This window comes from Limosilactobacillus panis (genome assembly GCF_019797825.1).
GTDB lineage: Bacteria > Bacillota > Bacilli > Lactobacillales > Lactobacillaceae > Limosilactobacillus > Limosilactobacillus panis_A.
This window is the reverse complement of the sequence record NZ_CP081855.1, coordinates 1,266,580-1,324,250: the sequence shown is the minus strand read 5'-3', so window position 1 is coordinate 1,324,250 and position 57,671 is coordinate 1,266,580. Positions and strand designations below refer to the sequence as shown.

The window sequence follows — 57,671 nt, the reverse complement described above, 5'->3', positions numbered from 1 at the left end:
ACTACTACCTGCCCGGCCAGCACGCTGTCCACCAGGCGCCAGGGATGGATTATCTAGCCTTTGTCACCCTAACCCCCGTTAAGGGTTTAACCCTTCTGGACGAGAAGTACCCGTTGAAGAACTGGTCGAGCTCTATCCCCTTCTCCTGGTCGAGTAACCGCTTCACGGCCCCAATTAACCACTTTTCCTTTGAAGAAGGGGTCGTAGCGGTCATTCGCTGCCGGGATATTCCGGCCCAGTAGGACTGTCAAGGAAAAATACTTGAAAGAAAACTATTGCATTGTCGGAATCGCTATGGTAAATTAATTAGGTGAGTTACATCGCAGTTATGCGTAATATCAATACTTGTAATAAAGAGGAGGGTATCACCAATGGCTAAAGATTTTATCAACGGTAAACGGACACGCTTTGGTAACAAGCGTTCTCACGCCCTTAACTCAAGTCGTCGTAGCTGGAAGCCTAACTTGCAAAAGGCAACCATCTTGGTTAACGGTAAGCCAAAGAAGGTTTACGTTTCAGCACGTACTTTGAAGTCCGGTAAAGTGACTCGGGTTTAATTAAAAATGATGCCGTCCAGTAGGGCGGCTTATTTTTTTATCTTAAAAAGATCAACCCCGTTAACTATAGTACGAAGGGGTCACTTTTTATTAACACTGTGCTATGCTATGATGGTGTTAGCTAAATTTAGATAGAAAAAAGAACATTAAACGAGCAGGGAGGCCATGAAGATGGCAGTAAAAATTAAGACGAAGGCAGGAACAATCGACATTGACAACGATGTGATTTCTACGGTTGTCGGTGGTGCTGCTACTGATAATTACGGTGTTGTTGGAATGGCAAGCCGTAACCCGGTCCGTGATGGGGTTAACCAGATCCTGCGGCGGGAAAACTTCAATAAGGGGGTCGTAGTTCGGCAACAAGACAATGGGATTACAGTTGAAGTTAACATCATTGTTAGCTACGGGACGAAGATCTCCGAAGTATCAAAGAGCGTTCAGTCCAAGGTTAAGTACAACCTAGAATCAATGCTCGGCATTACAGCGGACGCGGTTAATGTTTGCGTTCAGGGCGTCCGCTCAATTGAAGAAGACTAATTAGACCACGGGAGGAATTTTTAATTGGCTGTAACAGAAATTACAAATCTTGAATTCGGCAAGATGGTACAAGCTGCCGCTGACAAGTTAAATAGTAAGGCAGATTTCATTAATTCCCTAAACGTGTTTCCCGTTCCTGATGGTGATACCGGGACGAACATGGCTTCATCGATGTCCAGTGGTGCTAAGTATGAACGTGAGGAATCCAGTACCAAGGTTGGTGACCTGAGTGCCGCCCTTGCTAAGGGCCTTTTGATGGGGGCCCGGGGAAATTCTGGGGTTATCCTATCCCAGATTTTTCGGGGCTTTGCCAAGGCTGCGGCTGGTAAGGACACCCTGAATGCCCAGGACTTTGTTAACGCGTACGCTAATGGGGCTAAGGTCGCCTATAAGGCTGTCATGAAGCCAACGGAAGGGACCATTCTGACGGTTGTCCGTGAATCCGCCCAGGCGGGGTTGAACAAGGTCAAGGAGACTGACGACCTGGTTGAAATTATTGCCGCAATCTTCGCGGCGAGTGAAAAGGCCCTCGCCAAGACCCCTGACCTTCTGCCGGTTTTAAAGGAAGTCGGCGTGGTTGACTCCGGTGGTCAGGGACTGGTTTACGTCCTCGAAGCCTTTGACGAATCGTTGAGTGGTAAGAAAATTGAAAAGAGTACCGAATACAAGCCGGACAAGGCCGAAGTCGACGAAATGGTCAACGCCATGGACCACCAGAGTGTTCAGGGTAAGCTCGACCCGGCCGATATCAAGTACACTTACTGCACCCAGATGCTGGTCCGTCTTGGTAAGGGAAAGCAGGTTACGAAGAAGTTCGACTACGATACCTTTTACAATTATCTGGCTAAGCTGGGCGACAGCCTCTTGGTATTAAATGATGATCAGGTGGTCCGGGTCCATGTTCACACGGAGCACCCGGGACAAGTCCTCAGTTGGGGACAGGAGTTCGGTGACCTTCAGACCATTGAAATTCACAACATGGTTTGGCAACAAGAAGAAATCATGGAACACGATGGCGAAGAAGACCAGCAGGAGCCAACACCTGTTGAAAGGGCAAAGGAAGCGGAGGAAGAGACTGTCGATACGGCCCTGATTGCTGTTGCTTCCGGTGACGGGATTATTAAGCTCTTGAAGAGTCTCGGTGTCACCCACATTATTAGTGGGGGCCAGACGATGAACCCAAGTACCCAGGACATTGTTGATGCCATCAACAACAGTGGTGCCAAGAAGGCCCTGGTCCTGCCAGACAACGGGAATATCTTCATGACGGCAGAGCAAGCAGCAGAAGTTGCTGATATCCCAACCAAAGTTGTCCACACTAAGACGATTGCCCAGGCGATGTCAGCCCTGTTGGCTTATAACACTGAAGACTCCCTGGATGACAACCAGCGGAACATGGAGGCCAACCTGGCAACGGTTGCTAGTGGTGAGGTGACCCACGCGGTCCGTGACACGACGATTGACGGTCAAAACATCAAGAAAAACGACTACTTAGGAATCGTCGACGGTAAGATTGTAATCACCAATCCAGACATGAAGACGACCGCGATCGGAATGGTCAAGAAGATGCTGGATGAGGACAGTGAAATTGTCACGATTCTCTATGGTGAAGATGGCGATAAAAAAACTGCTGAAGCAATCAAGGAAGCGGTTGAAGACGTCGATGACGAACTCGATATCCAGATCTACGAAGGTGGTCAACCAGTCTACCCATACCTGATCTCGGTTGAATAATTAACGGGATTTGTAAATTAAATTTTCGAAGGGATGTCGGCATTTTGTCACATCCCTTTTCTGTAACGAGGGGGGATATTGATGAAAAGCCTGCAGGATTCGGTTGCAAACTTAAAAGGGGTCGGCCCCAAGCGGGTTGCCGACCTGGCTACTCTGGGAATTGATACTGTCGGCGACCTGTTAACCTATTACCCCAGTCGCTACGACGATGTGACTCCGGTCGACCTGGCAACCGTAAAGGATCGACAGAAAGTCACGGTCCAGGGAACCATAGTGTCAGAGCCTCTCCTAACTCGGTACGGGTACCGTCGCAGCCGGCTCAGTCTCCGTATTCAAGTCGGCCAGCAAGTTATCATGGCAACCTTCTTCAACCAGGCCTACCTGGCAAAGAAGGCCCAGCTAAACGAACAGGTGACGGTGATGGGCAAGTGGGATGCCCGCCGGCGCCAGGTTACGGCCAATAAGCTGCTGACCGCGGCGGACGAAAAGAAGAAGTCCTCCGGGGCGGTGTACCCGGTTAATAAGCATATTCGTCAGATGACGTTGCGGGGCTTGATTTGCCAGGCCTATGACGACTACTGGTCGGTTATCCCTACTCTGATTCCGACGCCCCTTCGCCAGCGCTACCGCCTGCTGGATCGCCAACAGATGATCCATGACCTCCACTTTCCAAAAGACGCGGGAAAGGCAAAGGCGGCGCGGCGGACGGCAACTTACGAGGAGTTCTTTCTCTTCCAGCTCCGCCTCCAGGCACTGCGGCGGGCTCGTCGACAAAGGAACGGGAACCGGATTCTCTATCATAATGACGAATTGAAGGAATTTATTGCCGGGATTGGATTCGAGTTGACAGGGGCCCAGAAAAGGGTGGTCAACGAGATCTGCCGCGATTTACGGGAGCCCTACCAAATGAACCGCCTCCTCCAGGGGGACGTTGGCTCCGGGAAAACAATCGTGGCGGCCATCGCCATATATGCCACCATTAGTGCTGGTTACCAGGCCGCATTAATGGCCCCCACGGAAATTCTGGCGGCCCAGCACGCTGAAAAGCTATCGAAGGTCTTTGAAGGGACCCATGTTCACGTTGGCCTTTTGACCGGGTCCTTGACGGCCAAGCAGCATCACCAGCTGGCCACGGCAATCAAGGATGGGTCAATTAACCTCATTATCGGGACTCATGCCCTGATTCAGGATAATGTGGAGTACGCTAACCTCGGCCTGGTTGTGACTGATGAACAGCACCGCTTCGGGGTTAACCAGCGGCAGCAATTACGGGAGAAGGGGAATAACCCGGACGTTCTCGCGATGACCGCCACCCCGATTCCGCGGACCCTGGCCATTACGGCTTACGGTGAAATGGACGTTTCCATAATTGATGAGATGCCCGCTGGCCGGAAACCAGTTGAAACTCGTTGGCTCAAGATTAGCCAACAGAGTGAGGCCCTTCATTTCTTAGAGGCCCAGCTTGCTGATGGCGCCCAGGCCTACATCGTCAGCCCCTTGATTGAGGAATCGGCGGCCCTCGATGTTCAAAACGCCACTGACCTTTATCAGGAGATGGCCAAGTACTTCGCCCCCCAATACCAAGTAGGCCTTCTCCACGGCCGGATGACCGGTGAGGAGAAGGAAAACATCATGCACCAGTTCAAGGACGGTAAGCTCCAGGTCCTGGTCTCCACCACAGTAATCGAGGTCGGGGTCGATAACCCGAACGCTACTGTCATGATGATCTATAACGCTGACCGCTTCGGTCTCGCCCAGCTCCACCAACTACGGGGGCGGGTTGGTCGTGGTGACCGGCAGAGTTACTGCCTTTTGCTGGCGGACCCGAAAACCGACGAGGGAAAGGCCCGGATGAAGACAATGGTGGAAACTACGGATGGATTCAAGGTTGCTCAGCGAGACCTGGAACTTCGGGGCTCTGGGGATGTCCTGGGGAACAAGCAGTCGGGGGTTCCCGACTTTAAAGTTGGTGACCCGGTGGGGGACCTGAAGATCCTTCAGATTGCCCGTCAGGACGCAGCTAACTTATTAATGACGCCGCACTGGGATGAACAAGATGATAATCAACCGCTGGTGCTGTACTTACAACGCCACCAGCTTCAAACACACTTTGACTAAACAAGGAGGAAATAAAATGAAAATTGCTGTTGATGCAATGGGTGGCGATAATGCTCCCCAAGCAATTATTGAAGGAGTAGAACAAGCACGGGACCAATATCCGGATCTTGAATTCGACCTGTTTGGTGACCCTGCTAAGGTAAAGCCTTTGATTAAGAACAATGACCGGTTGACCATTAAAGCCACCACTGAGGAGATTTCAATGGGTGAAGAACCAGTTCGGGCGATTCGGAAAAAGAAGGACTCCTCCATTGTCCGGGCGGCCCGCGCGGTGAAGGATGGGCAAGCAGATGCCTTTTTCTCTGCCGGGAATACGGGGGCGGTTTTGGCCGCTGGAATTTTTATTGTTGGCCGAATTAAGGGAATTGACCGTCCCGGACTAACTAGTATTCTGCCAATTACTAAGCCGGGTGCTGACCGCCATAGCTTTGTTTACTTAGATAGTGGGGCAAACGCCGAAAGCAAGGAGCGCAACCTTGTTCAATATGGTTATCTGGGTAAATTTTATGCCGAAAACGTTCTGAAGGTTAAGAATCCACGGGTAGCGCTCTTAAATAACGGGGCCGAAGAAGATAAGGGTGATAAACTCCATAAGGCGGTTTGGCAGGATTTAAATGCCGAAGAGGGGTTAAATTTCGTTGGTAATATTGAGTCCGGCGACCTCCTATACGGAAAAGCTGACGTTGTCGTCAGTGATGGCTGGACAGCCAATGCTGCTTTGAAGGCGACCGAAGGAACCGCTAGAATGTTACTAACCTTGATTAAGAGTGGAATATTGAATGGTGGTCTTCGGGCTAAGTTAGGTTACCTCTTCTTAAAGCCGGTCTTTCACCAGATTGGTAAGAAGATGGACGTCTCCACTTACGGAGGAGCCGTTTTACTTGGCTTAAAGGCGCCAGTTGTAAAAACGCACGGTGCTTCGGATGCTAAGGCGGTTAAGAATACCATTGGACAGATTAGGAAGATGCTCACTTCAGGAGTTATTGAAAAGACGGTAGAATTCTTTAGTCAAGCTTCCGTAGTAGACAAGCAGGGCAAAAACGAATAAAATAGGAGCGTACTTAATAAAGAGAGGTTATTTACCATGACTGAAAATGATAATAAGCGTACCAAAATTTTTAATAAGGTTTCTGAAATCGTGGCCGATCATTTTGATATCGACCGGGCCAAAATTACGGATGATTTGAACCTCAAGACGGATTTGGACGCCGACTCAATTGACCTTGTTGAATTCGTTCTCGAACTTGAAGATACATTTAACGCTGAGATTGCCGATGACGAAGCCGAAAAGCTGAGTACCATTGGTGAAGTGGTTGATTACATCGACCAGCACACAGCTGATTAAGCACCAAAGAGGGTGGGAAAGTTACAGTTTTCCCACCCTCCTTTCGATTCTTGAATATTAGGCAGTAATTGCGGGGGAAAAGCGCGTTTCTAGTGCTTTTTCCCCAGCTTCTTTTAGAAAAAGGCTGCGCAGGAAAAGACTTGTCTAGTATAATAGGAAAGAATCAATATTTTAATGAAAGATAAGAAAGGAAGAGGTTTATGATTAACGAACTGCAAGACTACTTGGCCAAGGAATTTGATATTCACTTTGCTGACCCGAGTTTATTAGCAGAAGCCTTTACCCAGGCTTCCTACGTTAATGAACACCCCAACCAGCACCTGAAGTTTTACGAACGGATCGAATTTCTTGGCGATGCCGTGTTGGAATTAATTGTCTCTGAATACATCTATAAGCGTTACCCCCAACTACCCCAGGGAAAGCTGACCCGTTTGCGGGCGGCGATGGTCTGCGAAGATAGCTTCTCCAAATTTGCCAAGGAGTGCCACTTTGACCAGTATATCCGTTTGGGGCACGGTGAGGAGATGGCAGGTGCTCGTCAGCGTCCGGGCCTCCTCTGTGACATCTTTGAATCATTCGTTGGTGCCCTCTACCTTGACCAGGGGCGGCCAGCCGTGGAGAAGTTTGTTCACCGGGTGATTTTTCCAAAACTTGACATGGGTTGGTTTGACCATGCCGTTGATGCCAAAACCAGTCTCCAGGAATTTCTACAACGCGATGGGGATGTCTTGATTGAATACCACCTCCTGGATGAACAGGGGACGGAAAACGATCCACAGTTCCACGTTAATGTTTCAGCAGATGGCAAGGTCATTGCTGAAGGGCGCGGGTCCTCGAAGAAGCAGGCGGAGATGCAGGCGGCGAAGAAGGCGTTGGTAAAACTCCGCACTACGAAGTAACGTTGAGAGAAGATAAGCATGCAATTATTGTCGTTAACTTTAGATGGTTTTAAATCATTTGCGCACAAAACCACGATTAAATTTGAAGAAGGAATGACGGGGATTGTTGGCCCCAACGGTAGCGGAAAAAGTAATATCATCGAAGCCATTCGCTGGGTGATGGGTGAACAGTCGGCCCGCCATCTTCGTGGGGATAAAATGGCCGACGTGATTTTCAACGGTTCGACTGACCTGGCTCCGCTGAATCGGGCTCTGGTTTCCATCACCTTTGATAACAGCGACCACTACCTGGCCAGTAACTTTACCGAGCTGACAATCACCCGGAAGCTTTACCGTAATGGAGACAGTGAGTACCTGATTAACGGGCAAAAGGTCCGCTTAAAAGATATTGTCGACCTCTTTATCGATTCGGGTCTGGGTCGGGAGTCATTTTCCATCATCTCCCAGGGCCGGATCGAAGCGGTCTTCAACGGGAAACCAGCTGACCGGCGGGCCATTATCGAGGCGGTCGCCGGAGTTGCCAAGTACCGAAAAAATAAGGAAACTGCCGAAAAGCGACTGTCCGCTACGATGGATAACCTTAACCGGGTCAATGACATTATCAGCGAGCTAAATAGTCAATTGGAGCCCCTTGCTGACCAGAGTGCCCTGGCGAAGGATTATCTTGAGCAGAAAAAGCAGCTGGACCTGTTTGACCGCACCCAGCTGGTCCGCAGTTATGACCGCGTGCACGAGCAGCTGACGGCCACTACGGGCAAGGTTGCCCAGGCGAAACAGTTGGCCAATCAGTACCAAGACCAGGCCAAAGTGGCCGCCAGTAAGCTGACGAAACTGAAGAAGCAGCGGGCGGACCTTTTGAACGAGAAGGACCGCCTCCAGCAGGCAATTCTTCGGCAGACCGAGCTGATTGCCGGCTACAATAGCAAGCAGTCGGTCTCCACAGTCAAGCATCAACAGCAGCAACGTGAGCGCGACCGCCTCCAGGACCAGCTAGCCAAGAATAAGGCTGCTGCTAGTTCAATCCAGGACCAGCTAGCAGACCTCAAGAAGCAAGAAGCCAGCCACCAAGCGGCTATGGAAAGCCACCAGACGGACCTGGCGGATGCCGAACGACTGACTGGCCAGGAGCAGATTGCTAAGCTCCGGGGCCGCCTTAATCACTTGCGCGACCAGCAGATTAACCTCCTCCAGAAGCAGACGACTCTCCACAACCAGGAAAACTTCCTGAAGCAGGGTCACCAGCAGTGTTTGAGCCAGGAAAAGCAGAGCAATGCTGACCTGGCCACTAGACAGGAGAAGCACGCGGCACTGGAAAAGCGGGGACAGTTGGTCCAGGACAAAATTGACCAATTGACGGCCCAAGTTAAGGACTGCCAGGCAAAACTAGCTGATACCCAGCAGAAATTAGCCGACCTGACGAACCAATATCAGGAGACCCAGCGGCAGTGGTACCAGGCCCTCGGGGATGCCCATTCGACCGAATCCCGGATCAGGAACTTCCGGGCAATGGAGGAAGAGTATGCCGGCTACTACCGGGGCGTCCAGGCGGTTCTGAAAAACCGCCAGCAGTTCCCAGGCCTTGCCGGGGCGGTCAGTGAGCTGGTTGAGGTGCCGGCCAAGCTGACGACGGCGATTGAAACCGTCCTTGGCGGCCAGCTCCAGCAGCTGGTGGTTGACAGTCAGACAACGGGGAAGCAAATCATCCACTACTTGATTAACAAGCGGGCTGGCCGGGTGACCATCCTGCCGTTGAATACTCTGAGCTCTCGGCAGCCGGTGATGGTCAACCCGACGGTGGTTAACTTGTCAGGCTACATTGGCCGGGCAACCGACCTGATCAAGTACGAAAACCGCTACCAGATCATCGTTAATCACCTCTTAGCCAACACGGTCATCGTGGATAACCTTGACCATGCTACGGCGGTGGCCCGGGCTGGTCACCATCAGTTACGGGTAGTCACCCTGGATGGCCAGCTAATCAACGCTAGCGGGGCAATGACCGGTGGAGCGAACCGCCACCACCAACACGGTCTGCTGAGTCAGTGGCAATCGGGTAAGGAACTAGATGCCCTCTTGAAGCGCCAGCAGGACCAGGCTAAACAATTAGAAAAGCGGGTGGCGGCTTTACAGGCCTCCCACCAGCGGGGGCAGGCCCAGGTAACCGCCCTCCAGGAGAAGCTGCACAGTTACCAGGGTCAACTACAAGATGCCCAGGGGCAATCCAGAATCTTAGAAGACCAACGGGCGGAAATTGAAAGTCAGATTAGCACCTTGAAGCGTCAGTTTGCCCTCCAAGATGACCAACACCAGGACTTCCAGTCCGCCTTGGCCGATAACCAGGCAGCCCAGAAGACCACTGACCAGCAGTTGGCCCAGGTCCAAACGGATATCCAAGAGGTTAACCAGCAGATTCGGGCCCTTCAGACAGACGCCGATAGCCAGAGCGAGCGGATTCACCAGCTCAGACAGTGGCTCGCGGTGGCCAAGGAACGCAGTCAGCAGTATGACCGGCAAAAGCAGAATTTTGACCACCAGCTGGCCGAACTGAACGCAGCGGCTGAACAGCTCCGCAACCAACGCGACCAGCTCGCCCGGGAACTCCAATCGGCAGATGATACTACGGAGTCTACGGCGGCGGCCCTGGCAATGGCTAAGAAGAAGCTAACGGCCCACCAGGCCCAGCTAAAGAACTTAAACCGGCAGGTCAGCCAGGTCGAGGACCAGGTGGCGGCGGCCGAAAATGACCACCAGCGTCTCCAAGAACTCGATCGGGCGGCCAAGGATGACTTAAATGACTTAAACGAACGACGGGTTCGCAGTGAGGGCAAGATTGACCAGCTGCTTAACCGCCTGAACGATAACTATTCAATGACAATTGACGCGGCCCGTCAAAAGGTTGACAAGGAGATCAGCGATTCTCAGCTGGCAATCCGCTTGAAGCTTTTACGGCGGGGAATTGCCGAACTGGGCGAAGTCAATGTCAGTTCAATTGAAGAGTATGACCGGGTTAAGGAGCGGTATGATTTCCTGAAAGGGCAGCAGACCGACCTCCTGGAGTCTCGCAACCAACTCCAACAAACGATGGCCGAGATGGACGGCCAGGTCGAGCAGCGCTTTACCGAAACTTTTAAAAAGGTCTCGGCGGCCTTTAATGAGACCTTCCAGCAGATCTTTGCGGGCGGCCAGGCCAAGCTGGTCTTGACCGACCCTCACGATCTCTTGAACACGGGGGTCGACATTATGGCCCAGCCACCAGGCAAGAAGAACCAACACATGAACTTGCTTTCCGGTGGGGAACGGGCCCTGACCGCAATCACCCTCTTGTTTGCAATTTTGAAGGTTCGGCCGGTGCCGTTTGCCATCCTGGATGAACCGGAAGCGGCACTTGATGAGGTCAATGTGCAGCGCTTTGCCAACTATCTCAACCGCTTCGGCAAGACAGGGCCACAGTTCATCGTTATTACCCACCGGAAGGGAACAATGATGGGGGCTAACGTTTTATATGGGGTCACCATGCAGGAATCCGGGGTCTCCAAAATGGTCTCCGTTGATGTCGTTGAAAATTTGAATGAAGAAAACAAGGAGGAATAGTCATGGGATTATTTGATATTTTCCGCCGTCATAAAAAGAAAAAACAGGAAGAATCAGCGGCCACTAGCGCCCCAACCACACCAGTATCAGCGGCTAGTGCCCAGCCAACGAGCCCCACTAGCGAGGCGGCCCAACCAACGACGCCGGCACCTGCGGAAACGCAACCGACGCCTGCCGAAGAGGAATCAGCGGCCCAAACAACACAAACCACTTCAGCACCCACTGAGCCAACAACAGCTCCAGAATCGACCCAGTCGACGACCGTGTCAAGCAGTGTGGCTAGTGAGCAGCCACAGCCAACTAAGGCCCGCAGTGCCGAACCAACGACACCGGAACCAGCAGTGAGTGCGGCCCCAACCGCACCGCGTGAAGAACCAGTGTCTGCTAGCGAGACTGCGCCTACTGAACCGGTATCTACCAGTGTCCAGTCGACTGCCCCAGCATCGACGAGCGTAACCGAGCCAAAATCTGCCAGTGCGGCCCCAACCACTCCGGCATCGACAAGTACTACCGAGCCGGCACCGGCCAGCGTTGCACCAACTCAACCGACAACGCCCGAACCGGCGGCAAGTGAGGCCCCGGCAGCGGATACGGAAGACAGGACAGAGAAAAAGTATGACAAGGGATTGGAGAAGTCACGGACCGGTTTTGGTGCCCGGCTGAACCGTTTCTTGGCTAACTTCCGCCACGTCGATGAAGATTTCTTTGACGACCTGGAGGACATGCTGATTGAATCCGATGTCGGTTACGACATGGCGATGAAGCTCAGCGACGAGCTCCGCGAAGAGGTTAAGCTGGAGAACGCCAAGAGCAAGCAGGACGTTTCTAACGTCATCATCGAAAAGATGGTCGATCTCTACGACGAGGCCGGGAAGGACGAAAACCCAGACCTGCAGATGGCTAAGGAAGGCCCAACCGTGATTATGTTTGTCGGCGTCAACGGGGCCGGCAAAACGACCACCATCGGGAAGATGGCGGCTCTCTTCAAAAAGCAGGGTAAGAAGGTCCTGCTGGCGGCCGCCGACACATTTCGGGCCGGAGCTACGGAACAGCTGGATGTCTGGGCTAAGCGGGACGGTGTCGACATTGTCACCGGACCAGAGAACGGCGACCCGGCGGCGGTTGTTTTCGATGCAGTCCAAAAGGCGAAGAAGGAGGACTATGACATCCTCTTCGTTGATACGGCTGGTCGGCTGCAGAACAAGGTCAACCTGATGAACGAGCTGGCCAAGATGAAGCGGATTCTGACCCGAGAGATTCCGGACGCGCCCCATGAAGTCCTGCTGGTCTTAGATGCCACGACGGGGCAAAACGCCCTCAACCAGGCTAAACTCTTCAAGCATAGCACCGACGTCACGGGAATTGTCCTGACCAAGCTCGACGGGACGGCTCGTGGGGGGATTGTCCTGGCAATCCGGAACGAACTCCACCTGCCCGTCAAGTACGTGGGCCTTGGTGAAAAGGTCGACGACTTGCAGAAGTTCAACGCCAGTGACTTTGTTTACGGCCTCTTCAAGGGCCTGGTCGAGGTCGACTAGGGAGAAATCGCGATGGAAATTGAAAAGAACTACCGGATCAACTCCCTCTTTGAGTTTTACCAGCCGCTCTTGACCAAGAAGCAAAACGACTACTTGGAGCTCTATTATGGGGATGATTATTCTCTCGGCGAGATTGCCGAGAACTTTCACGTGAGTCGCCAGGCGGTTTATGATAATATCAAGCGGACAGAGAACATTTTGGAAGACTACGAAGCCAAATTGCACCTTTACGCCGAGTTTCAGGCGCGCAACAAGCAGGCGGACGAGATTCAAAATTACGTTCGTACCCACTACCCAGACGATACCAAGCTGAACAACTTGGTTGGCCATTTGGAAAGTTTGGAGGAAGAATAAACAATGGCATTTGAAGGATTAACTGAGCGCCTGCAAAAGGCGATGGAAAAACTACGGCGCAAGCCTAAGGTCACGGAAGCGGACCTCCGGGAAACAATGCGAGAAATTCGCCTCGCCCTCCTGGAAGCCGACGTTAACTTTAAGGTCGTCAAAGACTTTGTAAAGACAGTCCGGGAAAAAGCTGCTGGAGCTGAAGTACTGAAGGGGTTGAACCCTGCCCAGCAAATCGTCAAGATTGTTAACGAGGAATTGACTAAGCTGATGGGGGAAGAAGCCGTTCCCCTAAACAAGGCCAAGCATATCCCAACCGTTATTATGATGGTCGGACTCCAAGGGGCCGGTAAAACGACCACCGCGGGGAAGTTAGCCCTGCGCCTAAAGAACGAGGACCACGCCCGGCCACTGTTCATCGCGGCCGACGTCTATCGGCCAGCCGCCATCACCCAGCTGCAACAGGTGGCATCGAAGATCGACGTGCCGGTCTTTGAGAAGGGGACGGACGTTGACCCCGTGGAGATTGTCCGCGAGGGGATGGAAGTTGCCAAGAAGAACCATAATGACTACGTGATCATCGATACGGCCGGGCGCCTGCAGATTGATGAACAGCTGATGGACGAATTGGCCAACATCAAGAAGCTGGTCAACCCGAACGAAATTCTCCTGGTAATCGACTCGATGACCGGGCAAAATGCAGTCAACACCGCCGAAGGATTTGACGATAAGCTCGATATCACCGGGGTTGTCCTGACCAAGTTAGATGGGGACACCCGTGGTGGGGCTGCCATGTCAATCCGGGCGGTCACTGGGAAGCCAATTAAGTTCGTCGGTGAAGGGGAAAAGATGGAAGACCTGGACGTCTTCCACCCTGACCGAATGGCTTCGCGGATCCTGGGCATGGGGGACATGATGACCCTGATTGAAAAGGCTCAGAAGAACTTTGACGAAGAGCAGGCCCAGGAAACCATGGATAAGATGCGGGAAAATACCTTTGACTACAATGACTTCCTCGCTCAATTAGACCAGGTAACCAAGATGGGGCCGATTGAAAATATTATTAAGATGATGCCGGGAATGGCGAACAACCCCGCATTGAAGAATATTAATATTGACCCAAAGCAGTTTGCCCACATCAAGGCAATTATTCTCTCAATGACGCCTGAAGAGCGGGAGAACCCTGATTTGATGAACCCCAGCCGGCGCCGGCGGTTAGCTGCTGGTGCGGGGCGGCCAATTGTGGAAGTTAACCGGATGATCAAGCAGTTTAACCAGATGAAGAAGATGATGAAGCAGGTCACGAATGGCAATATGAGTGGTATGCAGAATATGTTTGGTGGCCAGATGCCTGGTGGTAAGATGGGCCAGATGGCAATGAACCGGATGGCGCGGAAGATGAAGAAGGACAAGGCCAAGCGGATCAAAAAACTGCGCAAGCTCCGCAAGAAGAGAAAATAATTTAGACTGTCAAGAAAAACTACTTTACATTCTCTTCTAAGACTGGTATATTATTACCTGTTAAAAGAATTCAGGGAGGTGCAAAAATGTCTGTTAAAATTCGTTTAAAGCGTATGGGTTCTAAGAAGCGTCCATTCTACCGGATCGTTGTTGCCGACTCACGTTCACCACGTGACGGTCGTTTCATTACTGCTTTAGGTACTTACAACCCATTGACTACTCCTAAGGAAGTCAAGTTTGATGAAGACGCTGTTATGGATTGGCTTCAAAAGGGTGCCCAACCATCCGACACTGTTCGTAACATGCTTCAAAAGGCTGGCGTTATGAAGAAGTACCACGAAGCTAAGTACGCAAAGAAGTAGTGATGAGTTATCATGACTGAGACAGATATAGAGGCGCTGATTCGTAGTTTAGTAACCCCACTTTTAAACCGTCCGGATGCCCTATCCATTACCCAAGACGATAGTGGCCGTTATCATCAGTACATTGTTGATGTTGACCCGGGGGATGTCGGTCGGCTGATTGGTCGGCAGGGACATGTTGCGGCGGCGTTACGTACCGTTGTTGAGGGGGCCCGTTCTCGGCGTTCCAACTCTAAAAAAGTCCGGTTACTGATTAATGATCATCGTCACTAATAAAAAGAGGCTGGGGAAAAACCTTGTGTTTTCTCCAGCCTCTTTCAGCTTTTCTGCACTTTGTACGATAAGGAGGCAAAAATTGGATTTCTTTAATGTTGGAAAAATCGTCAATACCCACAGCATCCGCGGTGAGGTCCGGGTCATGCCAACCACCGACTTCGTGAAGGAACGGTTCGCAGCGGGTCACCGGCTCTACCTGGACATGAAGGAGGGACCGCTGAAATTAACCGTTGAGAGGGCCCGTCAGCATAAGGGCTTTCTTTTAGTTAAGTTTGCGGGATATGACAACATCAACGATGTTCTGAACTTTCGGGACCATGAGTTAATGGTCACTGAAAAGGACCAGCAGCCCTTGGAAGACGGCCAGTACTATTACCGGCAAATCATCGGTCTGACCGTAAAGACCCTGGAAGGTGAAGAGCTGGGTACGATTAAGGAAATCATGGCGCCGGGAGCCAATGACGTTTGGGTTGTGGACCGGCCGGACAAGGCGGACCTCCTCTTGCCAGTGATTGACGACGTGGTTAAGAAGGTTGACCTTGAGAATCACCAGGTCCTGGTTGAATTGATGGAGGGGTTGGAATAATGAAAATTGATATTTTGAGCCTGTTCCCGGATATGTTCCAGGCTACCCTGGGCGAGTCAATCATTGGTAAGGCCCAGGAAAGTGGCTTCCTGGATATTAAGGTGACGGACTTCCGGGACTACACAACGGATAAACATAATCACGTTGACGATGCCCCGTTTGGTGGGGGTGCCGGGATGCTCCTCCAGCCGCAGCCAATCTTTGACGCCATGGCGGCAATCGATAAGGAGAACGCGGGTAAGTACCCTAAGGGCCGGGTTATCTTGATGGATCCAGCTGGTCGGCGCTTTGACCAGGAGTACGCCCAGGAGCTGTCACAGGAAGAGCACCTGACCTTTATCTGCGGTCACTACGAGGGTTACGACGAACGAATTCGCCAGCTGGTGACCGATGAGGCCTCCCTCGGTGACTATGTCCTGACTGGGGGCGAGCTGGCGGCGATGGTAATGATTGACGCTACGGTCCGCTTCGTTCCCGGGGTCTTAGGTAACATGTCCTCACCGATGGGTGATTCCTTCTCTAATGGTCTTTTGGAGTACCCCCAATACACCCGACCAGCTGACTTCCGGGGGATGAAGGTCCCCGAAGTCTTGACCTCTGGCAACCACCAGAAAATTAAGGAATGGCGGATGAAGGAGTCCTTGCGGCGGACCCTCCACCGCCGACCGGACCTCCTCAAGTCAGCGAAGTTGAGCCGAAAACAGCAGCTGATGCTCCAGGATATCAAGCTGGACGAGAACCCGGACGTTCCTGACTAATGGTGGTAGCGATGAGAAAGCTAATTGAACGACTATTTTGGAAACAGAACCCGGGTGTCTACCAGCAAAAGGATGCTAAGCTTACGCCGAGTCTGCGGACGATTGACCTAATTGGCCTGGGAACAGGGATGGTGGTTGGGACCGCCATCTTCACTTTGCCAGGGATCGTTGCCGCCGAGCACACCGGACCGGCCGTGCCGTTGGCCTTCATCGTGGCGGCGATTGGTGCGGGCTTGTCAGCCTTGGCCTACGCTGAAATGTCCTCGGTCTTGCCCTTTGCCGGGTCGGCCTTTTCATGGATTAACGTCCTCTTCGGCGAATTCTTTGGCTGGGTAGCTGGCTGGGCGCTTTTGGCGGAGTACTTCATCTCGGTGGCGTTTGTTGCCTCAGGCTGGTCGGCCTATATGCAAGGCTTCTTAGCCAGTCTAGAGATTAAACTACCGGTGGCTTTGACCGGGGGGGTTAACCCAGCGAAGGGGTCGTACGTTGACATCCTGGCGGCCATGGCCATTCTGGTGGTCGGCATCCTAATCTCACGGGGGGTTCACCAGGTGAGCCGGATCGAGAACTTCATCGTTTCCATCAAACTCCTGGTGATTATCATGTTTGTGGTTGTCGGGATGACGGCAATCCAGACGAAAAACTACGTCCCCTTTATCCCACCGCATAAGCCGGGCACGAGCTTTGGTGGCTGGCAGGGAATCATTGCTGGGACCGCCCAGATATTTATCGCCTATGTGGGCTTTGACGCAATTGCGGCCAATACGGCGGAGACGAAGAACCCGCAGAAGACGATGCCTAGGGGGCTGATTGGGACCCTGGTACTGGGAACCGGTTTCTTTATTGCCGTATCTCTCGTGCTGGTGGGGATGTTTAAGTACTCCCGCTACGCCAACAACGCGGAGCCGGCCGCTTGGGCCCTCCGTCAGTCCGGTCACTACCTGACGGCCAACTTGTTGTCAATCGTGGCAATTGTCGGCATCTTCTCGGCTTTGATTGCGATTTTGCTGGCGTCGTCACGACTGATTTACGCCTTTGGCCGGGACGGGTTGTTGCCGAAGACCTTAGGTGTGGTGGATGGTCGCCACGTGCCCAACCATGCCCTATGGGTGATTACCTTTTTGGCGATGATCCTGGGGTCAGTTTTTCCGTTTACCTTCCTGGCGACGTTGGTCTCGGCGGGGACCCTGGTGGCTTTCATTTTCGTCTCGCTGGGAATTTACGCCCTGCGCCCCCGGGAAGGGAAGGACCTGCCGGACGCGCAGTTTAAGATGCCCTGGTACCCGGTGTTACCGACGATTTCGGCCCTCTTTTCAGCGGTGATTTTCTGGGGACTGAATCGGGACGCAAAGATCCTGATGGTTGGCTGGTTTGTGGTCGGCCTGGTGATTTACTTTGCCTACGGGCTGCGCCATTCGATAATTAACCAGGAACATCGGGATTAACCCTTGAAAGTCACAGGGAAAGCATGTATAGTAGTTATTGGCTGTTTAGCTGTGAATAACGGTATTCCGCTGCCCGCTTGAGGACATGAATGTCGGCGAAAGGAAAGAAATTTTATGCGTCAAAATAAGTTAATCGAAAAGATTACGGCAAGTCAATTACGTGATGATATTCCAGACTTCCGTGCTGGGGACACTGTTCGTGTTCACGCCCGGATCGTGGAAGGTTCCCACGAACGTATCCAGATGTTCGAAGGGGTTGTTATCAAGCGCCACGGTGCTGGTATCAGCGCTACTTATACCGTTCGGAAGATCAGTAACGGTGTCGGTGTGGAACGGACTTTCCCAGTTCACTCACCACGGGTTGCTAAGATTGACGTTCTACGTCATGGTCGTGTACGTCGTGCTAAGCTGTACTACCTGCGGGCACGTACTGGTAAGGCTACGCGGATTGCTGAAAAGCGTCGCGACGAAGAAAAGTAATCTAATTGCAGTAAAAGAACCCTTGCTTAGGCAGGGGTTCTTTTTGGTTTAAAACTAAAATAAGGTAGATTGTCTATATACTCAGGTAGCGAGGACAGAAATCTAAGCAATAACATTTTATACTGTTGAACTAGCCACTTTTTATTCCAGCCAAAATTGGTTAAAATAGCCTCTGGTGATTTAAAAGTGAGAAAAAACGAAAATAACAAAATAGCTTCGCGTAAACAGATTCAGCAACGCCTCATCAGAATGAAGCAAAAGGGCGCTGCGGAATTTAAAGAACACCTTGATAATCTAAACGATGGGGTTATTGCCATCATTTTAACCGTGATGGTCCTGGAAGTACCGCTCCCGAACCAAGCTGGCGTTTCCTACCGAAATTTTATGGGTTCGATTTTTATCTTTTTGGTAAGTTTCTTTGTGGTGGCTAACTTCTGGTATGACCTTAACCGGATGCTTTTGGTTCTTAACCGTGTCACTAAGAAGATGATCATCACCGACTTTGTTTTCCTCGCAGCGCTTTCGGTGATTCCAATGCTGACGAAGTGGATGATGTTGGAGCCAACCGGGTTAGCCGTCTTTGACTATGGAATTGCCTACTTCATTGCCAACCTGATGAAGCTTATCATTTCTGCCACCGCTTGGGAGGAATTTTTCAATGAGGTTGAGGGAAGCCCGAAGATGTTCTCAATGCGGCTCGGTCGCCGGCTTGTGATCGTTTTAGTTATTAACTTCATTCTGATTTTTTTGGCCTACATAATGCCGCGCTGGGTCCTGCTGGCCTACCTCGTGTTGACGATTTATAACTTCTTTTATCCTGAAAAAACGGCTGTTGACCAAAAAGTTAAATGATTGTCCTGCTCCATAATTAATAAAGGCTGTTGAAAGAGCCATTACTCTTTCAACAACCTTTTTCTTTGTTCAGTGATCAGGTTATTATAATGATTTTACTGGACGTTGAATTATTGATATTTGGAGCACTAATTAGGATTCGATAAGCTCAATTGGTATGCTGGCTAAAGTTAATGAAAAGTCTTGACTATTTAAGCAAAATGGTGCATTATATAACCTGGATTTAGCAATTGGTCTAGTTAATATAATGCTGAAAGGAAGATATTTGTGACCACGCTAGCTTCAATTGGTATATTTATTGACCAGGTGGCGCCAAACGAACTCTCTTGGCGTGCTCAGCAAAACCTTAACAATGGGTTTAGGTTGAGCGTAGCGGGGGAGGAGGCACTTTCCCGCTTAAGGCGGTCAGAAAGTATTAATGTTAGTAACCGGGTAATTATCCCCACGGATGCCCAGACAATCGCGGGCGTTTGTCGACAGGCAGAGCAGCTGACTCTTCTCGGTGATAATGTCTGGGTTCAGGTGCCAGTGATGATTGGCGGGCAATTCTGTGGTCCTTTAATTCGTCACCTGTTGGCCGCGGGCGTCCCGCTGCTTGTGATTGGCATTGCCAGTAAGCGGCAATGTTACCACCTTTTGCAAGAGATCGCAGGATTTTCAACACCATGTCTGTTAGAATTAAGCCCTGCGATGGCCCGTTATGATACAATTGTCAGCGTTGCCTTAGCGCACCATTTTTCTCAAGTCCAGGTAATTGGTTGCGCAATGACTCCGGCAATGGTATGGGCACTGCAACATCTTCATTTTGATGGGGCAGTGATGACGCCTTTAGTCTATGCTCAGCTAACTTGCCTAAATCAACCATCAATTGGTCAGGCCTGCAGTGTTAAGACGCACAAGACCTATCAATTGGCTATTAACTAAAAAAAGAAGCCGAAGATTCGGCTTCTTTTTTGTTAGATTATGATTCTCGCCGCTTTTGCATGACGAACATGACAACAATGAAGTTGACTAGAAGTGTTAGTCCGGTAACGGCAAAAACCATCGGGTAGTCAAACAGTCCAGAAATTACCGAACCAATTATAGACCCAAGAACAGCACCGGCTGCCTGGAAGGACTGGTTGAGACTGAAAATCCGTCCAAAGGCTTCAGTCGGTATATCTAAAGTTAGGACCGTTTGGATGGCCGGGGTCAAAGCGGCATTGGCCAGGCCCAGGAGGAACCGCCAGAAGGCCAGTGACCATGGAGAATGGGTGAAGGTCATCGGGATAAATAGGACAAAGGCAACCGCCAGTCCGGTTCGCAAAACAACCTTAGGACCAATCTTATCCATCGTATGGCCGACCTTTGAAGCAGAGACCAGTGTCCCCAGTCCCGGGGTCGCAGCCACGATTCCCGCAACTAGGGTCACGTTTCCTTGGTTATGCATCAGAGACTTAACGTACAGACTGATGATTGGCGTAATGGACATTGATGATGAAATGACTACCATCGTCGTGAAAAACATTGTGATGATGGTTGCTGGGTTGTCCAGTTCCTGAAAGATCTGGCCAAGGGGCTTCATCTTCCCTTTCTTGATTGGGGTAAAATGTTCCGTCGTTAAAAAGGTCGTCCCCAAGAAGTTGAGGAACATCAAGATACCGGTGATAAAGAACGGGATTCGGTAACCAAACGCTCCCGAAAGAACACCCCCGAGGAGGGGCCCCACCAGGTTGCCAGCTACCCCTGCCGTGGTCATCGCCGTCATTACCCAGCCAGAGTGGGACCGCGGGGTTTCACCGGCCATCAGTGCGGTTGCGTTATTGATGTACCCGGAAAAGGCCCCCTGGAGGAAACGGAGGGCAATGATCATCCAGACATTTTGTGCCAGGCCAATACAGAAAATTGTACAGGCCATCACCCCGGCCGCCCGCATACACATTAATTTCCGCCCTTTCCGGTCCGCCAAGTTGCCCCACAGAGGTGAGACAATTGCCTGGCTGACGAAGGTGGCCCCAAATGCTAGCCCGGAGAAGATGTTCAACTGAAAGTGACTGAAGTTACCAAGTTCGTTGATAAACAACGAAATAAAGGGCATGGTCATTGAGTAGCCAGCCCCGGTAATGAAGGCTCCTAGCCAGAGAGTGTAAAAGGTGCGGTGCCGGCCCTGGGGGTACTGGTCATCACTACTTGTTCCCATTTTTCATCTCCTTTTGAAGTTAACAATTAGTTATTGTAACAGGAATTAGCGCCGTTTACTAATTTTTAGATAGTGAGCAAAGGTAAACATCATTAAGACAACCAGGAGGACGGTGATCCACATTGAGAGACGGATCCCGTCGATTAGGTTAGTCGGAATCCCCGCGATGACAACCAGCATCGTTACTGAAACGGCTCCGGAAACCTGACGAAGCGTGTTATTAAGGGCAGTCCCGTGGCTATTCTCTAATTGAGAAAGACCAGAGAACGCTTCTGATAAGGCCGGACTAAAGACAAAGGCGTTGCCAATCATCCGGACAGTGTAGGCCAGCGTTAAGACCAGGATTGACGAATGCGAAGAAATGGTAACGAAGGGATAAGAGGCAACGAGCATCAAGACCCCACCAGTGATGATCAACCACTTGGGACCATATTCGTCGTAGAGGCGGCCGATAAAGGAGGCCGCTACCCCATTACAAATGGCGCCCGGGAGGAGGATTAAACCGGACTTGAAACTCCCCATCCCCAGAACATTTTCACTGAAGATCGGTATTAGCTGTTCAGTTCCGAGAAGGATCATGAAGGCGAAGATCCCGACAAAGGTCATCAAGCGAAAGGACGGGTACCTGAAGATCTGCACCTTTAGCATTGGGTTTGCCAAATGGAGCTGGCGCTTGACGAAAAAGGCAATAATGACCAGTCCGCAGGCCAGCATTGCCCAGCCAATCCAAACGTTGATTTCAAAAACCGTTAGACTACCGAGGGCCAGGGCTGAACCAACGAGGGAAATGAGGACAGATATGTAGTCAATCTTAATATCCCTGGTTGCCGAGAAGTTTTGAAGCTTAAAATAACCAATAATGAAGATGACGACCATAAATGGTAAGACAGCAATGAAAAGCCAACGCCAGGAGAGAACTTGTAATAAGAACCCTGAGAGGGTCGGGCCAATTGCTGGGGCAGTTGAGATAACCAGGCTAGAAAGGCCAAGAATTGCCCCGCGCTGCTTAATGGGGTAGATGGAGATCATCGTTGTCATTTGAAACGACATCAGCATCCCACTAGCGGCGGCTTGCATTAACCGGGCTAATAATAAAGAATAGAAATTGGTGGCCAGGCAACCGATGGTGGTACCAACGATAAATGCACCGATTGTCCATAAGAAGACCTGGCGATTAGTAAATTTTTCGTACATATTAGAAGACAGCGGGGTAACGATCCCAATGATAAGGGTATAGCCAGTCGTTAGCCACTGCACAGCATTTAAGGAAACGTGTAACTCATGTTCAATTACCGGCAGTGCCGTAATCATCATTGTCTGGCTGGCTAGGCTGACAAAGGCTGATAAGAGGAGGATGGCGGTGATTAAGCGGCGGGTTTTAGTTGAGATAGTTGGACTAGACGATGACAAGGTATCCTTCCTTTCAAAACGATAATTCACTCAACCAGTTTAGCACCTTTACGACGAAAATCGCTAATGAAAATCGGGGTAAAAAGGTAATATACTATTAATAGGAATAAAAAGGAGGAATCACGGTTTGAAAACAAGAATTGCCGTTTTTTCGGATGTCCACGGTAACCTAAGTGCCTTGCAGGCGATGTATCAAGATAGCTTAAAACAGGGTGTTGACCAGTATTGGTTTATTGGTGACCTCTTGATGCCGGGCCCTAGTGTTACCCGGGTGTGGAAGCTCTTTGAAAAGATGAACCCAGCGGTTGTTGTCCGGGGAAATTGGGATGACTTGGTGGTCCGTGGTGCCCGGGGATTGATGGACCTGGACAAACCTTCCCACGTCTATTTTGCCCGCCTCGCTCAATATGTGGCGCGGCACGCGTCTGACCAGGTGATTGACAGTATTGCCAACTGGCCAATGCACGTTACCAAGCAAGTGGGGCCACTGAATTTTGGTATTTCTCATAACTTGCCCAATTTAAACATGGGCCAGGCCCTCTTCCCGACCCAGTCAACCAGTAATTTTGACAAGCTTTTCCAGGTCAAAACTGACCAGCCAGTCGACGTGGCAATTTATGCCCATGTTCACCACGAGTTGCTCCGTTACTCAAATGATGAACGAATTATCCTCAATCCGGGGGCGGTCGGGGAACCCTTTAACCACTGGCAGCCTTTACAAAGGGACCTGCGCGCCCACTATTTGATTCTAGAGATTGACGACCGGGGGATGGCCGAGACAAGTTTCCGTCATGTTGCCTATGACCGGACGGTCGAAAGTGACCGGGCAAAAACGGATGCCATCCCGTATGCCGAGTTATACCAGTTGATGATGAAGACTGGCTTAGCTTACACTCATGACCAGGACCTGCTCGCCCGTTACAATAAAAAATATAATTACGCGGATGAATATCGCCAATTTGCCCAGGAAAAGTTGAAGTAAGCCCTTTTAGTTGCTTTTGGTCAATAAATGTCAGATAATCGGTAATGAATGAATTCGCAGATGTTTAATGTTAGTTGTTTGTTGCATAAAGTAATTTCTAAATAAAAGGAGCGAAAGCAACTTATATGGCAAAAAAGTCAAAAATTGCTAAATTACACCACCAAGAAGCGTTAGTTAAGAAGTATGCAGCTAAGCGGAAGGCGTTGAAGGCCAAGGGTGACTACATTGCCTTATCCAAGCTGCCACGCAATTCAAGTGCGGTGCGGCTGCACAATCGTGACCGGTATGATGGTCGACCACATGCATACATGCGTAAGTTTGGCATGTCCCGGATTAATTTCCGGAACCTTGCCCATAAGGGACAGATTCCGGGTGTCCGTAAGGCTAGCTGGTAGAAAAAGGAGAACTACCGTTAGCCATACCTGGGCGGTAGTTCCTCAATTAAAGTTAGTTAAAGCAGGCGGGTGTTAATGGAACACCACGCCTGCTTTTTGTCTATAATTTTTTAGAATAATTCTAAAAAGGCCTTGATTAATTCCACAAGTTGGTTATACTTATAAGTGTAGTTAAGAATGATTCTAATTTAAGGAGAGGATATCTATGAATTTTGTTGGACACGAAATTGAAGACTTCAAGGTAAATGCATACCAAGACGGTGAAACAAAGGAAGTTACTAAGAAGGATGTTCTTGGCAAGTGGGCCATCTTCTTCTTCTACCCAGCTGACTTCTCATTTGTTTGCCCAACCGAATTGGAGGCTTTGCAAGACAAGTACGAAGACTTCAAGAAGGCTAACGCTGAGATCTACTCCGTTTCTGAAGATACTGAATTTGTCCACAAAGCATGGGCGGAAGCATCTGACAAGATTGGTAAGATCAAGTACCACATGCTTGCCGACCCTGCTGGTAAGTTAGCCCGGATGTTTGATGTCTTAGACGAAGATGCTGGCCAAGCTTACCGTGGTGTATTCATCGTGGACCCAGATGGCAAGATCCAATCCTACACGATCAACAATATGGGTATTGGCCGGAGCGCTGACGAAATTCTGCGGACCCTGCAAGCTGCTCAATTCGTTCGTGAACACGGTGACCGGGTATGCCCAGCTAACTGGAAGCCAGGTCAAGACTCCATCAAGCCAAGCTTAGACCTTGTTGGTAAGCTTTAATCCGAAAATGGGTGATTAGTTATGGCAGATGAACACTTATACGACCTGATCATCGTTGGGGCCGGGCCAGCAGGATTGTCTGCCGGACTGTACGCCGGTCGGGCGACCCTAGATACCTTGGTCCTTGAGGGCGATACCGTCGGCGGCCAGGTCACTACAACCTCCGTGGTTTACAACTACCCCGCCGTGGAAAAAGTCGACGGGACCCAGCTAATGAACCAGATGCAAAAGCAGGTGGCTGATTTTGGTGTCACCATCGAACACGACCAGGTTGAAAAGTACCAGCTGAAAGACGAAGTTAAGGTCCTGGTTGGTAATAGTGGCAAAAAGTACCACGCCCGCAGCGTGATTATCGCCACCGGTGCTAAGCCGCGCAAAGTGGGCTTTCCCGGTGAAGATGAATTCCGGGGACGCGGTGTTGCATACTGCTCGACCTGTGACGGTGAATTGTTCACCGGCCTGCAGATTTTCGTTGTCGGTGGCGGTTACGCCGCTGCTGAAGAAGCCGACTACCTGAGCCGGTTTGGTAAGCACGTTACCGTCCTTGTTCGCAGCGACCACTTCAAGTGCCCACCATTGATGGCGGCCCGGGCTTTGAACAACCCAAAGGTCTCGGTGGAATACAATACCGAGATCAAGGAAGTCAAGGGTGATGACTACGTAACGGAAGCCACCCTGGTCAACAACAAGACGGGTCGGGAGACAACCTACCACGTTGACGAAGGCGACAATACCTTTGGCATCTTTATCTACGTCGGGACCCAGCCAGCCACCAAGAACCTGCAAGGCATCGTTGACTTGGACGACCGCGGTTACATCAAGGCCAATGCCAATGGTGAAACCAACGTTGCCGGGGTTTATGCTGCTGGGGATGTTATTGTGAAGAATCTCCGCCAGATTATCACGGCGGCTTCTGATGGGGCCGTAGCAGCAACGGCGGCGGAGCAATACGTCACCACCCAAAAGCAAAAGCAGGGGATTCCAATCCATGCTGACGTGGCCAAGAAGGCCGCTAAGACAGTTGGTCAAACCACCAACCTGGAAGAGCAGGAAAAGGTAACGCCGCACGAAGGCAACTGGCTGAGTGCTGATATCGACAGTCAACTGAAGCCAATCTTTGACCGCCTGACCAAGGATGTCACCCTGGAAGTCAACACCAATGACAGTGATTTGAGCCAGCAGCTGGTCAGCTTTGCGACCGAGTTTGCCGGCCTCAACGACCACTTCACGGTAACGACAAAGAAGGGTAGCGGTGAATGCCTGCCACTGTTGAAGCTCCTGGACGCAGATGGTAACGACACCGGCTTGCACTATGTCGGGATTCCAACCGGTCACGAACTGAACTCCCTGGTTCTTGGGGTCTACAACGTGGCTGGTCCGGGCCAGACGATTGCACCCGAAATGGTGGATCGGATCAAGAAACTACCTGCTGCTAACATCAGAATTGGGGTTTCTTTGACCTGCCACTTCTGCCCAGACGTGGTCGCGGCTTGTCAACGGATGGCTTCGCTGAATCCAAACATTACCGCGACAATGATTGACCTCCAACACTTCCCGGAACTGCGGAAGAATAAGAAGATCATGAGTGTGCCAGCAACAATGATTGATGACTCACCGGTGATCTTTGGTAGCCAATCACTTGAACAGTTAGTTGCGGCTGTGGAAAAGTATCAATAGGTAAAATTAAAGCGAAAAGTTGCGAGATTGTAGCTCTTTGCTGAATATGAAGGCTTCATGCATGCGGATTCTTCCGGGTGCGTGAAGCTTTTTGTTTAAAACGTATATTTGCTGATAAACTGATTTCGATTCTTTCACCAGCCCCTTATCTGTTTTGACCGTAATTATATTTTGAAGATAAATGCTACGCAACTTTTTAAATAGTGGGGAAATAAATAATGCTTTACTTTATTAACTTTGGAATGCCAGATTATAAGTCCGGAATTGAGCATGCCGAACTCAAGCGTCTGCGTTTGTTTGAACAGCACGATTACCCGTGCAAGATCATTATTCATGACTGGAGTCGGGACCTTCACGCCACTGCGGCCCGGGCGGGGGTCGATGACCAGCACTTGCTCTCTATGTTTGACTACTTTCAAAAGACGGTTAGTGTCCCCCAACAACGGGTAACGGTCACGGATATTGATCTTGGTATCAGTAATCCACAACTGGTTAAGGATGGGCCCAACCACCGCTACCTCGTGTCGCGTCCGGACGGCCGGCTTTTGGCGCGGGTCAATTACGATGAGGAAAATAATGAGCAGGTAACCTCGGTTGAATTGTTTGATGGCTATGGCAACCTTTACCGGGTCGATATTTACGATTCCCGGGGTTTCCGGACCCTTTTGCAGTGGTATTCACCTGATAATAAAATTGACAACGAGGAATGGGTCACCCCGGATGGTCAAGTGGTGATGCGTGCCTTTCATAAGTTCAATGCTCAGGGTAAATTGGTCACCACTGGCTGGTGGCTACAAGACCACAAGCAGCTTGTCCACCAGTTTGCAACGCTGGACCAATTATTTGCCTACTTCTTGAATGTGGTTAATGAAAAGGGGCAAAACACCTTTATACTGGACCGCTCTTTACTTGCCGATGATGCCCTAATTCACCTTGACCGTCCAGCATATACGGTTATGCACCTTCATAATTCTCAAGCGGGCAATGCTCAAGACCCCCTCCATTCGGTTCTTAATGATAATTACGAATACGCCCTCGTCAACATCAATAAGTATTCGGCTTATATCTGTGCGACTGCTCGCCAAACAAAGGATGTCATTACCCGCTTTCACCCGACCTGTGACATGTACACGATTCCGGTGGGGATTGTCCCAGAAAGTCAGTTAAAAGCCCCCCGTGTTCCAGAAAGCCAAAGAATCTTTGGCAAGATTATTGCGGTTGCCCGGATTGCCCGTGAAAAGAACCTGGGGGCGTTGATCAAGGCAGTTAAGATTGCCCACGACCGGGTGCCAGAAGTGACCCTTGACCTGTACGGCTATCCTGATTCAGCCAATAATTATGGGGAAAAGCACAAGCTGACTAAGCTTATTCACGAACTGAACTTGACAGATGTAGTGACCTTTAAAGGTTACACCAGTAATGTGGAAGCCGTTGAAGACCGGGCCCAGATATTTGGCCTGACCTCGGTTATGGAAGGATTTAATCTCTCCATCATGGAAGCCATCTCCCATGGTGTGGTTGGTGTGACCTATGACGTTAATTACGGCCCCAATGATATCATTCAAGATGGCCAAAATGGGTACGTGGTTGACTATGGTGATTACCAGGCTTTAGGAGCCCGGCTGATCACCCTTTTCAAGGACCCCGCCTTAATGCAAAAGATTAGTGATGGTGCGTACGATTCTGCCCGTCGTTATTCGCCAGATAATGTTTGGCAGGGGTGGAAAAAACTGATTGATACCGCTAAAGAACGGTTGAAAGGGGTAGAGTAGATGATTTATCTGATTGGCGAAAATGTATTTAGCCTGAATTCGGGGACCGAGTTTTCCCAGTTTCAACGATTGCATGCCTTAAAGAGGGCCGGACATGAGGTAAAGATTGTCACCCGGAACTATAACCGTTTTCTTAGTCAGAACTTAAAGCAGCACGGCCTTGACCAACAAGATTCAATCAATATGTATAATTTCTTCCAGAAGGCCCTGAACCAGCCGCGAAAAAAGCAAGGTCTTCGCTACCTCGAGAGCATTCCCCTTCAGGACTACCATGTTGTGGGAATTGATAATAACCGGTCAGAAGTCCACTACCAGGGAAAAACAATTGCCAACATTCACGTGATGCCCGCAACAGTCGGCCTGGTTGGGGATGTTGAATACCTCGATGACCTGGGCCATCCTGCCGTCCGTGAGTACTGGGACTGGCGGGGATTCAAATCAATGGTTGAATCTTATCATCCAGACGGGACAATTGGGAGCCAGCGTTTTCTTGATCCGCACGGGCAGGTCGTTTTAGAGATTACCCACATGAATATTGACGGCCAGGTCCGGCCGTCAATGTGGAAGCTCCTTAATTACGGGGGACATAACCGTATTTTTGATTCCGAGTCGGCAATTTTTACCTTCTTTCTAAACGAGTTAAATCGTCAACGGCAAGGAACCTTTATCAGTGACCGGCGAAGCTTAGATGCCAATGTCTTAGCGGTTGATCAACCCGTTCAGACGATTGCGGTAATCCATAGTCAAGCCAAAAATAAGCAGGGAATTTATGCCGATTACCAGTTGGCGTTAAACGGAAATACAACCACTCACTTTGACAAGGTGGCCCTACCTACTAAGCAGGAGGAACGGGCCCTTCGCCGGTTCGTTACTTACCCTAACTGCTTGCATCATGTAATGGACTGCTATTACAAAGTGACAACTAAGGACCGTCAATTAAGTGCCAAACCAACGCTGGTCTACCGCGGCATGCTAACGGAAGTGAAGCGGATTTTGGACCTCATCTCCGCCTTTCAACTTATTCACCAGCAGTTACCAAATGCCCGTTTTGTCATGCAGGGCTACTTTACCGCTGGTTATCAATCGTCGGTTGAAAATTTGATTAAGCAGTCGGGCCTTAACGATAGCGTCGATTTACTGAATTACAAGGTGCAGCCAACCATCTATGACCATGCCGACCTCTTCATTAACGCCAGTGAGAATGAGGGGCTGGGGATGAACATGGTGGAAAGTATGAGCCACGGCGTCCCAGTGATCAGCTATGACGTTCCTTACGTAAATACTTTATTGCCAAATAATAATTTGGTCGCAAACGGGGACCCAGCAGCCCTCGCAAAGCGGGTAGTAGCCACTTTAAGTGATTCACAAGGGTACGCGGCTTTATCGAAAAAGGCCTACCAGATTGCAGGCCAGTATAACGAAACCGACTTTGTAAGGCAATGGGAAGAACTATTGGGTTGAAAAATATTAGCACCCGGAATTAACCTCTAAACGGGCGAGTTCGAAGCACTTATTTCCTGTAACGACTTTCTAACATTCGAAAAAAAGGGGCTGGTGAGAAAATTATTTCTCCCGGCCCCCTTGTAATTAAAATTATCAAAGGTTTTCATCTGTATTGAAGTTTAACGGCGAATAATCGGTCATCTTGGTGATCAGTTCCAGGACCAGCTTCTTGTAGGCATTCATGGTGTCGACCGCAAAGTTGTTGCTCTGCTGGGTCAGGTAGGCCGGCCGTTTGTCGGCCGCCAGTTTAGCAACAACGGCGTCCGTTTCCTGGATCATCTTAATGGCGGCACTCTTGCGCTCCTTTTGGACATCCCCTAAGAGGGGCAAGAAGTCATGGAGGTGGCTGTCAACGAGGACGCTGGCGTGCTTGAAAATCCAGTAGGCCGAGTTAAGTTGGGCGGGAAGCTTGCCCCGCTTGTAAGGCGCCGGAACATCGGTAATGCCGTTGAAGAAGGGCACGTAGGTACTTTGTGCCGCCACGCCCATTGCCAGCCAGTGGATATTAGCTCCCGGCTGCCGGTTCATCTGGAGAACGTGGGACTCTTGGGTCTTGGCCAGGCTGATTGGCCGGTACTTGTGGGCATCCGGGCCCTTACCTAGTGGGTCATAAGGGGTGCCTTCAAAGTGGTTGGCCAGGTACTGCTGGGCATCGAAGACTGACAGCTTCTTTTCCGGCTTCATGATGAAGGGGAGGTCGGTATCCTCAGGGTGCTCGTCCTTAGCAGCGTTAGGGCTGAACATCTGGTGACCAACCCAGACCCGGGGTTCACTGTAAATGGCGTCTGACCGGTCGGCGGTGCCGAAGATCTGCCGGAAGTTGAAGCCTTCCTTGGCCGGGTTGAGGTGGTTGGCGGCCACGAAGTCCTGGATTCCGGGGTGGAACATGAAATTATCCAAGTCATTAAAGTCAATTTCCTGGATGGCCAGCTGATTAGCGACCACCGCGTAGGAATCATCCGGGATCCGCTGGGCCACCCAGTAGTGCCCACTGCCACTCTCAAAGTACCAGGCTTCATCGTTATCGGCGAAGAGGACCCCGTTGGTTTCACCGGTCCCATATTTGGCAATCAAGTCCCCGAGCCGTTGGACACCTTCACGGGCAGTCTTAACAAAGGGGAGGACGACGGTGATCATGGCCTCCTCGTTCAGCCCATCCGGTACTAAGGGGTCGTAGCCCAAGACCAGTGGGTTGGCGTAGGCACTTTCGGTCGCACTCATTGCCACGTCGTATTCGTTAATGCCGTCTTCTTCAAACAGGCCTTCCTTGTCCGTCCATTCCGGGGTGGCCGTGTAGCGAGCGCTGTTTGTGGGCAGCTCCAGTTCAAACTTCGAGTCCTTGGAGATGAAGCGTTTGCCAAGGGCCCCGTGCTGGTGGACGACCATGTGTTTGGGCCAGGCGGCTTTGGCGTCTTCGTTTCGCCCAATCATGATTGTGCCGTCGATACTTGCGTTTTTACCAATTAAGATGCTTGTGCAGGCACTTAACTTATTTGTCATGGAATTTAGGAACTCCTTTTTTGTGATTATTAACGTTTATCAATTGTACATTGAAAATCACCGGAAGTCGACTGGGATGCTAGCAAAATAATTGTTTTCATTTAAAGGCGCCGATAATATAATAGTGAAGATAAAAGGTAAGGGAGCAAGACACTATGGAGCAAATCTCTGTATTAATCGTAATGGTAGCGGCGCTGATCATTCCAATCGTGATGGCCCGCTTCAAAGTTTCAAACGTGCCCACCGCGGTTGCGGAAATCGTAATGGGAATCATTCTCGGTAAAAGTGTGCTTAACATTGTATCCCCAAACGCAATCCTAAATATGATGTCGACCTTTGGGGTGATCATGTTGATGTTTCTTTCGGGAATGGAAATCAACTTTGACCTTTTCAAACGTCAGCCGGGGAAAAAGCGCGATAGCAAGTCACCGGTTAGTCTGGCGAGCCAGTCCTTTCTTGTAGTAATTATTACTGCAGTAATCTTGGGTTCAATTCTGCACTTCATCGGCCTCTTTTCGGACGTCTTCTTGGCCACCATCCTCTTCTCGACGGTGGCCCTCGGGGTGGTCATCGCTACCCTGAAGGAAAAGGAGATCCTTGGCCGGCCAGCAGGGCAGACTATCCTGTTGACGGCAGTGCTGGGGGAAGTTGTTCCGATGCTTTCCCTTACCATTTACGCTTCCATTAATGGTGGCAACGCTGGCCGGTTATGGCTGATTCTCCTCCTGTTTTTGGCCGCTATCGTCCTCTTACATCGGTTTAAGCAGCCCTATATCTGGTTCAACCGAATCTCTAAATCGACAACGCAACTCGATATTCGGTTGGCCTTCTCGCTAATTTTTATTCTGGTGACGATTGCGGAGACTGTGGGGGCCGAGAACATCCTAGGAGCTTTCTTGGCCGGGATGGTCATGAAACTATTGGAACCGACGGAGGCAACAAAGGATAAGCTGACCTCGATTGGCTATGGCTTCTTGATTCCGTTCTTCTTTATCATGACCGGGGTGCGCCTCGACTTACGGACCTTGGTTACTCACCCGCAAGCTTTAGCACTGATCCCGGTTTTGATTGCTTGCTTTATCATTGCTAAGTTACCAATCATGTTTATTTATAAGCGGCGCTTTTCACCCCGCAATTCCTTTGCCGGCAGCTTCCTGGTGGTAACCACAATTACCCTGGTCCTGCCTTCGTTAACAGTTGCTCGCAACCTCCACGCCATCACTAGTACCCAATCGGATGCCTTCATTTTGGCGGCCGTGGTGGTTTGCTTGATTGCACCCGTAATTTTCAACTCACTTTACAAGCTAGAAAAAGCCGACCTAATTAAGCAGCGGGTTGTCTTTGTCGGCACCAATACCTTTAGTGTGCCGGTTGCCCAGCAGCTTTCAAGGAATTGGTACGAAGTTCGGATGCTGACGGATAGTGCAGAAAACTATAAGACCTATAATAGCGAGGTTAGTGCCTTGACCTACCTGCCAGAACTAACTGAGGAAGCATTACAAAAGGGCCACTTCTTTGATACCGACGTGATGGTCCTGGCTTTCCCAAGTGACAAGAAGAATGCCCGACTGGCAGTGATGGCCAAGAAGGCCGGCGTAAGCCGGGTAATTGCTGGACAAAATGCGCCGGGACGAAACCGTGAAAAGGTTAGTGCCTTGGCCGATATCGGGGTGGAAATCTATAACACCTTTAACGTCCAGATTAGTGTCCTCCGTTCCCTGATTGAGACGCCATCGATTCTGGAAATGTTAACGGATACTGATGCTGGCCTATATGAAGCTGTGGTTCGCAACCAGCGGTTTTTTGGACGTGAGTTACACACCCTGCCGTTCATTGACCAGATTACGGTTAGCCGGATCTACCGCAACCACCAGGCAATCTCGCCCCATGGTGATACGGTCTTAGAAGAGGGCGATCACATGATCTATACTGGCGAAAGAGCAGCTGCTGAAGAAGCCCGTAGGCAGTTGCGACGGCGGAATTAATCGCTTTCAGGGATGTCTTTATTACTATATTTATGGTAAGATGAAGAAAGATTAATCGAGGAGGGTATTACTCATGCCATTGGTTCATATTGACCTGATTGAAGGCCGGAGCGAAGAACAACTCAAGGGCCTTGTTAAAGATGTTACCGCAGCGATTTCAAAGAACGCCAATGTTCCAGCAGACCGGGTGCACATTGTCTTAAATGAAATGCGTAAGGACCGTTACAGCGTTGGCGGGACGATGGTAAGTGACAAAAAATAACTAATTAAAAGCCACCCGGGGTAATGCCTAGGGGGCTTTTTTGCTGGAAAGGATGAACAACTTTGAATGAGCAACAGTATATAATGGCGATTGACGAAGGAACCACAAGTGCCCGGGCAATTATCTTTGACCACGCCGGTAAGAAGATTGGCATGAGCCAAAAAGAATTTCCCCAGTACTTTCCACAGCCTGGCTGGGTCGAACATGACGCAATGGAGATTTGGGATAGTGTCCAGGCGGTTATCTCCGACGTTATGATTAAGACCCAGATTAAGCCTTATAAGATTGCCGCAATTGGGATTACCAACCAGCGTGAGACCACCGTTATCTGGGATAGAAAGACTGGGAAACCTATTTACCATGCGGTTGTCTGGCAATCAAAGCAAACCAGTGCGATTGCGGAGCAACTGATCAAGGACGGGTATAAGGATATGATCCATGCGAAGACCGGCTTGGTAATCGACTCCTACTTTGCTGCTACCAAGATCAAGTGGATCTTAGACCGGGTTCCGGGAGCCCGGAAGCGGGCTGCCAAGGGTGAGTTGATGTTTGGGACCATTGACACTTGGCTCTTGTGGAACCTGAGTGGACGCCGGGTCCACGCTACCGATGTGACGAACGCCAGCCGGACGATGCTCTTCAACATTCACAAGCTGGAGTGGGACCAGGATATTTTGGACCTGCTGGATATTCCACGAGCCATCCTGCCGGAAGTCAAACCTAGTTCGGCTATCTTCGGTTACACTGGTGACTACCACTTCTATGGGGTCCAAATTCCAATTGCCGGAATCGCCGGTGACCAGCAGGCCGCCCTCTTTGGCCAGGCCGCCTATGAAAAGGGGTCAGTCAAAAACACTTACGGGACTGGGGCCTTTATCGTAATGAATACGGGGCTTGAGCCGACCCTCTCGGATAATGGCTTATTAACCACGATTGCCTATGGAGTCAACGGCAAGACTTATTATGCCCTAGAAGGAAGTATCTTTGTTGCCGGGTCCGCTGTTCAGTGGCTACGTGATGGCTTGCAGCTGTTTAAACATGCTAGTGAGTCCGAACAGATGGCCTTAGATGCCCAAACGACCGGTGGCGTTTACGTGGTCCCATCCTTCACCGGACTCGGCGCCCCATACTGGGACCAGGAAGTCCGGGGGGCCATCTTTGGCCTAACTAGGGGGACGAACCGTAAACACCTGGTCCGGGCAACATTAGAGTCAATTGCCCTCCAGACGCGGGACGTGGTTGATACGATGGTCAAGGACACCAAGCTCCCGTTAACTGCCCTGACGGTTAACGGTGGGGCATCCCGAAACAACTTCATGATGCAGTTTCAGGCAGATATCTTGCAGACACCAATCAAGAGGGCGGCCATGGAAGAGACGACTGCCCTGGGTGCCGCCTTTTTGGCAGGCCTGGCGGTTGACTTTTGGGCTGACCAGGATGAATTGCGCCAGCTTTCTAAGATTGGGGATAAATTTGATCCGCAGATGACTGTAGAACAGGCTGATAAAATATATGCTGGCTGGCAGCAAGCCATTAAGGCCGCACAGTTTTTCAGTCACGGTAAATAAATTAATAATAGGTGAATTTAATGGAACAAAAACAACCTAACCAGATGATTGCGGCACTCTGGACGTTTGTAAAAGAAAATCGGGAGGACCAGTTTGGTCCCCACGAGTCGTTATATGTCGAGATCTTAAAACAGTGGGAAAACCTGAATAGGTATTCCATGGCCTGGGCGGATCCTAAAAGTCAAAGGCTTGCCAAAGACTACTGGCGGGGGATGAACTCATGGTTTAAAAAGTTCATTCGCCAGCAGGATAAGGTCTTAGAACCACAGGCTTTTAATAACCGTGAACTATTCAACCTGTTTGACCAGACGGCTAAGCAAATGGCAATGGATATCCTGTTGATGTTGCCAGATGGTCAGACCAAGCAGCCGGTGGTTAAGATCAATGACTTTGCCTTCCGTCTGCGGACTGAACTCCTGGAATTTAACCAGTTGAACCGGGACGGTTTGACCCCTGCAGACTTTGAGCTCCTGCTGGAATACTGGCACGAGCTTTATCAGCTGGTCGGGCTGCAAGATGAAGAAGTGAATTAAAAAGCTGGAGGAAATTTTCCTCCAGCTTTTTGTTGTAGTGCGCCCGGCATGGGTATTAGCTAGGTGGTGAAAGTCCACTATGGGCCGTAGTAGTCGGAACCATGAGCCGAGGACAAGGGTGTCCGCTGTGAGGTGGAATCTGAAGGAAGTCTAAGGCAAAGTGCTGCACCGATGAACAAGAAGTAGCTATAAGGCTGAGAGTAACTGGATAAGGTTGCTAGACAAACTAAAGTCCAATACTACTCGAAGTTGCTTTCAGTAAAGCTAACGGTGACATGGTACGAAAGTTAATATTCTTACCCGGGGAGATCTGACCTACACGTTTCCGACAAGAGGAATGAATGAAATTCCACAGAAGCAAGCATAGCAGTGATGTTGTGTTGAGTAAGCCAGAAGTCAGCCGAGGTCATAGTAGTCTAATTAATTAGATGAAGGACCGAACGATAATAACTTATAACTTATATCGGAGGTGTAATCAGGTGCGACAATCGCAGAAAACAGAACCACAAGCTGACCGCTTGTCGAGGATAGGTTTGGAAAACCAAAAGTACACAAGGGCGCGTAGTACCGATTATGGTGAAGGTAAAGGTATGAGTGTCACTATCCAAGACCAAGTCTTGGACCGCAATAACCTGAACCAGGCTTATTTGCGAGTTAAGAGAAATAAAGGAGCAGCGGGCATTGATGATATGACTGTCGATGGCCTCCTGCAATATCTTAGAGAAAATAAAACGGAGTTAATCACCAACCTACGTGAAGGCAATTATAAGCCAGTACCGGTTAAACGAGTGGAAATTCCCAAGCCCAACGGTGGAGTGAGAAAACTAGGGATACCAACGGTAGTGGACCGCATGGTCCAACAAGCAGTTGCCCAAGTGCTCACGCCAATCTTTGAGCGTATTTTCTCGGATAATAGTTTTGGCTTTCGCCCTCATCGTGGAGCCCAAGACGCAATCGCAAAGGTAGTTAAACTATATAATCAGGGATATCGAAGAGTAGTCGACTTAGACCTGAAGGCCTATTTCGATAACGTCAACCATGATTTGATGATTAAGTACCTCCAACAATATATTAATGACCCGTGGACGCTAAGACTTATCCGCAAGTTTTTGACTAGCGGGGTCTTAGATCATGGGCTTTTCGCTAGGAGTGACAAAGGAACGCCGCAAGGTGGACCATTATCACCATTACTGGCGAATATTTACCTAAATGAGTTGGATAAAGAGTTGACCAGACGTGGCCATCACTTTGTACGCTATGCGGATGATTGTAATATTTATGTTAAAAGTCAACGGGCGGGAGAACGAGTAATGCGCAGTATTACCCATTTTTTCGAAAAGCAATTGAAGGTTAAAGTTAATCCAGATAAAACTAAAGTTGGTAGTCCCCTAAGATTGAAGTTTCTTGGCTTTTCACTAGGTGTAGACCGTAACGGTGCCTATGCCCGACCGGCCAAGCAATCACAAAAGCGAGTTAAGCAAGCACTAAAGCTGTTAACAAAGCGCAATCGGGGAGTATCCATTGAGCAAATGTTTGAGGAAATTCATCGCAAAATGCGGGGTTGGCTTCAATATTACTCAATTGGGAAACTGACTGGCTTTATTCAACGACTTGACCAGTGGTTAAGGGCGCGAATAAGGCAATATATCTGGAAGCAATGGAAGAAATTCAAAACTAAGATTACTAACTTACAAAGGCTCGGATTGTCTTATCGTGATGCATATGTCTTCGCTAGTACCCGTAAGGGCTACTGGCGAACCGCACACAGTAAGACTTTGAGTTATTCTCTAACAAATAGAAAACTGGAGCACCTTGGACTAATAAATATGTCCAAGACGCTCCAGTCAATTCAAAGTGATTAAGTTGTCGAACCGCCGTATACGGAACCGTACGTACGGTGGTGTGAGAGGTCGGTAATTGAACTAATCAATTACCTCCTACTCGATTTCGATATTAGTGAATGTGGCTAAGATGATGCTTGCCTTCTGCCTTACTTCATCTGGTCGTTTTGTGGATACTTCATTTCGGTCCAGGCACCGAAGCCTTCGTGAAGGGTCTTGAGGTCGTCAGACCGGTTAATTGGAATGCCCAGTTGCGGGGCTGAGAAGGTATCAATCAGCCCTTGGGTCAGGTGGCTTGCCTTGGCCTGGGCAGCGGTTAGTGTGGTGATAACCTCATCAGCATGGCCGTTTAAGACCTTGTCGGCAAACAGGGGGTCAATCAGGTTTTCCCGTCCGACGGCAACCAGGTCCGCGAGGGCAAGGGCCTTTTCGGCATCTTCCTTGCTGGTGATGCTACCGACAATGATTTCCTTAGCACCGTTCAGGTATGGCTTGAAGAGGGTTGCATATGGCTTAGCCGAGTCGTCGAACTTCTGGTCGGCTTGTTCTCGGTCCATCAGGAGGGCGTCCCCTGGCTTGGAGTCATACTTCAGCATTGATAGGTGGATATAATCCAAGTTGAATTCCTTAGTCAGGTGATCAATCAGCTGGGTAGCCTCTTGCCAGGTGTAGCCAATATTCTTGCCGTGAATTTCTTCGGGAGAGATTCGGTAACCGACGATGAAGTCCTTCGGAGCATACTTCTTGACAATATCCGTTACTGACTTAACGACTGCCACCGGGAAGTTCATCCGCTTCTCCAGGCTGCCGCCCCAGTGGTCCGTCCGCCGGTTAGAATACTGGGAGAAGAACTGCTGGATCAGGTAGTGGTTGGCACCGTGGATTTCGACACCGTCAAAGCCAGCTTCAATTGCCCGCTTGGCGGCAGCACCGAAGTCGGCGATGACCTGCTTAACCTGCTCATCGGTGAATTCGTGGACCTTGTACGGCAGGAACGGGAAGTCGATGGCGCTCGGTGCGTAAACCGGCTTATCCTGCATTGCCCGGTAGTTGGCTTCCCGGCCGGTGTGGGCAATTTGGAGGATCGCCTTGTTGCCGGAATGCTTGATTGCTTTAGCGAGCTTCTTCAGCTGGGGGATGAACTTATCGTCATAGACGGCCAGTTGTTCCCGGCCCCGCTTCCAGGTCATGGCGGGACCACCGTTTTCGCTGACGTAGTGGTATTCGGTGATGATCATTCCACCCGCCTTAGACCGGGCATTGTAGTAGTCAAGAGTGTCCTGGGTGGCGTAACCATCTTCACCGCTGTTGGTGAGCATTGGTGACATGACGAAGCGGTTGGCCACCGTTGCCCCGTTTGGAAAGGTAAGCGCATCATTCAAATTAGCCATAGCAAAAGCCTCCTAAAAAGCTTCAATATTTACTTACAATTAAATAGTAACTTAAAAACGCTACCGATGCAAACAAAAAGGTCGCTAACGAATTGTTAGTGGCCTTAAATTCTATTTAACCTCCCGCACCGCTAATCGATCAGGGACGTGGTAGATCTTGGGATGGGTCCATTCCAACATGTCGTCGGTCAGTTGGAGCTTGGTGGTGTCGCCCCGGTGGTAGGACTGGAAATAGTATTCCCGCCCCTCAGAGACCGTCACGGACCGGTAAACCGAGTAGGTCGGCTGGTGGCGGCTATTCTGGGGGACAGTCACGCTATCCAGCAGGTGAAATTCACTGGTGATCCCACTAGTCTTATCCTCGGGCACATCGGAACGCTCACGTAAATACGCCGCCCGAATGAAGCGGGCACTTGGTGAATAGTACCCCGGTGGGTTTGCCTTTCCTGAGAGGCGTCCGGTGGTCACCCGTGGCGTGTTTAAAGGGACTTTTCCGGCCTGGAAGGCGGGTGTAAAGTCAACGTATTTTTCCATCTGCTTGAGCTGGCGGTCATAGTCGGGACTATTGGTTACCACGCCCAACGGGTTCTCAATGATTCGCATCGGTTGGCTGGTTGGTTCCACGACCACGATTCGCCCAGTCCGGTCAGCCACGGCAAAGTGCATCTCCGACTTCCCAAACTTAATGTCGTTATGGACGTCGCTCATCAGATCGATTTCCCCGATGTGGTCCGCTAGGTCGGCCACCGACTTGAAGTTGCCCAGAATATAGAAGGCAAACTCGTACGCTGCCAGCTGCACCCGGGAGTCATCCGGCTGGTCAACCAGGGTGGCCCCGTTGTCAAAGGTCAGCTTCTGGGCCATCAAGCCGTACTCGTTGACCCCATCGGAAACGTCGACGTGGTGGGCAGAGAGGCTGCCGCCACCGACTAGGGCATACTTGTTCTGGTACACCCGCTGGTTATAGACCGACTGCCAGCGGAAGTTCCGGGGAACAAAGAGCGGGGAAACGGCCAGCACTGGCCAATCCATCGTTCGCGCCAGGAGGTGGGTCCGGTCGTCAGTTACTTGGTAAATGCTTGTACACATGGTTACCCCTCACTTTCATCTTAGGATTATTGTAAGGGAAAGCGTGCGATTACCAAAGCAATCTGCTTCAACTATGGCGCTTTAGCCAGGATTGCAAAAAAACACTGAGCTTCTCCACATCTCCCTTCTGCAGGGCAAAGGTGTCATCATGGCTTTCGTTGTTAAAGCCGGGGTTGCTAACGAGCAGGTCGAGTTGGTCCGCTGCGGGATCAGTGGACAGACTGAGCTCGTTTGCGCAGCCGTCGTCCCGGTCCTCACCCCAGTAGTAACAGTGGAACCAATCCTGGTCCCCATTAACTTGGTGTTTACTCATTTTCTCACCTCAAATTCATTCCCATTGTAGCTGAGCCGGCGGGCCTTTGCAATCAAGCCCGTCTTCCACTGGTGAACGGCGCTGGGGCTGACTTTATAATGGTCGGCAATCTCCTTATCGCTCCACTGTCGATTGAGTTTGGCATTTAGGTAGCGCCGCTGGTTAAAAGAGCAGTGGGCCGCCAGGGTAGTGAAGTAGTCGGCATTGATGAGGTGCTGCTCCTCACAAGCGGGCCGGGGGTCGACGACGAGCTCAACCGGGTCCTGGTCCGCATCGCTGAGGGCCACCTGCTGGGTGTGCTGGTTAGATTGCTGGAGAATATCGAGTAGGCGCCAGTAGATTCGCTGGTAGGCGTAGGCCATGAAACGGTCATCCAACTGCGGGCAGCCGGGGTAGGCAGCAAAGGCCTCACCAAAGGCTAAGCAGCCCTCCTGGAAGAGGTCATCGTAACAGGTGCTGTAGTAGGAAACATGCAGACGCTTCAAGGCACCGTACACAACGGTGATTCGCTTATCGCTAACCAAGAAATTCAGTCCGCTAGTAATTTTTTCACAATTCATTATTTACATCATTCCTGAGGATAAATTCTCAGGGGCCCTTGAGTACCATCATTTTATCTGGAAAGAGGGTGGGTAAACGAACGATAAAACAGACGTTTAGACCGGGAAAAAGGTGTTGACGGGGATAAAGACAATTGATATCTTAATATTTGTGGAAACGGTTTCATGCTTTCGGGAGAATTCCGTTATTTTTAAATTTGACTTGGGGGAATTTACGTGAATAAAATACGGGTTTTTGATTTTAGTGACCCAGCTTCATTAACAGTTGACGTGACAACGGAGTGCTTTCAGCCCCGTTTCGACAATACGTTGGCGATGACCGCCTACCAGAAGCAGACCTTGATTCTAACGACGGAGGGGCAGGTAGTGGCCCTCAAGCAGCCGCTGCGGGAGTGTTTGAAGAGTTTCTGCATCCAAAACGGGATTTACCAGTATGAGATGGACGCCTACTATGCTCGGGTTAAGTGCCGGACGCAGGGGCTCATCGCGGGTCATAACCGGCTCGTGCCCAGCCAGGGGACCAGCAACGCCCGGGTGGTTTACTACATGGCCCACTTTCTTGGTAACTACTGTTACTCGACCGAGCGCGACCGCCTGCTGGTATCATTTGAAGATTTTCACCTGCAGATATATATCGATGCCAGTCTGAAGTCCTTCAAGCGAATTGTCAATGCGGCGGACCGGGTGAGCGTCCTCCAGTTGCAGAATATTCAAAATAAGATTGCCCTCTACGGGATGTGGCGGACGGAAAGCAACCTAATTCGGGCCAGTGATACTTACTGCAGCCGGCAGGATGGCCTCCGCTTGAATCAAGATGTCCGCTTCCAGATGCTGCTCAATGCTGCCCGGGCCTCCTTTATCAATACCTTTGGCGAGGAGCCGGACGCCGACTTTCGGCACCAGCTGGAGCGGAGCGTTAACCGGCGCTTCCGTGGCTAATATACTAAAATTAAACATTTGTCTTTTAATCAAGTATAATAGGGGGTAGATAAGGAAATGGATTTTGGGAATGGAAGTGGAAAGATGACTGAAGGGAAGACTGAAAGTGGTTTGGCCTACACTCTTAATATCATGGCCAATCAATGGCAGCCAACGATGATCTATTGGTTAGGCTTTCGGCCATTGAAGAAGAAGGAACTGTTGATGCTACTCCCTAAGTTAAGTAACGATCAGCTGTCGGCAGAGTTACACACTCTGCAAAACCTCCGGATTGTAAATCCAGTCAAGAATGACGAGGACCAGTATTCACTAACGGATGACGGCGACCAGTTACGACAGTTGATTGTTTCGTCGAGTTTGTGGGGACTTCAGCAGCAAGACGATAATGAGGACCTAATTTCGGCAAACGTTGTTGAACCGGAGAATACAGCCAGTTTAAGGGACCTGGTTAAGTACAATGATACCGTGGAGAAGTACCTTGGTTAGTCCTTAACCGCAAAAGGACCTATAATAACCATTAAAGGAGGCCTGTTCATGAACAAGGTATTTATGACTGGTTATTATCAGGGAGTCGTGGAAGTGGCACCGGCTTCACTATCAGCAGCGAAGGTCGAGGAGCTTGCTGTAGCAATGACGGTTCAGCACCTGCGCCATGCGGGGGTAGCCATCACGACTATCCATGATTTCCTGGTCGACGATATTGGGGCAGACCAGCGGGTCGTCAACCGCTTCATCAATTTGACGGCGGACGAGCTGGAAAGCGCCCAGGCAAAGATTTTGGCGATTGCGTTTAATTAAACTGTTTAAACTAAAAAGAGGCTGGAAATTTTCCAGCCTCTTTTATTAGATTTGAGTATTAATTACTTACCCTGCTTTAGAACAATGTCGGATGGTTTAACTTCACTACCGAAGTATGGCTTCAGTTGGTGGTTGTAGTCCTGGGTGAAGAAGCCTTCCTTGTTCAGCTTAGTGATTTCCTTGTTACTCCAGTTGAGGAGGGAAGTGTTGCCCTTCTTAACTGCCGGGGCGATGTATTGGTGAGGGCCCACGCTCTTGATCCCAACGGTGTACTTTGGATTCTTCTTGACCCAAGCGTAAAGGTAGGAGTTATCGTCGGCCAGGGCCGCACCCCGGTTGTTCTTGAGGGCGTTAAACTGTTGTGTCTTGGAGTCGAACTTCAGGAGTTGGACGCCCCGCTGCTTCGTGGTGAAGTAGTTTTCGGCCGTAGTCCCCTTGGTAACGATGACCTTCTTGCCCTTCAGTTGGCTGATCTTGGTGATCTTCTTGTTCTTTGGTGATACGACCCCAACAGAAACCTTCATGTATGGCTTAACAAATGAAACGGCCTGCTTCCGTTCTGGCGTAACCGTGAAGTTAGCCAGGACGATGTCAGCCTTGTTTGAGTTTAGAGTGTCCACCCGGTTGTTGGCGTTAACCTGGACGAACTTTGGCTTAACGCCCAGGTCCTTGGCCATCCGGCGGGCTAATTCAACGTCATAGCCGACCCGCTTGCCATCCTTGTTGACCCAGCCGTATGGTGGCAGGTCCCCAAAGACAGCGACCCGGAGTTGGCCCCGCTTCTTGATTGCGCTCACTGTACTGGCGTTATCAGCGGCGTGAACGTGGGTTGGCTTAACAGCATTAGCGCCCACAAAGAGGGCTGCGGCGCCGGCGAGCACGGCACCAGCGGCAATGATTTTCTTCCAATTAAACTTCATAATTATCAATCTCCTTTTTAATTAGAAATCCATACTATTCAAGAACTCGGCTGCCCGGTCCGTCTGGGGGTGGTCAAAGAATTGCTTTCCCGGTGTCTCTTCTAAGATCTTGCCCTTTTCAAGGAAGAGAACCTTGTCAGCAATCTTAGCAGCAAAGTTCATTTCGTGAGTGACAATAATCATGGTCATGTGGTCCTGGTCTGATAGCTCCTTAATGATCTTGAGGACGCCGCGGACCATCTCTGGGTCGAGCGAAGCGGTAACCTCATCGAAGAGCATCAGTTCCGGGTGCATGGCCAGGGCGCGGACAATCGCAATCCGCTGTTTCTGGCCTCCTGAAAGCTGGCGGGGGTATGAATCCGCGTGTTTTCGCAGTTCCACCCGGTCTAACAAGGCCAGGGCTTCCTTACGCACTTCCTCCTTATCGCGACCCTGAACCTTGGTGGGGGCCAGGAGGATATTATCCATCACGGTCAGGTTGGGGAAGAGGTCGTAGCTCTGAAAGACCATGCCAATCTTTTGACGGAGGGCCTGCCATTCTTTAGGATTAGGGTCAACCTTTTTCCCTTGGAAGTAGATCGTACCCTTGCGGTAAGACTCCAGGCCATTGAGGGTCCTGATCAGGGTACTTTTACCAGAACCTGAAGGCCCCAGTAGGGTGACCACTTCACCCTTATTGATTGAAAAGTTAATGTCGTGGAGGGCTTGCCAGTCCCCATAGTATTTATCAAGGTGTTCAACTTTTAATATTTCTTCTGCCATCGTTTCACCTTCTCAATTAGTATTTCTGCTTGGCGGTTAAGTGTTTAGCCCACCGGGAAAGGGGGTAGTCGATGATAAAGTAGAGGATAAAGATTAAACCGTAGACCCAGAAGACCCCCGTTGGGTAGTTCTGGTTGTTAGCTTCGATGATTTGCTGACCAACGTTGATCACGTCCATGATGCTGATCATTAACAGTAGGGAGGTTGTCTTGATGACCCGGGTTGCCAGGTTGATCGTTGCCGGTAGTTCCAGGCGGATTGCTTGGGGAAGCAAGACGTAGCGGAAGAGCTGCCACTGGTTCAAGCCGAGGGCCAAGCCAGATTCCCGCTGGTGGACGGGGATGGATTCCAGCGCCCCCCGGACGATATCGCTAAATTCAGCGGATACCCATAGGGAGAAGGCCAAAACAGCCATCCAGGTTGCCGGCCAGTTAACGTTAAACTGGCGGGGCAGGATGTAATAAGCAAGGAAAAGCAGGACGACGGTTGGAACAATCCGGAAAAACTCCAGGTACATCAGGAGGATAAAGCGGATGACCTGGTTGTGCAGGGTTCGCAGCATCCCCAGGATGGTGCCGAGGGCCAGGCCGATTATGAGTGAAATGGCCGCAATCCACACGGCGGTCCAGAGGCCACCCATCAAGCGGGCGAAGTTAGTGCCTTCAAATAAAACGTTAATCCCCGAATGTGCCATAGCGAACCCTCCTTTCGAGCCAGGTTAAGAAGACAATTAGTGGAATCAAGATGATTGCGTAGGCGACGACCAGGACGAATAGGTATTCGTTGGATTGGTAGTACATCCCAATCAAATCCAATGCGGTATTGGTCAGTTCCGGGATGGCAATCACCGAGAAAATCGACGTTTCCTTGATTAGGAAAATGATGTTGGCTGCCAGGGCCGGCATACTCAGGGCAAATCCTTGGGGGAAGACGATGTAGCGGGCAAGCTGGAAATCGCTCATCCCTAGCGCCCGGCCACTGTCGAGTTGGCTTTTACTAACCCCGTTGAAACCGCCGGTAAAACCTTCTGCCATGTAGGCCCCACCGAGGAATATCAGACCGATAATCCCACAGGTCTGGGCCGCCATTTTAATTCCCATTACCGGGAAAGCATAATATAAGAAAAATAGCTGGATAAGCAAAGGCGTGTTCCGGGCGATTTCGACGTAGGCACCAACAATCTTTCCAACAACCGGAACCCGGAAGTACTGGCTTAAGCTGCTGATGATTCCAACAATGATTGCCCCAATGATCCCGACAAATGAGAGCCACAGGGTTAATTTGAATCCCTGGGCGAATTCAGGAAGACTTTGCTGAATCACTGTCCAATTCATTTACTTCAACCTCCTTTGATCATTAGCTAGTTAAAAACAAAAAAGCCTACAATTCAATCCAGAATCGCGGGCTTAGCTTTTGAAAAACCGGGCATGGACTGACCCAGTTATGCTTTAAACTAGCAGTACGAATACTGAATTTTCCCTATGCCAAAAGACACGTTGCAAGAAGAGCAACATGAACAACAAACTTGAGCTGGCATAGCAGAGTTCAGCATTAAATCGTACCCCTTTCGTAATGATTGCTTGTATTTTAATCCGTTTTTAATTTTATGTCAATGGCAATTGCTAACTTTTTGTTAGTTTATTTGAAAAATAGCAGTTTGACCGAAATTTTTAGAAGTAAAAAATAAATTTAATGGTAAAATATCTAAGGGAGCCATGGCACCCACGTCATAGTTCCCCTAGTAGAAGTATGTTGGCGAAGGTGATTGCATTATCACCTTCGCTATTATTATAACAAAATTTTTAGATAAAAGTTCATAAAATTAAATAAAATTGCTTATTAGGCGCTGTTATCAACTTATAAGGGGGAGGACGAACACTATGCGTACGAAGGTTTCACTGCTGCTTTTAATTATTGGAATTATTATCGCTGCTTTTTCTCTGACCATGAGTGGGCAGGGGAAAATGGCCACGCTTGTCTTGGGACTGATCATCGCCTGTGGGGGCTGCGTAATGATTCTGTTTAAGGACCAATTTATTCGTGGTCACCGCGGTTTCACCATTATTACCACGGCCTTGTTTGTTGTCCTAATTGTTGCGTACGTTTTTAAGATTCTGCACTAAACTTTGGGCACCGTCGATATACTGACGGTGCTTTTTTAATGCGGCGGTGTACTCCGACAAGAAAAAGCCGTCCCATTTGATCTTGCCGCGGTCATGATAATCGTATTTGAAAAAGTTATTTGCTACCGAATCGGCTTCAATGTCACTATAAATATGAATCATTGTCGATCGACCTTTCGATATAGTTGCTTTCGTTGTTCGCTCGTAAAGTTCGTGTAGGTAAACGTAAAGTGGTACGTTTGCCTAACTACCGTCAGAATAGCGAGTAAGTTGGTAAAACTGAGGTTGGGGTACCTTGCTAAAGGAATTGACCGCTGGTAGGTACCCTTTTTCTTGATGCTAAAAAAGAGACTGTAGCCCTTATCAGGTGCATAGTAGTTAATACCGACCTGGTATTCAGTTTGCGGAAAATTTTTAAAGAGTTTATTAATGCGGCTGATAATTAGGCGGCCCTGTTTCCTATTCCAGGCTTTGTCCGCCACTGTGGCCGCCAACAAGTCCTGCACGTTCAATAAAGGTCCCACCCTTCTTCAGATTGTTTGCCCGGATGATGGCTGTTTTACCATACCTTCTTCGAATAGTATCCATCGTTTTTTCCAGACTGATTGCTGACGGCTTGGGAACATTGAAGATATTTAATTGTTCACCATAACGGGAAGTAAGGCCCGTACAAGAGACGGCAACCGTCCGGACCGGTGCTTGCTGGTTCCAATATTTTTCAAAAATAAAGATAAGTTGGCGGTTAATGGTGGTTGTCTCCGCCGTTGCGTCACTCAACTTGAGCGCGTGGGCAAACCCGGTTCGCCCATCTGCATCTTCGACACCTAATGAATAGCCGATTCGCAGGTAGACACCGTGACACTGCTTGTTGTGGGCACGTAAGCGGGCCGCCACCTGGGCACCAATTTCTTTGATTACTACTTCAATTTCACCCTGCTCACAGTAGTCGCGAGGCAGTACCTGAGAATTACCCAGTGACTTGTCCTTATGGAGGATTTTTTCCTGGAGGCATGTCCGGTCGATTCCCCACGCCGTCGCGTACAGTTGAGTTCCAATGATGCCCAGTGCCTTTTTTAATTCATACTGGTTGCAGTGGGCAAGCTGGTCCATGTTATGGATACCAAGTCGGGCGAGATTCGCCTGGGTCCGGCGGTTGATTCCCCAAACGTCGGTAATTTGGGGGATGGTCCAAATCTTTTGCTTGACCGTCTGGTTCGTGATGACGCCGATAAACTCTTGGTTGTGCTTGGCGTAGATATCAAGGGCAATTTTGGCCTGGAGGGGGTTATTACCGAGGCCGACCGTAGTTACTAACCCTTGTTCTTCTTTTACCTGGTGCTGGATTTTCCGGATTACCTGGAGAATATTGTTACCGAAGAGGTGCCAAGAGTGGGTAATATCCAGGATTGATTCATCGATGGAATAGGGGAGGAGGTCCTCATCGGCACTGTACTGGTTAAAAATATGGTTGACCGCCAGGTTCTTTTCAATGTAGAGGTTCATCCGTGGGGGAACAACGATTAGGCGTCCATCATTGGGGATGTCACGCTTGCGGTTGACGTTCGAAATATGAAAAAGCTTTTTGGCCATGGGAGAGGAGGCGAGTATTAAACCTCCACGGTGTTGGCCGCCTCTGACATGACCACGAGCGGGGTTGTGAGGGGGTCAAGGCCCCGCATTGCACATTCAACCGTCGCGTAAAAAGATTTGTTGTCAATTACCAGGGAAACTCCCGTGGGTTCGTTTGAATAATCCATGTTACCTTCTCCAAACATTTGTTCGTTTAAAATATATCATAAGAACGCCTGTTCGTAAATAACGAAAAATAAAAAGAAGCCGAAAAAACAGCTTCCAATTTAAATCGCTAATTTAAAATAGCTTTGTAAGTACTTAGCTAATCCATTGTGGTCATTATCAACGGCGGTTACATCGTCCGCAACATTTAAAACGGCGGGGACTGCGTTCTTCATTGCAACTCCCCGGCCAGAAGCGTCGAGCATCTCCAGGTCGTTATGCTCGTCCCCGAAAGCAATAATGTTTTGCTTACTGATATTGTACTGCTTTGCGATGTAAAACATCCCGGATTCCTTATGGATTCCCCGATGAATCAGCTCTAGGATATTATAGGAACCACCCCAGACCCGGGGCTCGACAAAATCACCGTACTTCTGGTTAACGGCCTTGATAATCTTGTGCTCTTCACCAGGATGATATTCGATTGTGAGGGCGATTGGATCCTCAGTCAGGTTGTGGTGGGTCAGCAACTGGTCTTTGGTAAGGTGGTCCGGTAAGAATTCTGGGAGGTCCTTTGTCGGGTGGTTGGCCCAGACGTGGAACTTATCTTCAACGGTAATGGTCTTGATGCCGAGCTCCTTTTGGTGGTCAAGAAGGTCCAGGGCCAGTTCCCGGGTTAGCTCAATCTCATACTCACCGTTCCATGCTTCGTGGGGAATATGGGTAAGGGCCCCGTTGAAGTTGACCATTGGGGTTTTGATACCAATCTGGTCGTAGATGCGGCGGGCAATTCGGTAGGGACGACCGGTAATAATACTGACGATATGGCCGTCATTTGCCAAGGCCCGCAGTGTCCGAATTGTTTCTGTGGTCAGCTGGGAAGCATTATTAAGGGTGGTACCATCTAAATCAAGGGCGATCAAATGTTGGTCCACAACTTTCACTCCTTCGTTCAAAAATCTTTATCACCGTATTATACGCAAAATTATTGTGAATGTGAACCATTTATTCTGTGTGTTAGTGGTTGCGAGTGAAATACGGTATAATGTACGGAAGAAATGAGGAGTGAGCAATGCAATTACCGAGTGAATTTGTAAAAAAGTACCAGCGTTTGTTAGGGGATGAAGCACCAGCTTTTTTAGCATCCTTTGACCAGCCAAGCACCGGTGGTTTCCGGGTCAACCCGTTAAAAGCGGCACCTAAAGAAGCCTTGGCCCAGGCGACGGGGAAAGTGGAATACGTCCCCACCGGTTACCGGGGGCCGGTGGTCGGCAAATCCCTTGACCACGCCAGCGGGGCAATCTATAGCCAGGAACCATCGGCAATGTATGTGGGGGAAGTAGTTGATCCCCAGCCTGGTGAGCGGGTCTTGGACCTGTGTGCGGCTCCCGGTGGAAAGACGACCCACCTGGTAGCCAAAATGGGTGACCAGGGATTACTGGTCGCTAACGAGATTTTTCGCAAGCGTGCCCTTGTTCTAGCGGAAAATCTCGAACGGTGGGGTACCCGTCATACCATCGTCACGAACGAGAGCCCGGCTGAGTTGGAAAAACAGTTTCCCCATTTTTTTGACCGGATTTTAGTGGATGCTCCGTGTTCTGGTGAGGGGATGTTTCGCAAAGAGCCGGCAGGGATTGAGTACTGGAACCCCGATTACCCGGCTGAGTGTGCAAACCGGCAGCAAAAGATTCTCGCCTCTGCACTAAAGATGCTGAAGCCAGGCGGAATCCTGGTATATTCGACCTGCACCTTCGCCCCCGAAGAAGACGAGCAAAATGCCGCCTGGCTGCTTAAAACGTACCTGGACCTGGCGATGGTCAATATTAAAAAGTATCCGGGAATGGATAGCGGTCGACCAGAATGGGCAGACAACAATCCAGAACTGGCGAAGGCGGTCCGGCTTTTTCCCCACCATATTAAAGGGGAAGGGCACTTTATAGCTAAGTTTAAGAAGGCCGAAAGTGATACGTTAGCAGTGACCCCCAGAAGACAGCAGCACCGCCAAAAGCGGCGGCGTCAAGCGGCTGGTCAGCTGTCTAAGGAGGAGCGCCAACTGTTTTCTGAATTTTGTGCACGGCTATTGCCGGACTACCAGCCCAACCACCTCTTAACCTATGGCGACCAATTGTACGACCTCCCCGCCGGAATTTCGTCAGTGGAAGGGTTAACGGTTTTGCGGCCGGGCCTTCACCTGGGGACATTTAAAAAACGGCGTTTTGAACCGGCCCTGGCTTTGGCGTTGACAATGCGGCCGGCGGAAACGAAGTGGGCAATTGAACTTGACCATGACCAATGGCGCCAATATGTTCACGGGGATGTCATAAGAAAAGGAGAAAAGCGGCCGAATGGCTGGTACCTCCTTTATTGTCAGAACCTGCCCTGTGGCTTTGGTAAGCTGGTCAACGGGACGATAAAGAACTTCTATCCTAAGGGATTACGGTTTTAAGAAAGGAAGTTGAAGTTAGTGATGAAAGAGAAAAATGCGTTTCATATAAATGGCTACTTGGCCTTATTGCTGACGATTGTGGGGGCCCTATTAGGGGCTTGGCTGGTTTATATCGGTGCCCACCACGGTAGTTATGGTCCAATCATTGTTGGTGGAATCATCCTGGTGGTGGTCCTGATTGCGGCAACGTCACTGACCATTATCCAACCAAACGAAGCCAAGGTATTGACCTTCTTTGGAAACTACATCGGGACGATTCGTGACGCGGGCCTATTTTTAACGGTTCCCTTTACGGATAAGCAACGGGTATCACTACGGGTGTTCAACTTTAACAGCCAGATCCTCAAAGTGAACGACTCTAAGGGGAACCCAGTGGAGATTGCGGCGGTGATTGTCTACAAGGTGGTTGACACTGCCAAGGCCCTCTTTGCGGTTGATGATTACGAGCAATTTGTCCAGATCCAGAGTGAATCGGCAATTCGGCACGTAGCGAGTGAGTACCCGTATGACACGTTTGAGGACGAAAAGGCGCTGACCCTGCGGAGCAACCCAACGGAGGTGTCCGACAAACTGACGGCGGAACTGCAGGAGCGGCTGAATGTCGCAGGGGTCCAGATCATCGAGACCCGCTTGACTCACCTGGCATACGCAACGGAGATTGCCAGCGCGATGCTGCAAAAGCAACAATCAGCGGCAATCCTGTCGGCCCGAAAGATCATTGTTGAAGGAGCGGTCTCCATTACGGAGGACGCGATTGACCGTCTTGCTAAGGAGACTGACCTTGACTTGACTGATGCCCAACGTTTGCAGATCATCAATAACATTATGGTCGCCATCGTTAGTGAACGGGGCACGCAGCCAATAATCAATACGGGAACGAATAATTAAAGCTAAAATGGCGAAAATCGGGCAAGCTTGTTTCCCGCGATTACTGTGTAATATTTGGCGATAAAAGGGGAGCAAGTGAGCTAGTTTGTCTTTCGACGCGGAGCGAGCTTATAGGGAACTCACCTCGAAGCGAAGCAAGTCTTTAAAAAGCACAAAGCGGGCTCTAGTGTTCGGAGAATCCAACACTAGAGTCCGCTTTGTGTACTGTGCTACAGCATTTTCAATTATATAGGAGAATTATGTCACAGTCCCCCTCTATTTATTTTTAAGCCTTTAGGTGCCGCTGATTCGCGTAACTAAGTAACTGTGGACCGAGCACGTAATTGGCCTTGCGGAGGGCAGCATAATTGTTAACCCCCAGTAAGGTCAAAAGGCGGGTAGTTACTACCTTCCATTCATTGATGGTATGGTCAAGCGCATTAACGCCGCCTTGTGCCAGGACATTAAGAAAATATCCCGCAACTCCACAAGCCCGTGCGCCTAAGACTCCAGACTTAATTACATCTAACGGCGAAGTAATTCCACCGGAGGCGATAATTATGGTATCTTTTCCTGCTGCTTGGGCTTCTAATAAGGCTTCTGGAGTTGTTTGTCCCCAATCAATCATGGAATTAAAATTTGTCTGATGGTTACGACGATTTTCAATCATAGCAAAGTTTGTACCACCCCGACCACTGACGTTAATAATTTTGACACCAATTTTGCTTAATCGGGCCACATCCTCTTTATTCATACCGAAGCCAACTTCTTTGACAATTACTGGTATATTAAGAGTATTAACTAAATTCCTGATATTGGTTAGCCAGTAAAAAGCTCTGTCACCTTCCGGCATTATCAGTTCCTGAGCAGCATTAAGGTGTATTTCAATAGCGTTGGCCTCCAGCAAGTCAACAGCATCTTGAGCCTCACTAATGGTTGCCTTTGCGCTAAGATTAGCAATTACTAACCCGTCAGGATTTTCTTCCCTGACAACTTTAAAAGAGCTGCGATATTGTGGATTTTTAAGAGCCACGCTAACTGAACCGGTTGCCATGGCTAAATGATGTTTAGCAGCCAGATAGGCCAACTGCCGGTTGATTTCTTTAGCCTGGTTACTCCCTCCGGTCATTGCTTCAATGTAAAAGGGAGTTGTCAGCTTTAGTCCTGGAGCAAGGGCGGTCGTAAGGTGGATGTCGCTAACTGCCTTTTCTGGTAAGGCGGTGTGAATCAAACGAACCTGGTCAAAGGGGTGATTAACATGAGCTTGTTGATAATACTTGGTTGCCAGAGAAAGATGTTCGTTTTTGCGTTGCGCTTGTTGTGATTCCATGATTGCCAGCTCCTTATATTAATAGTAAAACGAAGAGGCTAGAGAAAATCTCCGGCCTCTTATTCTTTAGTGTAATGGTAAGTGTTTTTGAATCTTCTCTTTAACGTCTGCAATGAAGTGAACATTTAACGGTAGTTGTTCGATGTGGTTCTTTGCCCATGACTTCAGAACCCCTTTAAAGTTGTCGCCGTCACGGTCAATTGCCACGATTCCACAATCACCGCCACCAGCACCAGAAGTTTTGGCCGCTCCGCCGAATTGTTCTGCAATCTGACACAGCTGGTGGAGGACTGGCGTTTCAATGTTAACTCCCGAGTTGGTGCCTAGTTGTTTCAAAAGGTCACGATTATAGCGGATCTCACGTTTGATTTCCTCAAGGTCCTGGTCGTGAAAACCGTTAACCATTTGCTGGATGCAGGCCTTGCTTTCCTCTAAGAAGTGCCGGTACTCATCTTGCTGACGCGCCTTAAAGAGGGAAATCTTGTCAACTAACTGTGAAGTTGATGCCGGCTTACCCGTCCAACCAATCAGCAATTGGAGGTTCTTTGGCGCGTGCAAGGGCTCGATTCTTAAATCCGGCCAGGGGAGGTCAACCAGTGACTTGATGTTTAAGTATTTTCGCTGCTGAGCTAGCCACTGCCGGTCAAAGGAGTGGTAAGAAATCCAGCCACCGTAAACGGAGGCCGCCACGTCCCCCAAAGAGCCATTTCCTTGGACTTCAAAGTGGGCGATTGCCGCTAACTTGAAGATGGTGTCCTTAGTCACTGGCAAATTATAGAAGCGGCAGAGGGCCTTCACAGTTGCCACTGTCACTGCAGCTGAAGAACCGAGGCCATACTTACGACCGCTCTTATTATCCAACTGGCTGTCAATCTGGATATCATAAATGCGTAGTTCCCGTTCAAAGGTTCGGGCGTACTCCTCGGTTACCCGGATAGCAGATAGGATGTATGAAAATGGGTTATCACGTTTATCAACGACCATCTGATCACCCATTCGCCGCCATGACAACTGGTCATTATGGTACTGACGACTAAGAATTTGGCCCATCTCACGGGCGGATTCTTTGATCGTGCAGGTGACGAACTGGTCGAGGGCGACCAAGATTGCCGGGTAGCCATTTTCAACAACGGCGTATTCACCGGCGATGTAAAGTTTTCCAGGTGCTTTTTCTGTAATCAATTGCTAAATTTCCCTTCTCATCAAATTTAATCATTCCAAATTTTAATACCGGAGCCCGGCTTAGAAACCACTAGCCGTTCCTTGCCGAATTGCTTAGCGAGGGCATCATAGATTGGCTGACGGTTGCGTTGGTCATAAATGACCTTGACGTTTGGACCCGCATCAATTGTGAAGTAACAATTAATACCACTTTCGCGAAGTGTCCGAACAGCATTCATTGCCCGCAGCGTATCACTGTTAAAGTATGTAAACCCCGGGTCCGCTGATAGAGTCAGAGCGTGCATCCGGAGGGCATTTGTTTCGGCAATTTGACCGATGGCGTCAATGTCATGGGCCAAAATGGCCTGTTTGATGGCGACCATATCATGGGCAACAATTTCTGGCCATACCTTGTAGTAGGGGGAAGTGGCAACACTTTGTCGCATCCCGTAACGGCTTGAGACTTTCTTTTTCTTGGTATCAATTAGGATCGCAAGCATCTCAATGTTAAAGGAAACGTCTTCCATGATTGGATTCGCGTAAGAGGTCAGGTCATCGTCGCCTTTTCGCCACTCAACTAATCCCCCGTAGATCGACCGGGTGGCGGAACCGGAACCGCGCCGTGCCAAGCGGGAAAGATCCCGCCGGTCAAGTGACATCCCGGCCGCCGCGCTGGCTGCTCCAGCGAGGGCGGCAAATGCCGAGGCGGAAGAGGCAAGACCGACCGCGGTTGGGACGTGGTTATGTGACGTAACCCGGGCGTACGCAGACTCACCGCTACGTTGGCGAACTAGGTCAAGAAAGTTGCGGACCTTTTGACTGTTCTTTTTATCCAGCAAGCGGTCATTGATTGTTACCTGGTCAGCTGTTAACTGCTCATCAAATTCAACCGTGGTGGTTGTATAGAACTCGTCCAAGGTGAGTGATAAGCTATCGGTTTCCGGGAGAATCAGCTTTTGGTCACGTTTTCCCCAGTATTTGACCAGGGCAATATTTGTGTGTGCTCGCGCCGTTGCCATTATTCTTCCCCCCGTTGGTCAAACGGCTGAATCCAAGTATGTTTGGCGCCACTTTCTTTCAGAATACTAGCAAGTCGCCGGGCACCCAGGGCCGTTTGCATAATGGCAAACATACAGCCGCCCCGGCCCCCACCGGTCAGCTTAGCACCAAGGGCGCCGTTGTGTCGGGCGACCGTGATCAGATTATCAAGGCTTTTGTCACTCACGTTAAGTGCCTGCAGGTCTGCCTGGGCCGCATTTAGGGCTGTCCCTAATTTGATTACTTCATTATTTTTAAGGAAGTCCCGTGTTGCGTTGACTAAGTTACCCAAGTGTTCAATGTGGGCCTGGGCCTTGTCTGGTTGGGCCTTTAACAACTGCTGGACGCTGGCAATGGCTTCTTTGGTTGCGCCCTTGATACCGGTGTCCGCAATCACCATTGTCGCACTTAGGTTCATTTCAATTGCTTTACCCGCCTGGCCCTTAATGTAGTAAAGGGGATTAGCAGAGGAAACCGTTGCGGCATCGAGGCCGGATGGACTTCGGTGGGTGATCTGCTCTTCGATGTCGGCTAACTTAAGCAGCTCTTTTCGCGTTAACTTTTTTTCGTAGTAATCAAAAAAAGCGCGCACGATTGCAACTGCCGTCGCTGCTGAAGAGCCCATCCCGCGTTCTGCCGGAAGTTGGCTGTCAATCGTTAATTGCCAACCGTCTTCTTGACCGGTGAATTTGGTTATTAGGGCGTTGATTAATTTTTGAACCCCTAACATGTTGTTCGGGAGTTCGTTTACTGGTCCGTCAAAATAACGGCTGTTGACCAACTGTAATTGGTCAGCCCGCCGATCGATGGTTACCGTTAATTTAACGTTGGGGAGTGGGAGGGCAATTGCTGGTTGTCCGTAAACGACACTGTGTTCCCCAATCAAAATAATTTTTGCATGGCTCTTTCCAATCCCTTGTTGTTTCACCATCGTAACCTACTTTCTTATAGATAGAAATTCCATTCATCATCATAACTTAAATTGTAGAAATGTAAAAGGGTTGACTTCGACTTGTTACCAAATCTAAATAAATTGCTAAAGAGGCGGGCCACGACAACTGGGGGACGAATGGTGTATGATAATACTAGTAATTATGGAGAAATCCGGTGATAGTTTGAATAAAAAAATCCAAAAAAAGTCACGCAAGCGTGATAAGATGGCGCCTATCTATTCCGTAGTGGACCTGGAAACGACGGGAACCAGCATTAATCACGGTGACCGTATTATCCAAATTGGCTGCGTACTAGTCCAGGATGGTGAGATTATTAATCACTTTGAGACCAAGGTGAACCCGCGCACACGAATCCCACGTTCCGTTGTTCAGCTGACAGGTATTCATGACCAGGACGTCAGATCTGCGCCTTTGTTCGATGATGTTGCCGCGACCGTTTATAGTCTCCTTAGTAACACCGTTTTTGTTGCCCACAACGTTAACTTTGACTTCCCGTTTTTAAACGCGGAACTAGAGCGGGCGGGTTACCCCTCACTACCGATTAAGGCAATCGACACGGTCACCCTTAGTCAAATCCTGTTACCAACTGCCAAGAGTTACCGCTTGCGGGACCTGACAAGTTCTCTAAGAATCGAGCATGACCACCCGCACAGTGCCGTTTCCGATGCGGAAGCCACGGCTCACTTGCTAGTGGACCTTTTAAAACGGGTTCATGACTTACCGACAATTACTCTCCACCACCTGGTGCAACTAAAGTTAGCCCTGCCGCAGCAGACGGCGACGGTCTTTAGTGATGAGCTGGCGCACCGGGGTGATTGTCCCCAGCCGCTAAGTGAGGACCTGTACGTCAGCCATGGAATTGTCCTCCATAAGCAGCGTCCCCTTTCTGTTGAAAAGCAAAGCGCAAAGGTCCGCTACCCGAAAACGAAGCGGGCCAAGCAAAAGCTGTATGGTGACCGGCTGGAGTTTCGCCCAATCCAGGCCAAGATGATGAACAGCATCTACAATAACTATACCCATGATGAGCCAAAGAACATGGTCGTTGAAGCCGGGACGGGGAGTGGGAAGACCCTTGGCTACCTTCTCCCGCTAGTTTACGCGGCTTACCCGGATAAAAGGATCGTAGTCAGCACGGCGACCAACCTCCTCCAGGAGCAAATTGCCACGCAGGCGGTTCAGCAGTTAAATAACGTTTTGCCCTTTACGGTTAACAGTGTGGTGGTCAAGGGAAACCAACACTATTTAGACCTCGGTAAGTTTGTCCATTCGCTGAGTATTATTGAAGACTCCAAACTGGTCCAAATGCTGAAAGCCAAGATTCTTGTTTGGTTGACGACAACCACGAGTGGGGACTTAGATGAGCTTAACCTAACGACTGCCCGGTCACCATACTTTACGGAAATTCGCCACCGCGGGGTCCGGACGTTAAATCCTCATAACGAGTTTTACCAGGATGACTTTTTAGTCCGTCGGGATAAGCGTCTTGACCAGGCAGATATTGTCATTACCAACCACGCCTACTTGGTTGCCCATGCTCAAGAACTTGGCGATGGGACCCGCCGGCCCTACCTGGTAATTGACGAGGCTCAGCACTTGAGCAGTAGTATTCTTCGTCAATCGCGCCGGCAATTTAACTTCCCCCAGATCCGGGCAGCGGTCCACGTCCTAAGTGGTTTGGTAAATAATGGTAGTGACCGTAACCTAACGAGCATCTTTGCCACTCACGCCCTTGGGGGATATAACGTTGACCTATTACGAGAGGACCTGACCCATGTTGAAGCGGCCATTAATGACTTTCAACAGGCCCTGTTCCGGCAGTTTAAAAACCAGGTTACCGGAAACGTTGAGGATGAACTGATTGAACAGCCGCTTGATAACCAGCAGCTTCAAGAATTACTAGACGTGAGCGGGCCAACGATGATGGAGCTTGAGCAGGCGCTCGGTAGTGTTCAACTGCATTTTTTAGCCCTCCAGCACATCTTTACCC

Annotated in this window: 55 protein-coding genes and 1 pseudogene (2 of these 56 only partly in view); 38 read left to right on the top strand and 18 right to left on the bottom strand. The window is 49.9% G+C overall.

Features of this window, described 5'->3' with window-relative positions; translation table 11 throughout:
• The 20 genes from KZE55_RS06375 to KZE55_RS06280 all read left to right on the top strand — a co-directional run.
• Positions 1–242, top strand: the final stretch of a protein-coding gene (locus KZE55_RS06375) for a thiamine diphosphokinase (protein WP_222257851.1). Its footprint begins 415 nt before the window's first position; only the last 242 of its 657 coding nucleotides appear in the window; its start codon lies off the left edge, out of view; it ends in the stop codon at positions 240–242.
• 129 nt (positions 243–371) lie between these two features.
• Entirely contained in the window at positions 372–557 is a 186-nt protein-coding gene (gene rpmB, locus KZE55_RS06370) for a 50S ribosomal protein L28 (protein ID WP_047768929.1), read from the top strand.
• Between the two features lie 171 nt (positions 558–728).
• Positions 729–1,094, top strand: a complete 366-nt coding sequence (locus KZE55_RS06365; protein WP_047768931.1) for an Asp23/Gls24 family envelope stress response protein — start codon at positions 729–731, stop codon at positions 1,092–1,094.
• 24 nt (positions 1,095–1,118) lie between these two features.
• Positions 1,119–2,828 carry a DAK2 domain-containing protein gene (locus KZE55_RS06360; protein WP_222257850.1) on the top strand — a complete coding sequence of 570 codons (1,710 nt, stop codon included), beginning with the start codon at positions 1,119–1,121 and terminating at the stop codon, positions 2,826–2,828.
• 81 nt (positions 2,829–2,909) lie between these two features.
• Positions 2,910–4,946: an ATP-dependent DNA helicase RecG gene (gene recG, locus KZE55_RS06355; RefSeq protein WP_222257849.1), complete on the top strand. Its 2,037-nt coding sequence runs from the start codon at positions 2,910–2,912 to the stop codon at positions 4,944–4,946.
• A 16-nt stretch (positions 4,947–4,962) separates the two neighbouring features.
• Positions 4,963–5,994, top strand: coding sequence for a phosphate acyltransferase PlsX (gene plsX / locus KZE55_RS06350; RefSeq protein WP_222257848.1), 1,032 nt, complete (start codon positions 4,963–4,965; stop codon positions 5,992–5,994).
• A gap of 36 nt (positions 5,995–6,030) precedes the next feature.
• Complete coding sequence (acpP, locus tag KZE55_RS06345) at positions 6,031–6,291, top strand: acyl carrier protein (RefSeq protein ID WP_222257847.1); 261 nt, start codon at positions 6,031–6,033, stop codon at positions 6,289–6,291.
• A gap of 200 nt (positions 6,292–6,491) precedes the next feature.
• A complete protein-coding gene (gene rnc / locus KZE55_RS06340; RefSeq protein ID WP_047768941.1) occupies positions 6,492–7,190 on the top strand; it encodes a ribonuclease III in 699 nt (232 codons plus the stop codon).
• Positions 7,191–7,208: 18 nt separating this feature from the next.
• Complete coding sequence (smc, locus tag KZE55_RS06335) at positions 7,209–10,781, top strand: chromosome segregation protein SMC (RefSeq protein ID WP_222257846.1); 3,573 nt, start codon at positions 7,209–7,211, stop codon at positions 10,779–10,781.
• A gap of 2 nt (positions 10,782–10,783) precedes the next feature.
• Positions 10,784–12,319 carry a signal recognition particle-docking protein FtsY gene (gene ftsY / locus KZE55_RS06330; RefSeq protein WP_222257845.1) on the top strand — a complete coding sequence of 512 codons (1,536 nt, stop codon included), beginning with the start codon at positions 10,784–10,786 and terminating at the stop codon, positions 12,317–12,319.
• Positions 12,320–12,331: 12 nt separating this feature from the next.
• Positions 12,332–12,673 carry a putative DNA-binding protein gene (locus tag KZE55_RS06325; protein WP_047770356.1) on the top strand — a complete coding sequence of 114 codons (342 nt, stop codon included), beginning with the start codon at positions 12,332–12,334 and terminating at the stop codon, positions 12,671–12,673.
• A gap of 3 nt (positions 12,674–12,676) precedes the next feature.
• Positions 12,677–14,125 carry a signal recognition particle protein gene (ffh, locus tag KZE55_RS06320; protein WP_222257844.1) on the top strand — a complete coding sequence of 483 codons (1,449 nt, stop codon included), beginning with the start codon at positions 12,677–12,679 and terminating at the stop codon, positions 14,123–14,125.
• Positions 14,126–14,211: 86 nt separating this feature from the next.
• Positions 14,212–14,487 carry a 30S ribosomal protein S16 gene (gene rpsP, locus KZE55_RS06315; RefSeq protein ID WP_047770352.1) on the top strand — a complete coding sequence of 92 codons (276 nt, stop codon included), beginning with the start codon at positions 14,212–14,214 and terminating at the stop codon, positions 14,485–14,487.
• A 12-nt stretch (positions 14,488–14,499) separates the two neighbouring features.
• Positions 14,500–14,760, top strand: coding sequence for a KH domain-containing protein (locus KZE55_RS06310; RefSeq protein WP_222257843.1), 261 nt, complete (start codon positions 14,500–14,502; stop codon positions 14,758–14,760).
• 82 nt (positions 14,761–14,842) lie between these two features.
• Positions 14,843–15,349 (top strand): ribosome maturation factor RimM, encoded by a 507-nt coding sequence (rimM, locus tag KZE55_RS06305; RefSeq protein WP_222257842.1) that lies wholly within the window; start codon positions 14,843–14,845, stop codon positions 15,347–15,349.
• Entirely contained in the window at positions 15,349–16,107 is a 759-nt protein-coding gene (gene trmD / locus KZE55_RS06300) for a tRNA (guanosine(37)-N1)-methyltransferase TrmD (RefSeq protein WP_047770345.1), read from the top strand. Before rimM ends, trmD begins: the two co-directional genes overlap by 1 nt.
• A gap of 11 nt (positions 16,108–16,118) precedes the next feature.
• Entirely contained in the window at positions 16,119–17,552 is a 1,434-nt protein-coding gene (locus tag KZE55_RS06295) for an APC family permease (RefSeq protein WP_222257841.1), read from the top strand.
• A 114-nt stretch (positions 17,553–17,666) separates the two neighbouring features.
• Positions 17,667–18,032 (top strand): 50S ribosomal protein L19, encoded by a 366-nt coding sequence (gene rplS / locus KZE55_RS06290; RefSeq protein ID WP_047768552.1) that lies wholly within the window; start codon positions 17,667–17,669, stop codon positions 18,030–18,032.
• 186 nt (positions 18,033–18,218) lie between these two features.
• On the top strand, positions 18,219–18,884 hold the full coding sequence (locus KZE55_RS06285) for a TMEM175 family protein (protein ID WP_261313199.1): 666 nt from the start codon (positions 18,219–18,221) through the stop codon (positions 18,882–18,884).
• A 267-nt stretch (positions 18,885–19,151) separates the two neighbouring features.
• On the top strand, positions 19,152–19,808 hold the full coding sequence (locus tag KZE55_RS06280) for a beta/alpha barrel domain-containing protein (RefSeq protein WP_222257840.1): 657 nt from the start codon (positions 19,152–19,154) through the stop codon (positions 19,806–19,808).
• A 37-nt stretch (positions 19,809–19,845) separates the two neighbouring features.
• On the opposite strand, the gene KZE55_RS06275 is transcribed toward KZE55_RS06280, so the two are convergent.
• Positions 19,846–21,063 carry an MFS transporter gene (locus KZE55_RS06275; protein WP_222257839.1) on the bottom strand — a complete coding sequence of 406 codons (1,218 nt, stop codon included), beginning with the start codon at positions 21,061–21,063 and terminating at the stop codon, positions 19,846–19,848.
• Between the two features lie 45 nt (positions 21,064–21,108).
• Positions 21,109–22,473 carry an MFS transporter gene (locus KZE55_RS06270; protein ID WP_222257838.1) on the bottom strand — a complete coding sequence of 455 codons (1,365 nt, stop codon included), beginning with the start codon at positions 22,471–22,473 and terminating at the stop codon, positions 21,109–21,111.
• 127 nt (positions 22,474–22,600) lie between these two features.
• Here KZE55_RS06270 and KZE55_RS06265 point away from each other — a divergent pair, with 127 nt between their 5' ends.
• The 6 genes from KZE55_RS06265 (at position 22,601) to KZE55_RS06240 (ending at position 29,529) form a co-directional block, all read left to right on the top strand.
• Positions 22,601–23,455: a metallophosphoesterase family protein gene (locus KZE55_RS06265; RefSeq protein ID WP_222257837.1), complete on the top strand. Its 855-nt coding sequence runs from the start codon at positions 22,601–22,603 to the stop codon at positions 23,453–23,455.
• A gap of 125 nt (positions 23,456–23,580) precedes the next feature.
• Positions 23,581–23,850: a 30S ribosomal protein S14 gene (rpsN, locus tag KZE55_RS06260; protein ID WP_047768563.1), complete on the top strand. Its 270-nt coding sequence runs from the start codon at positions 23,581–23,583 to the stop codon at positions 23,848–23,850.
• Positions 23,851–24,055: 205 nt separating this feature from the next.
• The gene (ahpC, locus tag KZE55_RS06255) at positions 24,056–24,619 is read left to right on the top strand and encodes an alkyl hydroperoxide reductase subunit C (RefSeq protein WP_047768565.1); all 564 of its coding nucleotides are present in this window, start codon (positions 24,056–24,058) and stop codon (positions 24,617–24,619) included.
• Positions 24,620–24,640: 21 nt separating this feature from the next.
• Positions 24,641–26,296 carry an FAD-dependent oxidoreductase gene (locus KZE55_RS06250; RefSeq protein ID WP_222257836.1) on the top strand — a complete coding sequence of 552 codons (1,656 nt, stop codon included), beginning with the start codon at positions 24,641–24,643 and terminating at the stop codon, positions 26,294–26,296.
• A 218-nt stretch (positions 26,297–26,514) separates the two neighbouring features.
• On the top strand, positions 26,515–28,068 hold the full coding sequence (locus tag KZE55_RS06245) for an accessory Sec system glycosyltransferase Asp1 (RefSeq protein WP_222257835.1): 1,554 nt from the start codon (positions 26,515–26,517) through the stop codon (positions 28,066–28,068).
• Positions 28,069–29,529, top strand: a complete 1,461-nt coding sequence (locus KZE55_RS06240) for a glycosyltransferase (protein ID WP_222257834.1) — start codon at positions 28,069–28,071, stop codon at positions 29,527–29,529. It begins immediately after the preceding gene.
• A 135-nt stretch (positions 29,530–29,664) separates the two neighbouring features.
• On the opposite strand, the gene KZE55_RS06235 is transcribed toward KZE55_RS06240, so the two are convergent.
• The gene (locus KZE55_RS06235) at positions 29,665–31,071 is read right to left on the bottom strand and encodes a C69 family dipeptidase (protein ID WP_222257833.1); all 1,407 of its coding nucleotides are present in this window, start codon (positions 31,069–31,071) and stop codon (positions 29,665–29,667) included.
• Between the two features lie 155 nt (positions 31,072–31,226).
• Between KZE55_RS06235 and KZE55_RS06230 the strand changes: the two genes are divergently transcribed.
• From KZE55_RS06230 to ltrA, 5 genes are all read left to right on the top strand, one after another.
• Positions 31,227–33,056, top strand: a complete 1,830-nt coding sequence (locus KZE55_RS06230) for a cation:proton antiporter family protein (RefSeq protein ID WP_222257832.1) — start codon at positions 31,227–31,229, stop codon at positions 33,054–33,056.
• Between the two features lie 73 nt (positions 33,057–33,129).
• A complete protein-coding gene (locus KZE55_RS06225) occupies positions 33,130–33,318 on the top strand; it encodes a 2-hydroxymuconate tautomerase (RefSeq protein ID WP_047768577.1) in 189 nt (62 codons plus the stop codon).
• Positions 33,319–33,380: 62 nt separating this feature from the next.
• Positions 33,381–34,886: a glycerol kinase GlpK gene (glpK, locus tag KZE55_RS06220; RefSeq protein WP_222257831.1), complete on the top strand. Its 1,506-nt coding sequence runs from the start codon at positions 33,381–33,383 to the stop codon at positions 34,884–34,886.
• Positions 34,887–34,906: 20 nt separating this feature from the next.
• The gene (locus KZE55_RS06215; protein WP_222257830.1) at positions 34,907–35,419 is read left to right on the top strand and encodes a hypothetical protein; all 513 of its coding nucleotides are present in this window, start codon (positions 34,907–34,909) and stop codon (positions 35,417–35,419) included.
• Positions 35,420–35,898: 479 nt separating this feature from the next.
• Positions 35,899–37,281, top strand: a complete 1,383-nt coding sequence (gene ltrA / locus KZE55_RS06210) for a group II intron reverse transcriptase/maturase (RefSeq protein ID WP_222257829.1) — start codon at positions 35,899–35,901, stop codon at positions 37,279–37,281.
• A 128-nt stretch (positions 37,282–37,409) separates the two neighbouring features.
• On the opposite strand, the gene KZE55_RS06205 is transcribed toward ltrA, so the two are convergent.
• The 4 genes from KZE55_RS06205 to KZE55_RS06190 all read right to left on the bottom strand — a co-directional run bounded on the left by KZE55_RS06205 (position 37,410) and on the right by KZE55_RS06190 (position 40,613).
• On the bottom strand, positions 37,410–38,651 hold the full coding sequence (locus KZE55_RS06205; RefSeq protein WP_222257828.1) for an oxidoreductase: 1,242 nt from the start codon (positions 38,649–38,651) through the stop codon (positions 37,410–37,412).
• A 111-nt stretch (positions 38,652–38,762) separates the two neighbouring features.
• Complete coding sequence (locus KZE55_RS06200) at positions 38,763–39,740, bottom strand: linear amide C-N hydrolase (protein WP_222257827.1); 978 nt, start codon at positions 39,738–39,740, stop codon at positions 38,763–38,765.
• Positions 39,741–39,807: 67 nt separating this feature from the next.
• Positions 39,808–40,053 (bottom strand): hypothetical protein, encoded by a 246-nt coding sequence (locus KZE55_RS06195; RefSeq protein WP_222257826.1) that lies wholly within the window; start codon positions 40,051–40,053, stop codon positions 39,808–39,810.
• Positions 40,050–40,613: a sigma-70 family RNA polymerase sigma factor gene (locus KZE55_RS06190; protein ID WP_047768587.1), complete on the bottom strand. Its 564-nt coding sequence runs from the start codon at positions 40,611–40,613 to the stop codon at positions 40,050–40,052. Before KZE55_RS06190 ends, KZE55_RS06195 begins: the two co-directional genes overlap by 4 nt.
• A gap of 216 nt (positions 40,614–40,829) precedes the next feature.
• On the opposite strand from KZE55_RS06190, the gene KZE55_RS06185 reads away from it, so the two are divergent.
• Genes KZE55_RS06185 through KZE55_RS06175 form a run of 3 tightly spaced genes read left to right on the top strand, consistent with a single transcriptional unit; the run spans position 40,830 to position 42,350 of the window.
• Positions 40,830–41,552, top strand: coding sequence for a hypothetical protein (locus tag KZE55_RS06185; RefSeq protein WP_222257825.1), 723 nt, complete (start codon positions 40,830–40,832; stop codon positions 41,550–41,552).
• 57 nt (positions 41,553–41,609) lie between these two features.
• Positions 41,610–42,038: a winged helix-turn-helix transcriptional regulator gene (locus tag KZE55_RS06180; RefSeq protein ID WP_235803731.1), complete on the top strand. Its 429-nt coding sequence runs from the start codon at positions 41,610–41,612 to the stop codon at positions 42,036–42,038.
• A gap of 48 nt (positions 42,039–42,086) precedes the next feature.
• Positions 42,087–42,350, top strand: coding sequence for a hypothetical protein (locus KZE55_RS06175; RefSeq protein ID WP_047768592.1), 264 nt, complete (start codon positions 42,087–42,089; stop codon positions 42,348–42,350).
• 62 nt (positions 42,351–42,412) lie between these two features.
• On the opposite strand, the gene KZE55_RS06170 is transcribed toward KZE55_RS06175, so the two are convergent.
• From KZE55_RS06170 to KZE55_RS06155, 4 genes are read right to left on the bottom strand one after another with little or no spacing between them, the layout of a single operon-like run.
• A complete protein-coding gene (locus tag KZE55_RS06170; protein ID WP_047767333.1) occupies positions 42,413–43,270 on the bottom strand; it encodes a transporter substrate-binding domain-containing protein in 858 nt (285 codons plus the stop codon).
• 21 nt (positions 43,271–43,291) lie between these two features.
• A complete protein-coding gene (locus KZE55_RS06165; protein WP_047767332.1) occupies positions 43,292–44,032 on the bottom strand; it encodes an amino acid ABC transporter ATP-binding protein in 741 nt (246 codons plus the stop codon).
• Positions 44,033–44,048: 16 nt separating this feature from the next.
• A complete protein-coding gene (locus KZE55_RS06160) occupies positions 44,049–44,726 on the bottom strand; it encodes an amino acid ABC transporter permease (protein ID WP_222257824.1) in 678 nt (225 codons plus the stop codon).
• The gene (locus KZE55_RS06155; protein ID WP_047767328.1) at positions 44,707–45,366 is read right to left on the bottom strand and encodes an amino acid ABC transporter permease; all 660 of its coding nucleotides are present in this window, start codon (positions 45,364–45,366) and stop codon (positions 44,707–44,709) included. Before KZE55_RS06155 ends, KZE55_RS06160 begins: the two co-directional genes overlap by 20 nt.
• 546 nt (positions 45,367–45,912) lie before the next feature.
• Here KZE55_RS06155 and KZE55_RS06150 point away from each other — a divergent pair.
• Positions 45,913–46,155 (top strand): hypothetical protein, encoded by a 243-nt coding sequence (locus KZE55_RS06150; protein WP_047767326.1) that lies wholly within the window; start codon positions 45,913–45,915, stop codon positions 46,153–46,155.
• Positions 46,156–46,313: 158 nt separating this feature from the next.
• Here KZE55_RS06150 and KZE55_RS06145 read toward each other — a convergent pair whose 3' ends face one another.
• The 3 genes and pseudogenes from KZE55_RS06145 to KZE55_RS06135 all read right to left on the bottom strand — a co-directional run bounded on the left by KZE55_RS06145 (position 46,314) and on the right by KZE55_RS06135 (position 48,824).
• Positions 46,314–46,667, bottom strand: a complete 354-nt coding sequence (locus KZE55_RS06145; RefSeq protein WP_152666501.1) for a hypothetical protein — start codon at positions 46,665–46,667, stop codon at positions 46,314–46,316.
• Positions 46,615–47,912 (bottom strand): annotated as a pseudogene (locus tag KZE55_RS06140) (Y-family DNA polymerase). Before KZE55_RS06140 ends, KZE55_RS06145 begins: the two are co-directional and overlap by 53 nt.
• 99 nt (positions 47,913–48,011) lie before the next feature.
• A complete protein-coding gene (locus KZE55_RS06135; RefSeq protein WP_222257823.1) occupies positions 48,012–48,824 on the bottom strand; it encodes a Cof-type HAD-IIB family hydrolase in 813 nt (270 codons plus the stop codon).
• 137 nt (positions 48,825–48,961) lie between these two features.
• Between KZE55_RS06135 and KZE55_RS06130 the strand changes: the two genes are divergently transcribed.
• Entirely contained in the window at positions 48,962–50,335 is a 1,374-nt protein-coding gene (locus tag KZE55_RS06130) for an RsmB/NOP family class I SAM-dependent RNA methyltransferase (RefSeq protein WP_222257822.1), read from the top strand.
• A gap of 21 nt (positions 50,336–50,356) precedes the next feature.
• A complete protein-coding gene (locus KZE55_RS06125) occupies positions 50,357–51,223 on the top strand; it encodes an SPFH domain-containing protein (RefSeq protein WP_047767316.1) in 867 nt (288 codons plus the stop codon).
• Between the two features lie 265 nt (positions 51,224–51,488).
• Here KZE55_RS06125 and fni read toward each other — a convergent pair whose 3' ends face one another.
• From fni to mvk, 4 genes are all read right to left on the bottom strand, one after another.
• Positions 51,489–52,535 (bottom strand): type 2 isopentenyl-diphosphate Delta-isomerase, encoded by a 1,047-nt coding sequence (gene fni, locus KZE55_RS06120; RefSeq protein ID WP_222259950.1) that lies wholly within the window; start codon positions 52,533–52,535, stop codon positions 51,489–51,491.
• Positions 52,536–52,598: 63 nt separating this feature from the next.
• Positions 52,599–53,714, bottom strand: a complete 1,116-nt coding sequence (locus KZE55_RS06115; protein WP_222257821.1) for a phosphomevalonate kinase — start codon at positions 53,712–53,714, stop codon at positions 52,599–52,601.
• A 26-nt stretch (positions 53,715–53,740) separates the two neighbouring features.
• Positions 53,741–54,712, bottom strand: a complete 972-nt coding sequence (gene mvaD / locus KZE55_RS06110) for a diphosphomevalonate decarboxylase (protein ID WP_222257820.1) — start codon at positions 54,710–54,712, stop codon at positions 53,741–53,743.
• The gene (mvk, locus tag KZE55_RS06105; protein WP_222257819.1) at positions 54,712–55,662 is read right to left on the bottom strand and encodes a mevalonate kinase; all 951 of its coding nucleotides are present in this window, start codon (positions 55,660–55,662) and stop codon (positions 54,712–54,714) included. The genes mvaD and mvk overlap by 1 nt, the downstream gene beginning before the upstream one ends.
• A gap of 163 nt (positions 55,663–55,825) precedes the next feature.
• Between mvk and KZE55_RS06100 the strand changes: the two genes are divergently transcribed.
• A protein-coding gene (locus tag KZE55_RS06100; RefSeq protein ID WP_396442472.1) for a helicase C-terminal domain-containing protein crosses the window boundary here: on the top strand, positions 55,826–57,671 show its 5' portion. It continues 1,025 nt past the right edge of the window; the window shows 1,846 of its 2,871 coding nt (coding positions 1–1,846); it begins with the start codon at positions 55,826–55,828; the stop codon falls past the right edge of the window.

Bases quoted from the DNA above. Each gene is read 5' to 3' on its own strand.
- rpmB (WP_047768929.1), top strand. From the start codon at position 372: ATGGCTAAAGATTTTATCAACGGTAAACGGACACGCTTTGGTAACAAG.
- KZE55_RS06365 (WP_047768931.1), top strand. From the start codon at position 729: ATGGCAGTAAAAATTAAGACGAAGGCAGGAACAATCGACATTGACAAC.
- recG (WP_222257849.1), top strand. From the start codon at position 2,910: ATGAAAAGCCTGCAGGATTCGGTTGCAAACTTAAAAGGGGTCGGCCCC.
- plsX (WP_222257848.1), top strand. From the start codon at position 4,963: ATGAAAATTGCTGTTGATGCAATGGGTGGCGATAATGCTCCCCAAGCA.
- acpP (WP_222257847.1), top strand. From the start codon at position 6,031: ATGACTGAAAATGATAATAAGCGTACCAAAATTTTTAATAAGGTTTCT.
- rnc (WP_047768941.1), top strand. From the start codon at position 6,492: ATGATTAACGAACTGCAAGACTACTTGGCCAAGGAATTTGATATTCAC.
- smc (WP_222257846.1), top strand. From the start codon at position 7,209: ATGCAATTATTGTCGTTAACTTTAGATGGTTTTAAATCATTTGCGCAC.
- ftsY (WP_222257845.1), top strand. From the start codon at position 10,784: ATGGGATTATTTGATATTTTCCGCCGTCATAAAAAGAAAAAACAGGAA.
- KZE55_RS06325 (WP_047770356.1), top strand. From the start codon at position 12,332: ATGGAAATTGAAAAGAACTACCGGATCAACTCCCTCTTTGAGTTTTAC.
- ffh (WP_222257844.1), top strand. From the start codon at position 12,677: ATGGCATTTGAAGGATTAACTGAGCGCCTGCAAAAGGCGATGGAAAAA.
- rpsP (WP_047770352.1), top strand. From the start codon at position 14,212: ATGTCTGTTAAAATTCGTTTAAAGCGTATGGGTTCTAAGAAGCGTCCA.
- KZE55_RS06310 (WP_222257843.1), top strand. From the start codon at position 14,500: ATGACTGAGACAGATATAGAGGCGCTGATTCGTAGTTTAGTAACCCCA.
- trmD (WP_047770345.1), top strand. From the start codon at position 15,349: ATGAAAATTGATATTTTGAGCCTGTTCCCGGATATGTTCCAGGCTACC.
- KZE55_RS06295 (WP_222257841.1), top strand. From the start codon at position 16,119: ATGAGAAAGCTAATTGAACGACTATTTTGGAAACAGAACCCGGGTGTC.
- rplS (WP_047768552.1), top strand. From the start codon at position 17,667: ATGCGTCAAAATAAGTTAATCGAAAAGATTACGGCAAGTCAATTACGT.
- KZE55_RS06275 (WP_222257839.1), bottom strand. From the start codon at position 21,063: ATGGGAACAAGTAGTGATGACCAGTACCCCCAGGGCCGGCACCGCACC.
- rpsN (WP_047768563.1), top strand. From the start codon at position 23,581: ATGGCAAAAAAGTCAAAAATTGCTAAATTACACCACCAAGAAGCGTTA.
- ahpC (WP_047768565.1), top strand. From the start codon at position 24,056: ATGAATTTTGTTGGACACGAAATTGAAGACTTCAAGGTAAATGCATAC.
- KZE55_RS06250 (WP_222257836.1), top strand. From the start codon at position 24,641: ATGGCAGATGAACACTTATACGACCTGATCATCGTTGGGGCCGGGCCA.
- KZE55_RS06245 (WP_222257835.1), top strand. From the start codon at position 26,515: ATGCTTTACTTTATTAACTTTGGAATGCCAGATTATAAGTCCGGAATT.
- KZE55_RS06240 (WP_222257834.1), top strand. From the start codon at position 28,069: ATGATTTATCTGATTGGCGAAAATGTATTTAGCCTGAATTCGGGGACC.
- KZE55_RS06235 (WP_222257833.1), bottom strand. From the start codon at position 31,071: ATGACAAATAAGTTAAGTGCCTGCACAAGCATCTTAATTGGTAAAAAC.
- KZE55_RS06230 (WP_222257832.1), top strand. From the start codon at position 31,227: ATGGAGCAAATCTCTGTATTAATCGTAATGGTAGCGGCGCTGATCATT.
- KZE55_RS06225 (WP_047768577.1), top strand. From the start codon at position 33,130: ATGCCATTGGTTCATATTGACCTGATTGAAGGCCGGAGCGAAGAACAA.
- KZE55_RS06215 (WP_222257830.1), top strand. From the start codon at position 34,907: ATGGAACAAAAACAACCTAACCAGATGATTGCGGCACTCTGGACGTTT.
- KZE55_RS06205 (WP_222257828.1), bottom strand. From the start codon at position 38,651: ATGGCTAATTTGAATGATGCGCTTACCTTTCCAAACGGGGCAACGGTG.
- KZE55_RS06200 (WP_222257827.1), bottom strand. From the start codon at position 39,740: ATGTGTACAAGCATTTACCAAGTAACTGACGACCGGACCCACCTCCTG.
- KZE55_RS06195 (WP_222257826.1), bottom strand. From the start codon at position 40,053: ATGAGTAAACACCAAGTTAATGGGGACCAGGATTGGTTCCACTGTTAC.
- KZE55_RS06190 (WP_047768587.1), bottom strand. From the start codon at position 40,613: ATGAATTGTGAAAAAATTACTAGCGGACTGAATTTCTTGGTTAGCGAT.
- KZE55_RS06180 (WP_235803731.1), top strand. From the start codon at position 41,610: ATGGATTTTGGGAATGGAAGTGGAAAGATGACTGAAGGGAAGACTGAA.
- KZE55_RS06175 (WP_047768592.1), top strand. From the start codon at position 42,087: ATGAACAAGGTATTTATGACTGGTTATTATCAGGGAGTCGTGGAAGTG.
- KZE55_RS06170 (WP_047767333.1), bottom strand. From the start codon at position 43,270: ATGAAGTTTAATTGGAAGAAAATCATTGCCGCTGGTGCCGTGCTCGCC.
- KZE55_RS06165 (WP_047767332.1), bottom strand. From the start codon at position 44,032: ATGGCAGAAGAAATATTAAAAGTTGAACACCTTGATAAATACTATGGG.
- KZE55_RS06160 (WP_222257824.1), bottom strand. From the start codon at position 44,726: ATGGCACATTCGGGGATTAACGTTTTATTTGAAGGCACTAACTTCGCC.
- KZE55_RS06155 (WP_047767328.1), bottom strand. From the start codon at position 45,366: ATGAATTGGACAGTGATTCAGCAAAGTCTTCCTGAATTCGCCCAGGGA.
- KZE55_RS06150 (WP_047767326.1), top strand. From the start codon at position 45,913: ATGCGTACGAAGGTTTCACTGCTGCTTTTAATTATTGGAATTATTATC.
- KZE55_RS06130 (WP_222257822.1), top strand. From the start codon at position 48,962: ATGCAATTACCGAGTGAATTTGTAAAAAAGTACCAGCGTTTGTTAGGG.
- KZE55_RS06125 (WP_047767316.1), top strand. From the start codon at position 50,357: ATGAAAGAGAAAAATGCGTTTCATATAAATGGCTACTTGGCCTTATTG.
- mvaD (WP_222257820.1), bottom strand. From the start codon at position 54,712: ATGGCAACGGCGCGAGCACACACAAATATTGCCCTGGTCAAATACTGG.
- mvk (WP_222257819.1), bottom strand. From the start codon at position 55,662: ATGGTGAAACAACAAGGGATTGGAAAGAGCCATGCAAAAATTATTTTG.